This is a genomic window from Fictibacillus sp. WQ 8-8, from assembly GCF_024494405.1.
Taxonomy (GTDB): domain Bacteria; phylum Bacillota; class Bacilli; order Bacillales; family Fictibacillaceae; genus Fictibacillus_C; species Fictibacillus_C marinisediminis.
The window spans coordinates 57,672-115,342 of sequence record NZ_JAMXKG010000010.1 but is presented as its reverse complement, the minus strand read 5'-3'; the positions used below and the strand labels follow the sequence as shown (position 1 = coordinate 115,342).

53 protein-coding genes and 3 pseudogenes (2 of these 56 cut by a window edge) are annotated in these 57,671 nt (G+C 40.6%); 27 read left to right on the top strand and 29 right to left on the bottom strand.

Going from position 1 to position 57,671, the window contains the following annotated elements:
* The 5 genes from M1K46_RS19820 to M1K46_RS19800 all read right to left on the bottom strand — a co-directional run.
* Positions 1-1,267, bottom strand: the 5' portion of a protein-coding gene (locus M1K46_RS19820; protein ID WP_256227399.1) for an amidohydrolase. It extends 359 nt beyond the left edge of the window; the window shows 1,267 of its 1,626 coding nt (coding positions 1-1,267); its start codon is at positions 1,265-1,267; its stop codon lies off the left edge, out of view.
* A gap of 137 nt (positions 1,268-1,404) precedes the next feature.
* Complete coding sequence (locus M1K46_RS19815; protein ID WP_256227398.1) at positions 1,405-2,895, bottom strand: sodium:solute symporter family protein; 1,491 nt, start codon at positions 2,893-2,895, stop codon at positions 1,405-1,407.
* A complete protein-coding gene (locus M1K46_RS19810) occupies positions 2,892-3,092 on the bottom strand; it encodes a DUF3311 domain-containing protein (protein ID WP_062234529.1) in 201 nt (66 codons plus the stop codon). The genes M1K46_RS19815 and M1K46_RS19810 overlap by 4 nt, the downstream gene beginning before the upstream one ends.
* A gap of 70 nt (positions 3,093-3,162) precedes the next feature.
* A complete protein-coding gene (locus M1K46_RS19805) occupies positions 3,163-4,809 on the bottom strand; it encodes an amidohydrolase (protein ID WP_256227397.1) in 1,647 nt (548 codons plus the stop codon).
* An 830-nt stretch (positions 4,810-5,639) separates the two neighbouring features.
* Positions 5,640-5,933 carry a hypothetical protein gene (locus tag M1K46_RS19800; RefSeq protein WP_256227396.1) on the bottom strand — a complete coding sequence of 98 codons (294 nt, stop codon included), beginning with the start codon at positions 5,931-5,933 and terminating at the stop codon, positions 5,640-5,642.
* A gap of 451 nt (positions 5,934-6,384) precedes the next feature.
* Between M1K46_RS19800 and yhfH the strand changes: the two genes are divergently transcribed.
* Positions 6,385-6,513, top strand: coding sequence for a protein YhfH (yhfH, locus tag M1K46_RS19795; RefSeq protein WP_074440588.1), 129 nt, complete (start codon positions 6,385-6,387; stop codon positions 6,511-6,513).
* 780 nt (positions 6,514-7,293) lie between these two features.
* Here yhfH and M1K46_RS19790 read toward each other — a convergent pair.
* Positions 7,294-8,808, bottom strand: coding sequence for a bifunctional metallophosphatase/5'-nucleotidase (locus M1K46_RS19790; RefSeq protein WP_256227395.1), 1,515 nt, complete (start codon positions 8,806-8,808; stop codon positions 7,294-7,296).
* Between the two features lie 252 nt (positions 8,809-9,060).
* Between M1K46_RS19790 and M1K46_RS19785 the strand changes: the two are divergent.
* Positions 9,061-9,212: pseudogene (locus M1K46_RS19785) on the top strand (gfo/Idh/MocA family oxidoreductase); the annotation flags it as partial.
* Positions 9,213-10,728: 1,516 nt separating this feature from the next.
* Here M1K46_RS19785 and M1K46_RS19780 read toward each other — a convergent pair.
* From M1K46_RS19780 to M1K46_RS19760, 5 genes and pseudogenes are all read right to left on the bottom strand, one after another.
* On the bottom strand, positions 10,729-11,190 hold the full coding sequence (locus tag M1K46_RS19780) for a CarD family transcriptional regulator (RefSeq protein ID WP_091005252.1): 462 nt from the start codon (positions 11,188-11,190) through the stop codon (positions 10,729-10,731).
* A 596-nt stretch (positions 11,191-11,786) separates the two neighbouring features.
* Positions 11,787-12,623, bottom strand: a complete 837-nt coding sequence (locus M1K46_RS19775) for an SDR family oxidoreductase (protein WP_256227394.1) — start codon at positions 12,621-12,623, stop codon at positions 11,787-11,789.
* A pseudogene (locus M1K46_RS19770) lies at positions 12,595-13,050 on the bottom strand (mannonate dehydratase); the annotation flags it as partial. The gene M1K46_RS19775 and the pseudogene M1K46_RS19770, both read right to left, overlap by 29 nt.
* Before the next feature lie 179 nt (positions 13,051-13,229).
* Positions 13,230-13,673, bottom strand: coding sequence for a JAB domain-containing protein (locus tag M1K46_RS19765; RefSeq protein ID WP_256227393.1), 444 nt, complete (start codon positions 13,671-13,673; stop codon positions 13,230-13,232).
* Positions 13,674-14,861: 1,188 nt separating this feature from the next.
* Complete coding sequence (locus tag M1K46_RS19760; RefSeq protein ID WP_256227392.1) at positions 14,862-15,044, bottom strand: DUF2187 family protein; 183 nt, start codon at positions 15,042-15,044, stop codon at positions 14,862-14,864.
* A gap of 964 nt (positions 15,045-16,008) precedes the next feature.
* On the opposite strand from M1K46_RS19760, the gene M1K46_RS19755 reads away from it, so the two are divergent.
* Both M1K46_RS19755 and M1K46_RS19750 read left to right on the top strand, forming a co-directional pair.
* Positions 16,009-16,659, top strand: coding sequence for a SprT-like domain-containing protein (locus M1K46_RS19755; protein WP_256227391.1), 651 nt, complete (start codon positions 16,009-16,011; stop codon positions 16,657-16,659).
* A 326-nt stretch (positions 16,660-16,985) separates the two neighbouring features.
* Positions 16,986-17,606 (top strand): hypothetical protein, encoded by a 621-nt coding sequence (locus tag M1K46_RS19750; RefSeq protein ID WP_256227390.1) that lies wholly within the window; start codon positions 16,986-16,988, stop codon positions 17,604-17,606.
* A gap of 535 nt (positions 17,607-18,141) precedes the next feature.
* Here M1K46_RS19750 and M1K46_RS19745 read toward each other — a convergent pair.
* The gene (locus M1K46_RS19745; protein WP_256227415.1) at positions 18,142-19,050 is read right to left on the bottom strand and encodes an AraC family transcriptional regulator; all 909 of its coding nucleotides are present in this window, start codon (positions 19,048-19,050) and stop codon (positions 18,142-18,144) included.
* A 179-nt stretch (positions 19,051-19,229) separates the two neighbouring features.
* Here M1K46_RS19745 and M1K46_RS19740 point away from each other — a divergent pair, with 179 nt between their 5' ends.
* From M1K46_RS19740 to M1K46_RS19730, 3 genes are all read left to right on the top strand, one after another.
* Positions 19,230-19,487, top strand: coding sequence for an Atu4866 domain-containing protein (locus tag M1K46_RS19740; protein ID WP_256227389.1), 258 nt, complete (start codon positions 19,230-19,232; stop codon positions 19,485-19,487).
* Positions 19,488-19,512: 25 nt separating this feature from the next.
* The gene (locus M1K46_RS19735; protein ID WP_256227388.1) at positions 19,513-20,703 is read left to right on the top strand and encodes an MFS transporter; all 1,191 of its coding nucleotides are present in this window, start codon (positions 19,513-19,515) and stop codon (positions 20,701-20,703) included.
* 145 nt (positions 20,704-20,848) lie between these two features.
* The gene (locus tag M1K46_RS19730; protein ID WP_256227387.1) at positions 20,849-21,583 is read left to right on the top strand and encodes an SDR family oxidoreductase; all 735 of its coding nucleotides are present in this window, start codon (positions 20,849-20,851) and stop codon (positions 21,581-21,583) included.
* 625 nt (positions 21,584-22,208) lie between these two features.
* Here the strand turns inward: M1K46_RS19730 and M1K46_RS19725 are convergent.
* Entirely contained in the window at positions 22,209-23,516 is a 1,308-nt protein-coding gene (locus M1K46_RS19725) for an alpha/beta hydrolase (RefSeq protein WP_256227386.1), read from the bottom strand.
* A 16-nt stretch (positions 23,517-23,532) separates the two neighbouring features.
* Positions 23,533-24,768, bottom strand: a complete 1,236-nt coding sequence (locus tag M1K46_RS19720; RefSeq protein ID WP_256227385.1) for an SGNH/GDSL hydrolase family protein — start codon at positions 24,766-24,768, stop codon at positions 23,533-23,535.
* A 471-nt stretch (positions 24,769-25,239) separates the two neighbouring features.
* Here M1K46_RS19720 and M1K46_RS19715 point away from each other — a divergent pair, with 471 nt between their 5' ends.
* A complete protein-coding gene (locus M1K46_RS19715; RefSeq protein ID WP_256227384.1) occupies positions 25,240-25,407 on the top strand; it encodes a hypothetical protein in 168 nt (55 codons plus the stop codon).
* Between the two features lie 70 nt (positions 25,408-25,477).
* Here M1K46_RS19715 and M1K46_RS19710 read toward each other — a convergent pair whose 3' ends face one another.
* Positions 25,478-25,645 carry an HTH domain-containing protein gene (locus tag M1K46_RS19710; RefSeq protein WP_425590819.1) on the bottom strand — a complete coding sequence of 56 codons (168 nt, stop codon included), beginning with the start codon at positions 25,643-25,645 and terminating at the stop codon, positions 25,478-25,480.
* A 1,534-nt stretch (positions 25,646-27,179) separates the two neighbouring features.
* Here M1K46_RS19710 and M1K46_RS19705 point away from each other — a divergent pair.
* From M1K46_RS19705 to M1K46_RS19625, 17 genes are all read left to right on the top strand, one after another.
* Complete coding sequence (locus M1K46_RS19705; RefSeq protein WP_256227382.1) at positions 27,180-27,893, top strand: DUF969 domain-containing protein; 714 nt, start codon at positions 27,180-27,182, stop codon at positions 27,891-27,893.
* On the top strand, positions 27,890-28,852 hold the full coding sequence (locus M1K46_RS19700; RefSeq protein ID WP_256227381.1) for a DUF979 domain-containing protein: 963 nt from the start codon (positions 27,890-27,892) through the stop codon (positions 28,850-28,852). The genes M1K46_RS19705 and M1K46_RS19700 overlap by 4 nt, the downstream gene beginning before the upstream one ends.
* 247 nt (positions 28,853-29,099) lie before the next feature.
* Positions 29,100-29,744, top strand: coding sequence for a pyroglutamyl-peptidase I (pcp, locus tag M1K46_RS19695; RefSeq protein WP_256227380.1), 645 nt, complete (start codon positions 29,100-29,102; stop codon positions 29,742-29,744).
* Positions 29,745-29,789: 45 nt separating this feature from the next.
* A complete protein-coding gene (locus M1K46_RS19690; RefSeq protein WP_256227379.1) occupies positions 29,790-30,020 on the top strand; it encodes a hypothetical protein in 231 nt (76 codons plus the stop codon).
* Positions 30,021-30,567: 547 nt separating this feature from the next.
* Positions 30,568-30,960, top strand: a complete 393-nt coding sequence (locus tag M1K46_RS19685; protein WP_256227378.1) for a transposase — start codon at positions 30,568-30,570, stop codon at positions 30,958-30,960.
* Positions 30,961-31,072: 112 nt separating this feature from the next.
* Positions 31,073-32,221, top strand: a complete 1,149-nt coding sequence (locus M1K46_RS19680; protein WP_256227377.1) for a hypothetical protein — start codon at positions 31,073-31,075, stop codon at positions 32,219-32,221.
* A 4-nt stretch (positions 32,222-32,225) separates the two neighbouring features.
* Positions 32,226-32,546 (top strand): CagC family type IV secretion system protein, encoded by a 321-nt coding sequence (locus M1K46_RS19675; RefSeq protein ID WP_256227376.1) that lies wholly within the window; start codon positions 32,226-32,228, stop codon positions 32,544-32,546.
* A gap of 13 nt (positions 32,547-32,559) precedes the next feature.
* On the top strand, positions 32,560-32,961 hold the full coding sequence (locus M1K46_RS19670; protein WP_256227375.1) for a hypothetical protein: 402 nt from the start codon (positions 32,560-32,562) through the stop codon (positions 32,959-32,961).
* Entirely contained in the window at positions 32,954-33,607 is a 654-nt protein-coding gene (gene trsD / locus M1K46_RS19665; RefSeq protein ID WP_256227374.1) for a TrsD/TraD family conjugative transfer protein, read from the top strand. Before M1K46_RS19670 ends, trsD begins: the two co-directional genes overlap by 8 nt.
* 14 nt (positions 33,608-33,621) lie before the next feature.
* Positions 33,622-35,583 (top strand): VirB4 family type IV secretion system protein, encoded by a 1,962-nt coding sequence (locus M1K46_RS19660; RefSeq protein WP_256227373.1) that lies wholly within the window; start codon positions 33,622-33,624, stop codon positions 35,581-35,583.
* A 16-nt stretch (positions 35,584-35,599) separates the two neighbouring features.
* The gene (locus M1K46_RS19655) at positions 35,600-36,943 is read left to right on the top strand and encodes a type VII secretion protein EssB/YukC (RefSeq protein ID WP_256227372.1); all 1,344 of its coding nucleotides are present in this window, start codon (positions 35,600-35,602) and stop codon (positions 36,941-36,943) included.
* Positions 36,944-36,949: 6 nt separating this feature from the next.
* Positions 36,950-38,005, top strand: coding sequence for a bifunctional lytic transglycosylase/C40 family peptidase (locus M1K46_RS19650; RefSeq protein ID WP_256227371.1), 1,056 nt, complete (start codon positions 36,950-36,952; stop codon positions 38,003-38,005).
* A gap of 22 nt (positions 38,006-38,027) precedes the next feature.
* Positions 38,028-38,624, top strand: a complete 597-nt coding sequence (locus M1K46_RS19645; protein ID WP_256227370.1) for a hypothetical protein — start codon at positions 38,028-38,030, stop codon at positions 38,622-38,624.
* 15 nt (positions 38,625-38,639) lie between these two features.
* Entirely contained in the window at positions 38,640-39,071 is a 432-nt protein-coding gene (locus M1K46_RS19640) for a hypothetical protein (protein WP_256227369.1), read from the top strand.
* A gap of 7 nt (positions 39,072-39,078) precedes the next feature.
* The gene (locus tag M1K46_RS19635; RefSeq protein ID WP_256227368.1) at positions 39,079-40,668 is read left to right on the top strand and encodes a VirD4-like conjugal transfer protein, CD1115 family; all 1,590 of its coding nucleotides are present in this window, start codon (positions 39,079-39,081) and stop codon (positions 40,666-40,668) included.
* Positions 40,665-41,159, top strand: coding sequence for a hypothetical protein (locus tag M1K46_RS19630; RefSeq protein ID WP_256227367.1), 495 nt, complete (start codon positions 40,665-40,667; stop codon positions 41,157-41,159). The genes M1K46_RS19635 and M1K46_RS19630 overlap by 4 nt, the downstream gene beginning before the upstream one ends.
* A 13-nt stretch (positions 41,160-41,172) precedes the next feature.
* Positions 41,173-42,015, top strand: coding sequence for a conjugal transfer protein TrbL family protein (locus M1K46_RS19625; RefSeq protein ID WP_256227366.1), 843 nt, complete (start codon positions 41,173-41,175; stop codon positions 42,013-42,015).
* 307 nt (positions 42,016-42,322) lie between these two features.
* Here the strand turns inward: M1K46_RS19625 and M1K46_RS19620 are convergent, their stop codons facing one another.
* From M1K46_RS19620 to mobQ, 5 genes are all read right to left on the bottom strand, one after another.
* Entirely contained in the window at positions 42,323-43,249 is a 927-nt protein-coding gene (locus M1K46_RS19620) for an IS3 family transposase (RefSeq protein WP_309144598.1), read from the bottom strand.
* Positions 43,150-43,698: a helix-turn-helix domain-containing protein gene (locus M1K46_RS19615; protein WP_256227365.1), complete on the bottom strand. Its 549-nt coding sequence runs from the start codon at positions 43,696-43,698 to the stop codon at positions 43,150-43,152. The genes M1K46_RS19620 and M1K46_RS19615 overlap by 100 nt, the downstream gene beginning before the upstream one ends.
* 242 nt (positions 43,699-43,940) lie before the next feature.
* The gene (locus M1K46_RS19610; protein ID WP_256227364.1) at positions 43,941-45,410 is read right to left on the bottom strand and encodes a pentapeptide repeat-containing protein; all 1,470 of its coding nucleotides are present in this window, start codon (positions 45,408-45,410) and stop codon (positions 43,941-43,943) included.
* Position 45,411: 1 nt separating this feature from the next.
* On the bottom strand, positions 45,412-45,630 hold the full coding sequence (locus M1K46_RS19605) for a hypothetical protein (RefSeq protein WP_256227363.1): 219 nt from the start codon (positions 45,628-45,630) through the stop codon (positions 45,412-45,414).
* Between the two features lie 196 nt (positions 45,631-45,826).
* Positions 45,827-47,821: a MobQ family relaxase gene (gene mobQ, locus M1K46_RS19600; protein ID WP_256227362.1), complete on the bottom strand. Its 1,995-nt coding sequence runs from the start codon at positions 47,819-47,821 to the stop codon at positions 45,827-45,829.
* Between the two features lie 202 nt (positions 47,822-48,023).
* On the opposite strand from mobQ, the gene M1K46_RS19595 reads away from it, so the two are divergent.
* The gene (locus M1K46_RS19595) at positions 48,024-48,263 is read left to right on the top strand and encodes a hypothetical protein (RefSeq protein ID WP_256227361.1); all 240 of its coding nucleotides are present in this window, start codon (positions 48,024-48,026) and stop codon (positions 48,261-48,263) included.
* A complete protein-coding gene (locus M1K46_RS19590) occupies positions 48,238-48,531 on the top strand; it encodes a DUF3847 domain-containing protein (protein WP_256227360.1) in 294 nt (97 codons plus the stop codon). The genes M1K46_RS19595 and M1K46_RS19590 overlap by 26 nt, the downstream gene beginning before the upstream one ends.
* Positions 48,532-48,793: 262 nt before the next feature.
* Here M1K46_RS19590 and M1K46_RS19585 read toward each other — a convergent pair.
* The 9 genes and pseudogenes from M1K46_RS19585 to M1K46_RS19545 form a co-directional block, all read right to left on the bottom strand.
* Positions 48,794-48,937: pseudogene (locus M1K46_RS19585) on the bottom strand (MBL fold metallo-hydrolase); the annotation flags it as partial.
* A gap of 78 nt (positions 48,938-49,015) precedes the next feature.
* Positions 49,016-49,843 (bottom strand): carbohydrate ABC transporter permease, encoded by an 828-nt coding sequence (locus M1K46_RS19580; protein ID WP_256227359.1) that lies wholly within the window; start codon positions 49,841-49,843, stop codon positions 49,016-49,018.
* Between the two features lie 30 nt (positions 49,844-49,873).
* Complete coding sequence (locus tag M1K46_RS19575; protein WP_256227413.1) at positions 49,874-51,172, bottom strand: carbohydrate ABC transporter permease; 1,299 nt, start codon at positions 51,170-51,172, stop codon at positions 49,874-49,876.
* 188 nt (positions 51,173-51,360) lie between these two features.
* Complete coding sequence (locus tag M1K46_RS19570) at positions 51,361-52,668, bottom strand: ABC transporter substrate-binding protein (protein WP_256227358.1); 1,308 nt, start codon at positions 52,666-52,668, stop codon at positions 51,361-51,363.
* Positions 52,669-52,708: 40 nt separating this feature from the next.
* Complete coding sequence (locus M1K46_RS19565) at positions 52,709-53,695, bottom strand: LacI family DNA-binding transcriptional regulator (RefSeq protein ID WP_256227357.1); 987 nt, start codon at positions 53,693-53,695, stop codon at positions 52,709-52,711.
* Between the two features lie 447 nt (positions 53,696-54,142).
* Positions 54,143-54,796, bottom strand: coding sequence for a cyclase family protein (locus M1K46_RS19560; protein ID WP_256227356.1), 654 nt, complete (start codon positions 54,794-54,796; stop codon positions 54,143-54,145).
* Between the two features lie 15 nt (positions 54,797-54,811).
* A complete protein-coding gene (locus M1K46_RS19555; RefSeq protein WP_256227355.1) occupies positions 54,812-55,609 on the bottom strand; it encodes a carbon-nitrogen hydrolase family protein in 798 nt (265 codons plus the stop codon).
* A 3-nt stretch (positions 55,610-55,612) separates the two neighbouring features.
* On the bottom strand, positions 55,613-56,983 hold the full coding sequence (locus M1K46_RS19550) for a purine-cytosine permease family protein (protein WP_256227354.1): 1,371 nt from the start codon (positions 56,981-56,983) through the stop codon (positions 55,613-55,615).
* A gap of 96 nt (positions 56,984-57,079) precedes the next feature.
* Positions 57,080-57,671, bottom strand: the final stretch of a protein-coding gene (locus M1K46_RS19545) for an aldehyde dehydrogenase family protein (RefSeq protein WP_256227353.1). 863 nt of this gene lie beyond the right edge of the window; only the last 592 of its 1,455 coding nucleotides appear in the window; its start codon lies beyond the right edge, outside the window — the gene reads right to left on this strand; it ends in the stop codon at positions 57,080-57,082.

The following is a 57,671-nucleotide window of genomic DNA, read 5'->3' as shown; positions in this document are numbered from 1 at the left end:
CACGGGCGGGATACATCACGTTCACACGCTCTCCATAATACTGCCTATATACATCACCGTTGACGTACATAAACACTGGATTCGGAATAATAACGACACCAAGATCTTTCATTCTCTGCTGTAGATCAGGAGAAGCGATCCCAGCATGCTCAATACGGTGTCGATGGTTATCACGGGGATGCTCTTGTAGTGCCGTTTCGATACAGTTTAGAAACATTTCAATGGCGCGATCACCTTGTGCATGTGCTGTTATTTGAAATCCCTTTTTATGGGCATTACCTAAAATACGATTTAACTCTTCTTGACTGTAGTAAATAATACCATGGTCATTTGGATTACTAGTATAAGGTTCTCGTGTAGCGATCGTTGGTCCGGTGCTGCTGCCATCGGTAAAAAGTTTGGCTGGTCCAATTTTAAAATGATCATCTCCAAGACCTGTTATCGGGCCTGCTTCAACCATTTGATTAACGAAATCATGTGAATTAGTTAAGGAGCCAATCAACGCATACACCCTTACTCGTATATCTTTTGACTGAACGGCCTGTTGCATAATACGAATATTTTGAGAGCCTTCACCATATCCACCTGCATCATGAATGCTTGTTATCCCTGCCCGGATGAACTCATCTGAAGCAAGCTTCATTGATTTTTTGAGCTCTTCTTCACTGTATTTAGCAACCTGAAACATTTGCATATGCGCGTTTTCAATCAGTTTCCCCGTTAATTTGCCATTATCATCCCGCTCTATAATGCCACCTCCAGGATCGGGTGTAGTTTCATTCATGTTAGCCAGTTCCAATGCTTTGCTATTAGCTATGCATGTATGATTACACGTACGAATGATAACAATGGGATGCTCGTTTGAAATTTCATCTAATTCTTCCCTGGTGGGGAAACGGCTTTCGTCTACCTCTTTTTCATCAAATCCCCAAGCACGCACCCAGTTGCCTTTAGGTGTTTCTTCTGCCTTTTTCCGCAAATCTACAAATATATCATGAAGAGATTTAATATGAGGATTAATACAGCTTACCCCTAATAGGTTTGTCCCATAAATGGTGAGGTGTAAATGAGAATCTATAAAGCCAGGCAGAAGTGTTTTTCCTTGCAGGTCGATCACTTGTGTTGCTTCTCCGATAAATTCCGTAACCTCCTGATTAGATCCGACAGCCACAATGCAGTTATTCTTGACAGCTACAGATTCTACTATCGAATTCTTTTCATCTACTGTAATAACTTCCCCATTGACAAACACAACATCGGCTTTCATAAACACATCCCTTTCTACTTTTAAAGTATTCTGAATGTCGTTTGAGGCCCGTGATTCCAAATCGTCGTAAGAAGCCCATTCTTTTGGGAAATAATTGATTCCATCTTTGACCGTCCAAAGATCCGAAAAATTGAGCTTTAAGAAATACTGCTTTTCTTAATTTCATTTACATGAAGTGTGCTAACAGCCCTGTTCTTAGTGACAAGACTAACTACGAGCGTAACGATTACATTTATTAGTAAGCCTACCACTCCGGTACTAATGTCGTTGATTGCGTGTGGTACATTTGGTATGAAAGTGCTTATCTTTACCCCTGTTATCGTCACATAAAGAACTACGAGAACTCCCGCGACTATACCTGCAATTGCACCATATTTATTGGCAACATTGTTTTTCGATAAGCTGAAAATCAACGCTGGCGCCAGTTGAGTGATAATACTGTACGCTACGATATTTAATATGGCCAATGCTTCTCCCCCAGTTATAGTTAAAACTAAAGCGACAAAAGATAGTCCAACAATAAACACCTTTGAGGCAATCAATTGTTGTTTTTCAGTGGCCGCTGGCACAATCACTTTATAAAAGCTTTTTGTTAAACCAATTGATGCAGCCATGAGCATAACAGAAGCAGGAACTAAAGCAGTCAATAGACCGGCTGCTCCGATTAGGCCGATTACCCAAGGATCAAATGTTTGAATGGCGAGCCTTAAAAGCGAAAGGTCTCCATCCGCTCCTTGCAACCCTGGAATTTGTACTACTGCGGCAAATCCTATAAAGAAGACAAAAAGCAACAGTAAAGTGTACAAAGGTAAAGTGATCGCATTTTTGCGAATGGATTTTTCCCCATCCGCGGATAAAACGACCATGAATGAATTAGGCAGTAAATAAAAGCCCACAGCATTTAAAAGAACGGTTGAGATAAACCAAGAATTACTAAGACCCTGGTCCGTCAACGTTAACAATTCAGGTTTAACGGCCTGAACGGACTCAAACATGGGTTGGATCCCACCAAAATAATGCATGGGAATAAATATACCCATAAATACGACAATCGCCAAAATCATAAAATCTTTCACTACTGCTGTCCAGGCAGAGCCATGGATACCAGATACCATGACATAAGTGGTTACGACGATGGCACCGATAAAGCTGGCAGCTACTGGGGAAATCGCTCCGTAAGAAGCCTCCGCGACAATGATTCCTAACCCTTTAAATTGAATGACTATATATGGAACCAGGGCTAAACATCCCACAATAGCCACAACCACACCCACTACCTGACTTCTGTACTTCGATGCAAAAAAGTCAGGCTGAGATATAATATTATGTTCTTTCGCATATCTCCAAACTTTGGGCGCAAGCCAATAAGATAGTACATAAGCTAAAAAAATATATGTAGGTACATAATAAGCCGCTGCTCCTTTTGAGTAGGCCCACCCACTTCCACCTAGAAACGTAAACGTGGTATAAACCTCACCAGCAATCAGCAAAAAAATAAACAAAGTTCCGAAGCCCCTGCCTCCAATGGCAAATTGCTCCATATCCATAACTTTTCCTTTTCTTGCGCGTATGCCTAAATAAAGAGCCAGGATCAAGAATACAAAAATGATGAATAATGATAGGTTCATTCTACATCGCTCCCTTTATTGTCAGGATCAAGCTTATATACAATCATTAAAATAGCAGCAGACAGCACCATCCAAGATACAATCCAAAATAAGAGAAAAGGCATCCCTAGTACATAAGGCTCGATCCTGTTTGCTAACGGCATGAAACCTAATACTCCGATAAAAGGCAAAAAGAGCAACAGTTTAATGGATTTCAAAACATACCCTCCTTTTAGATACTATTTACTGAATCTATGATTTTGTGTATTTCCAAAATGGATCTTTATTTCACAAAACATCCGATTCATGAACAATCTGATTTTTCACTAACCCTTTACTTTGGTATACTATTTCACCATCAATCATCGTTGTCTCCACGCGTAGATCTTTAATTTTAGTTAGATCCGCATGTAAGATGCTGTCATTTAAAATAACGAGATCAGCTAACTTTCCAACCTCAATGCTTCCTTTTATGTCTTCATCAAAACTCGCATATGCCCCGTTCCATGTGTATAGTCGAATAGCTTCCATTACGCTGATTGATTGATCCTTCCCTATCTCCATGCCTGATCGGCTTTTTCGATTAACCGCCACATGAATTCCTAGTAAAGGATTATAATCGGTAACTGGTGCATCTGATCCGCCGGCTGTCATGATGCCATTATCAATAAAATCACGTACAGCATACATGTGATTCACACGATCACCATAATGGTGGACATATATGTCTCCAAATTCATATGGAAATGGAGGATTTGGAATGGGTATTACCCCTAGCTTTTTCATTCTCTCCTGTAAATCAGGAGCAGAAATGCCCGCATGTTCGATTCGATGGCGATGGTTTTCCCTAGGAGATTCCTCCAGTGCCCTCTCGACACAATTCAAATACATCTCGATGGCTTTATCCCCTTGTGCATGTACAGTAATTTGATAGCCTTTTTTGTGTGCTTGACCTAAAACTAGATAGATTTCCTCCTCACTATAGTAAAGAATTCCTGAATTATTAGAATCACTGGTATATGGAACACGGGTGGCAATTGTAGGTCCGGTGCTGCTACCATCCATAAACAATTTAGCGGATCCCACTTTGAATCTCGCATTTCCTGTCCCTGTCACGACACCCGCTTTGATCATTTTATCTACAAATTCATGGGAATTATTTAAGGAACAAATCATGGCATATATGCGAACACGGATATCATTATCCATCACAGCTTGCTGGAGCAATCGGTAACTGTCTGGACCATATCCGCCTGCATCATGAATACTTGTAATACCAGCTGCAACGAAATGATCCGAGGCAATTTTCATGGCCTTTCTTAATTCACCATCTGTGTAACTGGCAACTTCATTTATTGCCATGTTTGCCGCTTCAATCAATCGTCCTGTCAGTCCTCCTCCTTGATCACGCTCATAAACTCCTCCTTTAGGGTCCTCTGTATTTTCGCTAATTTGCGCTAGCTCTAATGCCTTGCGATTTACTACACTAATATGTCCGCAAGTTCTCGAAACGATAATAGGATGTTCTACTGAAATGGCATCCAGTTCACCGATCGTTGGATAACGCTTTTCTTTTACAGCCGTCTCATTGAAACCCCAGGCACGTATCCATTCACCTTTAGGAGTTTCCAGAGCTTTTTTTCGCAGGTCATCTAACATAACCGCAACAGAGTCGACGTGCTCAGCTTTACAGCTTACCGCTAACTGGTTTACGCCATATAATATAAGATGAAGATGAGAATCGATGAATCCCGGAAGGAGCGTTTTTCTTTGTAGATCAAATATTTCTGTTTGTGAGCCGATACAATCTTTAACTTCCTCATTTGAACCGACAATTACGATTCGATTTGACTTTACCGCTACAGCCTCAACTACTGTATTTCTTTCATCTACTGTTATAACTTCCCCATTTATAAACACCACATCGGCCTTCATAAAAACATCCCTTCTACCTTTAGATTGAAAGAGTCTTTGGAGGTACCGTTGTTCCCAATGATGAAATTTCGTAAGAATTTGGAACTTCACTTGAGCTTATACAGGTAAATATTTCCATAACATTAGTTTAAATGTATGATGGAAATTCATTGTTTGGCTGAAGATTCTTGAGGCATGATTTTCTTCATGTAAGCGGAGGATTTTTTACATAAAAAGAGAATGCTTAAGGGTCTCCTGCCGATAAGCGGCGATTCTCCAATTACTATACAACGATTATAAAATTCTGAATATTTTAACTATACCTCCTTTACCATAATTTTTCACTATACATTACGTAAAAACATTTGGATGCTAAACTTTACATATTGTCGAAAATCTATGTTAATTAGACAAAAAAATTATCTCAATTCGTTCTTTTTCGCGTTATTCTTAGTAGTCATTGCAGTCTCATGTTGAAGATTCGAATTGGATTTCAAGCATCTGTCTAAATAAACCGCAAGGCAGGCGTAAGCACCTGAAATAGTCACAAATCATATACAGTCAATCCACTCATTTACATTAAAAAAACCTTCAGTTAATAAAGGTTTTTTTAATGTAAGCTATATCTTAAACAAAGCTTCAATATTAAAAAGCAGTGCGTTTCTTATGAAATCGCACTGCTTTTTTGAGTGTATAAAGGGAGCTTGTCCATCAAAACTACTTTTTGTTCTTCTTCCACCCTCATCGCACCTGAGAAAAGGCCCGATAAAGGGCCTTTTTCGACTAAATACTTATGTTCTTTGTTAGTGATTATATTATGTGGTTAAAATGAATCGGTGTTAAACCCTTATTCAGTTAATGCATATCAATAAGTCACTGTCATATAAAACAGCCTCTCTGTTCTTACCGCTAAATGAAACATAGCAGACTGTTTTACCTTCCCTGGTTTGCTCCATTTTTATGACTTTTCCTTTGCCTTTTAAAAAATCTTCCTTGTAGCTTCGATCCTCTGTTGTATCAGATTTGTTTATGATTACCTTTACTTCATCGCCAATTACTACACTTGTAATCTCGCTATAAGGTTCATCTACTGTAGCTTCGTAATCAGCTTCCGTCATTACTTCGAATAGGTCTATTTGTTCCATATGCAAGTGCTTACCCCTTGTTTTTCGTCATTACTTCCTTAAGGTAGATCCTCAAAAAATTGATAAAGTAATCCAGTATATTCTCCACGCCTTGATCTTAAACGATGGATATCTCAGGTGACAAGTGAAAGCTTTTGAAAGCGACTGGTTTGAATATGGTTAATGATTAAATTCATTCGTTTTTAAGCTCCAATAACCTGCTTAAAGTGATAAACCCACCGTATTTTTATATGTATTTTTCATTACTTAATTTTTACTCATTTCTCTTCAGCTTCCTGCCCTTTAATTCAAATTAGCACTTGCTGGCCTATGTAAAACAGAACTTACAAATAAGCGTTTAAGTAAGATCTAGGAGTTTAGTAGTATTTTAAAATAATTCTATAACAGTTGTTGACGATTCTTATCTGTTATAATACAATGAATTTAATTAAAAAACAGGAGGTAATGCTGAATGTTGACGTTGGAATTTTATCGTAATTTACCAAAGAAGCAATGCCGGGAATGCGGAAAAACGATTGAGGAACAGCATGAATCATACGTTTATGAATGTGAGAGATGCATGGGACAACATGAAGCATAGGTGATCGTCAATGAATAATTTATGCAACTCCTAATACCCTGTTTGCCGTGAAAAGGTGAGCAGGGTATTATCTGTTATAAAACAGTTTAGTTTCATAGAGAACAAGATTCTCCAGTAATGAGAAAACCGCCCACCTTATAAAGGAGACGGTTCTCTTAACCTGTAAAGTGCTATACCCATTAATTGAAAATCAAGAATACTGCAAGGAATGAAATCCCCATTCCTAAGATAAAAAGGAAAACCATGTTTTGCCATTTCCGAACAATCGGTTCCACTTTGCACATCAGAGTTTATGTTACTTTCGTTCAGACGTATCACTGAGCAAATAAAAAGACAGGTCTTGGTGACCTGCCCTGTCTTGAATTAATTTCGAAGTGTCAATAACTTATATAAGCTATTATTCTCAATCCTCTTCGCCCTCGTCTTTGTAACGATTTTTTGTGCCATGCCTGGTTTTCCTGGTTTCATTGACATTATGATTCCCCTCTCATTTGTTAACTAACTTTTTCATCATAATGTATTAAAATGAAGAAATTTATAGATTTACCCAATATTTAAAAATTATTACAATCTTAATTTTGGATTTACAAAGCCGGTAATCGGGAAAACAGCATTATACTACTTGTTTTACATAAACTTTTATCAACTCTTGATTCCCCTTGTTTATACGCTTATAGGCATCTTGTGGCTTTGCCTTTTATAGAGATTCATAGAGTATTTATCTTTCCACCATCCAAAAGCCCTTGAAATACAAGGCTTTCAAATTTCTTTTCCTTGTTATTACTTAGATACAATAATTCTCCCTTCCGTTTTTATATTGATAACACCCAACTTCTTTGCATACTCTATCAATACTTCAGCATCCGTTCTAGCATTGGCCGCATCAACGATGAGATCGCTTGGACTAAACATAGTAAACCCATCTCCCCCGTAAAACATATAATTTGGCATAGCTACCTTATATGTTTGCTGAAGATTAAGGGGTTCGTGGTTAACTAGGATATCTCCTACTCGCTCTCTAACAGGTTTATTAGAGTTATAGGAATATTGCATGCCTGAAACTTGTAAAAATCCCCCACTCAGATTTTCTACTCTTGAAACCCCATTCTCAAGCGCAGCACGAATGGTTTCTCCTTTTACATTCGCTAGAATGACTTTATTTCGAAAAGGAAGAATCGTGAAGGCATCACGAAGGGTAAAGTCTCCGGCAGGAATACTAGATCGGATCCCACCACCCTGCATGAAACCGATATCGGCATTGTAATAAGAGCGATAACTATCCGATACAAAATTACCGATATTGGTTTCCTGATACCTCGATTCATGGTTATTCCCATAAATAAGAGGAGTCTCTAATTGGGCGATGGTTTTTCCAAGTTCCTCCTCTAACTTGTTTTGATAATAAGTTGCAAGCTCTTTTAATTTGGGATCCTCTGGTACAGTATGATCGACCTCCAATATTTCTGGTTTCAATTGAATGTCTTTTCCGTGTTTTGTGATATCTAACCGAACCACTGAACCAATGTTTCCTTCTGGAGCCAATATGTAACGATTCTCAAATTTATATATAAATGATTGATCTTCCGCATTTTCTTCTGTAAATACGGCATTAATTTCGGGAACAGCGGCTAATAACTGTTTGTCTTTTTCAACCGTTTCTTGCGTTAGAGCAAAAATGATGTCTACTTTTTCCGATTCCTTCATCCTTTTAACCGCATTCCTTGCAGATTGAATAAGATCCTGCTGAACAACCTGCCCATCTTGTGATGTTGTGTCCATATTATCTGTAAGTCCGATAAATCCGATTTTCATTCCCTTACTTTTAATAATTTTGTAAGTTGGAACATTGGCAAAAGGTTTTCCATAAGAATCTATTAAATTAGAAGAGATCCATTGGAAATTTGACTGCTCGACTAGTTTCTTCGCTACATCCGATCCAAAATCAAAATCATGCTGTCCGAAGTTAGCCAGATTAACGTTGATTTCATTAAAAGCTTGTACCATTGGAAACCCTTGAAACACACCGCCAAATAGCGTTCCGCCCCCGAGATCTCCGCCGAATGTCACAATTGTCTTTTGGTTCTCTTCTCGAACACGATCAATAACTGTTTTAAGTCTCGCAACACCACCGCGATCTCCGTATTGATTCACAACTGGACTTATTTCATGCGCATCATTAAAATACAGCACCGTTGCTTTTTGCGGGTTTTCTTTTGCTGCCGCTCTAAAATCACTCATTAGAAAAGAGCAAATAGCGATGACAGAACTTAATAGGACAAGAAAAAAGCGATTCATAAACATTCTCCTTTGTATTTATTCTATTAAAGTATACAAGTGGTTTGTAACATGAATGTTAAGAATTAGTTAAATTTAACAGAATAGTAATAAAAAAACAGAAGAAAAGAAATCGGCTATAAGCCTGTCTGTTCTGAAAACTGAGACGAGTCGCTCTGAATCTGAAAGAGAAAAAAAAAGACCCTTCATCCGAAAAGTCTAGCTATCGATTACATGCCGCCTGGATAGTCAAACTGGTGAGTAGAAACAATCTATCGGTCTACATATTTGCAGGATTGGATCATGGATCCGCAGTTTCCTCTCGTCTGGCGGACCTGGCCGCTCACAGCATCGATCTGGCAAGGTTCTTAGTCGGTGGGTTTAAAGAAGTAAACGGGATCCTGGAAACATTTATTAAACAGCGGACTTGATCGATTGCATAAGCTCCGTAGCATTGTCTCGAACGAACAATCAGATCCTGCAAGTCATAATTTCACAACACTATGAATTGAAGGAGGAAGAAAAAACAGGCTCTACGCCTGGATCAAAATAAAACGAGACGTCACGATACGCATGAGAATGGGCTATCATAACTCACTATTTCCTTTTTTGGTAACTGCTCTCCCTTGTCATAAATCATATATAGAAGCCCCCACTACAAAATAATCTTAAAGTGTCCCTTTGGCATTCAAAGTAAACTTTAAATGGATGAGTATCATTCCAAAATCTTTCCATTAGAAACTCAAATTGTCCCTTTATGGAATCACTATGCTTAAGTGATGCTATTACATCAATACTGTTATATTTTTCATTTCTTTTATTTGCAAGCACACCTTTATCAGATGGAAGTGATTTAAAAGTTGATAATCTATTACAATTCAAACAATACATATCAATTACTAATGTATTAAAAAACAATTCTTCAAGAATATAAAAATTTTCCTCATTTAATATGTACTCACTTTAAAGAGGGGTTTCAATGATTATTTCCTCTAACTCCTGATTGCCTCATCACTTTTCTCCCAACTAATTAGCTCTTCTTTAACTTCTTTTTATTTCAATTTTATACCATAATTACCAACTTTATCAATATAAAAAGAAGAGAAAGAAATCTTTATGTGTTAATCATTGACTCTTTAGTTTCTTACTGTTTAAAATCATAATGTACTAGGATGTACATCCACTAACCACCTCGGTCACACCAAGTGGTCTTGTTACATCGTCCTCCCCTTTACCAAGTATCCAGCCAAATTCTTTCTTAAGATAACCAATAACGAATACATCTTCATATTGATAGTTAATCACTTTCTGCCAAGAATGAGAACGACGGTCTTTTTCATAAATTGAATTTTAACACAATCAGTTACTACACAATCCTGCTACGTTTGTTCAATAAGTTCCATAAAAAAGAGCATTTCTCCTTCTTAAAGAAATGCACCCGATCGTTGAAGAACAATATTAACAATCGTTCTAGAAATTCCGTCATTTTTTTTTCGTTGACCATATATTTAGATGTTACCAACTGGAGTATCTCTATTATGAAAAGAAGATAAACAATTACTATTCACAGACACAGTGGATGTAAGAAATTCTTAATGATAGAGATGAGATTGATTGTTTTTTCTTCTAGAAATAATCACTTAGATATACCTAAAACAATGAAAGCCCTACCTCTCTTCCATCCTTACGGTTCCTTGTCCGTGCCAGTGTGAATCAGTATTACAAATATCAAGTGATTATTATATCGAGTTTTTTGATAAAACTTCAAATGTTTGTGAGGAAGTTTAAATAATAAAAATGGATTAGATCGTAGAAATAACAAAAGAGGTTAATGTTCTAAAAGTAAGTTGAAGAAGTTGAATGTCTTTGAAATGATAATCATAATATCCCCGAAAAATTTCAGATATTTTTTAGAATGCAATACATTATCTATAATTAACCTTAACAGAAACTTTTTATTTGATTTTCAGTGATTCCTTTAATTACTTCCAGTTCACTAATCAAAAATTCATATGCATTATCCAACATTTTTTTTTCGCTTCCATTAAGTGCTTTATCTTTCTTCATACGCATTAAATCACGTACAACTTCAGCACCTTCCTGTATTTCACCCGTTTTTAGTTTGTCCGTGTTTACTTTATACCTTTGTTTCCACGGTAGTAATCTATCTGATTCTCCATGCTGAAAAATGTGTATAATTTGTTTTAATGCAAGTAGATCAGTAACTGGTCGTATACTTGAACTCAATATTTTACACGTTGGAATCATAACTTGCATATTACTGATTGACATTTTTATAACATAATACTGTTGTTTTTCCTCTGGGAATTCTATTTCTTCTATGGCTTCAATTATACCTACTCCGTGCATTGGATAAACAATGTTATCGCCAATTTGGAACAAATAATCCACCTCCATATATGGTAACCTTCTAAAGGATACCATATATGCGTTTTTTTATCAAATTTTTAATAATAACATGGGATTATTTTCAGTGTCAATAACTTTTTTCAATAAATCAGCTGCAGCCTGTTCGAGCAGCAATTGATATCACTACTCCTTATTTTGTGCCCGATGAAGATATTATCCTTGCTATAAAGACAGCTGTGGCCCGTGGTGTCCGAGATTGAGAAGATGATCTGGACAATCCAGCCTAAACATTCACTCGTTCCAGTTTGGATAATCAGCCTCATCCCGGTAGGTTCGACTAACATATATCCTTTAAAGAACCAATGTTTCTAATGGTGATATCACGGGATTGGCTCACTTTTGCTCATTAGCTTAGACAAGTGTTTTTTTTGCAATGGCTGCAACATCTGAACCCCTTTTACTATAAAAGTAAAAGTAGAGCATGTATAAAAAGAAAATGAGTCAATCAGGAGAAGGATAGAAAACAAGAAATACCTCTCTAATCAGAGTCATGCACAATAATCGTCTATTCCATCCATTCATGAGATCTGAAAGCGTTTTACAATTACCTTATAAAATCTCTTGATTCGTTATACTCCGGAATAGGCCATGAAACCTCCATCAACAGGGACGGTAATGCCTGTAACAAAACCGGAATATGTTTCATCAGCGAGCCAAAGCAGCGTTCCAAGCAAGTCCGCTGGCTTGCCAAACCTTTTCATAGGTGTACCGGCAATAATTTTATTCGACCGGTCTGTATAGCTTCCATCTTCCTTAAGCAGCAGATTCCGATTTTGCGTGGTTAAGAAGAAACCGGGTGCAATCGCATTTACGCGCAATCCCGTTTTGGCAAAGTGAACAGCCATCCACATCGTAAAGTTATTGATCGAGGCCTTTGCCGCGCTGTAGGCGGGTACCTTCGTCATTGGGGAAAATGCGCTCATTGATGAAATATTAATGACAGCCGGTGACTCGGCCTGCAGCAAAGCTTTACCAAACACTTGGGAGGCGAGAAATGACCCGGTGAAGTTACTCGCAAAAACTGTAGAAAATCCGTTCTCATCCAGATCAAAAAATGATTTCCCGGCCGTCTCTTCTTCATAGGTTTCGGAATCGGTAATGGCATCCGGATGATTGCCTCCCGCTCCATTAATTAAAAGATTAACTGATCCAAACGTATCCAAAATTTGATCTTTTGCTTTTTTTAACGATTCCCGATTCAAAACGTCTGTAGAAACAGACAGAGCTGTACCGCCAGACTGTTTAATATTGTCTACAACTTTTTGTCCTTTTTCAGCCGTCCTGTTCAATATTGCAACTTTAACACCATGTCGGGCAAGCTCCTTTGCCATTTCGGAGCACAGCACACCGCTGCCGCCGGTTATTACAGCCACTTTGTTAGTTAAGTTTTCGTGAATAGGAATCATACACACCCACCCCTGTTTTCCGAGATTCATAGGCATCCCATAATCCGTGCAAATACATGATTCCCATCGCGCGGTCATATAGCCCGTACCCAGGCCGGCATTGTTCGCCCCAGATGTGACGCCCATGATCAGGTCTTACATAGCCCTTATAATCTTGTTTGTTTAACTCTTCAACGACACCCTGGATATTAATAGATCCATCCTGTGTGTAATGCGAGGTTTCTACAAAATCCCCATTTTCATAGATTTTCACATTGCGAATATGTGAAAACGGGGCGAGTCCTGCATATTTTTTTGCGATTTCAACCATATTATTGGAAGGGTTTGCTCCCATAGATCCCGTACACATGGTAATTCCATTGGACCAAGAATCAGAAATCGCCCTCAGTTTTTCATAGCTTTGCTCACCGGTAATGATGCGTGGTACGGTTGAGAATTAGTTTATTTGCTGCATGCAAAGTGGATTAGTTATACCAATAAGCAGCAGAAACATCCGCAGAACATCAATGTTTTGATTCAATCTACTTAATAAATGAATCTATACAATCTACATAGAGGAAAACAAAAAAAGGAAGGAAGAGATTTTCCATCTCCTCCTTCTATGAATTACATATAGCCCTTCTCTTTTAAACTTGTATAATCAGCTTCTGCATTTACAATCAAGTGATCCAATACATCGATGCCTAACATCTTTCCGGCTTCAGCTAATCGCTTCGAAACCGCAATATCTTCTCCTGATGGTGTTATATCTCCACTGGGATGCTGATGCGACACAATGATCGAGGCTGAATTGTTCAAAATTGCTGCCTTGAACACCTCTCTTGGATGAACGATACTTGAGTTTAGTGCTCCAACATGACATCTGTGGACTGCTACTACTCTATTTTTTGTGTTGAGGCACATCACGAGAAAAACTTCCCTATCTTCGTCTCCTATTAATGCAGCAGCGATTTTCGCTCCATCCATCGGTGAACGAACGATGTGTCTCTGTCCTTCTCTGACCTCCGCAATAACTTGCTTGATTTGAAGAATTTCATACAGTTTTTCCATAGCTTGAACAGCTCCCTTCTTTGTTTGAAGGCGTATCAATCTTTGCGAAAAGAGCTGTCAAGGGACTTGAAGTTTGTGTAAGTTTTTTGGTGCATTTTCAAAAAAGTTCACAAAGTTTGCGAAGTAAAACGAAGAATCCCTTTACTGTTCTCATGAGCTAACGATTACAATTAGGAGAACAAAGAAGAAAGGTAATTACCCTTTTTAAATACCATTTAAAAAGCACCGCTAATAATTTCAATACATGCTATATGATCTTCAACAATCGCCCCCGATTGTTGAATAAGCTTAATTAGCAGTTCTGCTCTTTACCGTCTTAGTTTTCATAATAAAAAAGACGGGCCCTGTCTTTTTAAGACACAGCTTCTAAGAATTTATTTAATGTCCAGAACATTACTTCCGGCTCCCATTCTCCTTCACCGTGCATAGCGGTCATTACAGGATATATTTCAATGTCTTATTTATTTATTAATAATATCTATACGTTGTGAAGTTCGCTGTTGAACAGTCCCTCTGTATTATAAATTGATATTTTTATTTTGTTGACAAAAACACAAACGTAGACAATATGATCCAATTCGGGAACATGTTTTTCATCAGTTCAGTGAATATATCGGCCTGTAAATCGTTGGAAGGATCTTCCTTTAAAGGGATTCTGTTTTTTGAGAGCAAGGTCATTTGCGTTAGGACACTGAAAATGCCGAACTTACCCTCGATTTTGATGGAAAAGTCGCTTTGTTCGGTGTCCGAAATTAAGGAAAAAAAAATAACCCTTGATATACAAGGGTTTGTGATACTAATAGGTCTATTGACATTGGAAAGGGAAGGTGGATACCAATATATTCCCACTTGATAAACTAGTTAAACCACTTATCGTTTCCTTTTTAAGTTTTTTTCGATAGCCTTAACTTCACTTTCCAATAAGGTGGTTTTTAAAATTATCCAAAGTTCGGTAGGATGGACTTTCTTTGGGTACTTCCTCAAAATTTTTTTGACTTCCATCAACTGACTATACGTTAGTTCACCTAGAATTTGCTCCTTAGTATAAGTGATGATTGTCATCCCCTCTTTTCAGTGAAATGCCCTAAAACATTTGCCAATAAAGTGCGACGAGTAGTATGGGACGGTTCTAAGAACAATCTGGGAAAGGAAAGCGGTCACTTGATCACCTAAAATTCCACTAAGCCTTTAATGGATTAATTTATACTTATGATGAGAAACCACGGTTTTGTTATTGGCAAATTCATGTAGTGTGGAATTTTTGATTATCGTAACGATTACCGCATGTTCACTCACCTTCTCCACTATACCTATAATCCCTTCATCAAAAGAAACTTTCTCACCAATAGCTGCTTTTTTGATTTCTTGCATAAGATCGTCCCCTTACATGTATTTTTGACTAGTTCCTCAATCTATTGAATGCGCTTACATAATATACTGTTGCAATTTTCTTGTCAAGAATCGACAGTTCATAGCAACACAGAGCTATTCTCTGTACCGATTTTTATAAAAAAATAAAAAAGGAAGGGTAAAACCCTTCCTCAAGATTATACCTATCCTTTTTCTTTCAGACTGGTGTATTCAGCCATCGCATTAATAAGTAATTGATCCAGAACTACATACCGATGAGTTTCCTAGCAGCTGCCAGCTTTGCTGTGACTTCATTAGACAAGAAATAATTCTCAGTTCTGTAATAGATGGGTTCCAGTTATGTTCATGTCCTCTTGAAAGGACAAAACCCTTTCTCTTAGCGAAAGGGACTAAGAGAAAGGGTCGAAAAGGGGTGGTGTGAAATTCATTTTAACACCTATGCAAAATAAAAAGAAACAAAAACAGACCTTTTTAAAAACTCTTTACAACTTAACAATTTCTTTTTGTCAGATATCTATAACCCTTAAGGTAACCAGCTTTACGACTGTCTTTTTACCATTATATGAAAATTCCCTTCAGGGTCCAATTCCTTATCTTTACGATGGCTTGTATCTTCGGCTGAAAATACACATAGCCTTCATTCCATTAGAATGCCTTTCAACCTCGGTGTCCCTTCCAAGCTCTAAAATCCCCACAAACTTTAGTATGTTACTTTCCATAATGGAGAAATGTGATCGAACAGGGAGTTAGAAGAAAATCGGTTATTTTTAGATTTTTATGTTTTACACGAACTAATGTTCGTGTATAATTTATATATTCAAACGCTGGCAGTGCGAATGGAAGAATCTGCGATGAAAGATATGGTCATTCAGCAGCCGAAACCGATTCGTTAATCCTGAATGTAGCTAGTCGGAGTTCAATAACTATTTATTGAATATTAATATTCAACTTGGAGGGTGAAAACATGGCAAACATTCAAAAGGCAATCGATGAACTACACATAGCGTTTACAAAGCTAAATGACGGATTTTTTGAAGGATATCTGCCAGAACCGGCGATCACCATTCAAAGCGGAGGAAAAAGAAAATCGATGGGTTGGTGCTCAACCAAGGAAGTATGGCAGGACAAAGAAGGGAAAAACAAACGATATGAATTGAACATTGGGGCCGAATATTTAGATATCGACTTTATGGAAACGATGGATACGATGCTGCATGAGATGGTCCACCTCTATAATGCGATTCAGGGGGTTCAGGATTGTTCAAGGAATGGTACTTATCACAACAAACGTTTTAAAGCGGAATGTGAACAGCGCGGCTTTTATTTTCCAAATGAAAAAGACGAACGGTATGGCTGGGCCTTTCCTAAGCTGACAGAGGAATCAAAACAGAAGATCAAGGGATTAGATATAAATGAGAAGGCCTTTGTTATTGCCAGGAGAAGTGGCAGCAGCGGAGCAGCTACAGGAAGTGATGAAGGGACTGACTCAGAGGAAAAGAAGAAAACCTCATATAAATGGGTTTGCCCAGGGTGCGGAGTCATTGTTCGATCGACTAAGCCAGAGATCGCATTAAAGTGCATGACCTGTGATCAGCAGCTTGAAGAAGATAAATAAAAGACCTTTGGAAAGCATCCAAAGGTCGCACTATATGACTATGAAACAAGCATTTATGCTTGTTTTTTCTTTTTTGGTTTCAACGGAATACCGTATTTTTTACTAACCTCTATGCCCTTCTTCGCCAGAGATCGGGCTTCTTCTTTCGTCATTTTCATACTCGTTTCCCCTTCCGTATCTTCATATCCCCAGTATGGCCAAGGATAAAAAAAATAAACATACCTCTTCCCCATCCCCCATATACATAGATATAAATCTAGGACACTAGGACACTGTCCTAAACAAAAGTTGAGCCCAAAAGGGAAAAAATCAAGGGGGAAGAGGTAGTGGAAACCAAAACGAGAAAGATTCGTTCCGATAAAAAACGAGACATCAAACCGACAATTTCTAGCCATCTCAAAGATTGCGTTTATCGCTTGTCCTACATCACGAATACACCGGTTAAAGATGTGGCCGAAACCATATGCGAAAAAGGACTGCAATCGAGGAACGTGCTGGACTATTTATCTCAATTCTTCCGGAGAGACTTGCAGTTCCTTAATACCGTTTATATGGGCGATTGGGGCCGGGAGTCATTACAGAAGAAAGTGCAATCAGGAAAAAATGAGAGGATCACCATTCGATTTACACCAGCAACCTATGAAAACATCTATTCCCTGTCTCGCGCATTGGACGTGACCCCATCAAAAGCAACAGCACTATTATTAGATGCCGGTATCCGAAACACTCATTTATTGAATGCTTTTGTAAAGTGTTATCTGCATCAGCATATTGATGAATCCAGAATGAAGGAATTAAAACAGGTACTGAAATACATCAATAAAAATAATCCATACAACGAGGAGATTTCCTGGTTTACCCTGCTTGCGATGATCTTTGAAGACATTAAGGAAGGAGCAAACAATGTAAAGGACGTCGTTCATAACTGGATGGATAAATACAAATAGTTCATTCCTCCGAATGATTTAGGAAGGATATTCCACTTTTTTTTAAAAGAAGAAATGTCCTTCTAAATTCTAAATAGGGTAGCGTTAGGAAAATTTCGAATTTACAACGTATATAAATTTTTAAATACTAAAAAACCCAATTACTCTGTATTAAAACAGAGTAATTGAGTTCTCTTTCCTCATATTATTCCATTAAAGCACCCTATAATGGAATAACGAGCGCAATCCAATACTGTAGAATTGCGCCCGATTGTTGAAGATCAAAGTATTGCATAATTTGATTACTATATTTAACTTGTGATACGGTTCACCGTAACGCTTTAAAGGTAGCAAAAAGTTAAGAATTATAAAGATTACGTATAAAAATTTCATGGCGACCAATGTTAGAACCCATGTAGGTTAAATCCACATGTCTGGAATGCTGACTGTAGATACTTAAAAAAAATAGATGTAGCAGTAGTTCACCCCCTGTTATTTTTTAATTTATTTGGATTTTTAAAGACCGGGTTGTGTCCCTTTTCCGGACTCGGCTATCCTACTCAGCTAAAGACTCACGAAGTTGCTTGATATCGCTTAATGGAGGCAGACCAAACATTCGAGCGTATTCACGGCTGAACTGGGAAGGACTTTCATAACCCACTTGGAATCCGGCATTCGCCGCTTCAGGTATATCTAAAAGCAATAGGCGGCGAGCTTCCTGCAATCTTAATTGCTTTTGATATTGCAAGGGGCTCATTGCGGTAACCTCTTTGAAATGAAAGTGTAATGAAGATGGGCTCATGCTCGCGACTTTTGCCAACTCATCGATACGTAAAGGCTTAGTGAAATTGCGGTTTATGAAACTAATCACTTTTGCAATCCTCTCAGCATGGCTGCCGGCCACGGCGAACTGCCGGATCGAAGCCCCTCCCTGTTCATCCTGCAAAATCCAGTACAGAATTTCACGAATGACCAAAGGAGCAAGAACAGGAATATGCCGCTCCGAATCTAGAAGCCGAACTAATCTCAATACAGCGTCAAGAAGAGACTGGCTCGTTTGGCTCACCAACAGGCCTCGTCCCAAGCCTTCCTTATCACCCCATTCCGAATGAGACGCTTTGATAATATCTACGATCTGACCCGTACTAAAATTCAGTTGAAGGCTTAAGTAAGGATGCTGGTGAGAAGCTTGAATGATTTGTCCGGTAATCGGCAAATTTACGGAGGCGACCAAATAGGACGCTGGATTATAGTGATAGCATTCTTGTCCTAACATCACCATTTTTGCTCCTTGTGCAACAATGCACAACGCAGGATCATAGACCGAATAGATCGGTTGCTTCTCTCCTTCATAGCGAAATAATTTTAAAGAAGAAATAGCGGTATCATGTTTTCCAGAGTTAGGTGTATGGCGATCTATAAGACTTGCCAATTCCTTCTGTTGTCTCGTGATTTCGTCATTCATTTTCATAATATTATCATACACTCCCTTTTTTCCGCTCCGATAGCTCTTACATATAGTTTTATACATTTTGTACGATTGTGCAATAACTCTCTCCGAATCGGCTACCGTATCTGCCCCAATATGCTCCATACTGTTTGAGAAGTAACCTTCACAATCCACAGTAAAAGGAGAAAATGAAAATGGAAAAAAGAAACAATGAAGAACAAACATCTTATGTAGGCATGTGGGTTACCCAGGACGGATATATCCGACATGAGCTTCTGCCTAACGGACGTTACGACGAGGCGCGGGGAAATCGGAAAAGCGCCTATCAAGGCCGCTATATTATTAATGGGGATCATATCGATTATGTAGACGATACCGGTTTCACAGCTGACGGGGATTTTCGTAATGGCGTTCTTTATCATGCAGGGATGATTTTATATCGAGAAGAGTAAATAAACGGAAAAGGAATTGAATAACATGTCCAGCACATTAAAGATCTACACATTAGCAGTTCTTAGTTTTTTAGTCGGAACATCGGAGTATGTTATAGCAGGCATTCTAGATAAGATTGCGGAGTCAACGGGCGTAACTTTAGTGACGGCCGGTCAGTTAATTACCATTTTTTCGCTCTCTTATGCTTTTGGCACTCCGATTGTTATGGCTTTAACAGCACGTATGGAAAGACGGAAGCTGTTACTTTATGCTTTAACCTTATTTGTAATCAGTAATGGACTTGCCTGTATGTTACCGGGATATGAACTTCTTATCGCATCTCGGATCCTCATGGGGATAAGCGCAGGGGTCACGGTTGTTGGCTCCCTTACGATAGCGACCAAGGTCGCCTTGCCAGGCAAGCAAGGAAGCGCTATTGCGGCGGTACTTATGGGCTTCACCGCTTCCTTGATTCTCGGCGTCCCTATCGGGAGAGTGATTTCCTCAGCCTACGAATGGAAGGCAATTTTCGGGGGAATTGGTTTAATCGGGCTATTAGCTCTATTGATTATTGCAATAACAATTCCGCGAATGGCTGCAGAAGCTCCTGTACCCTTGCGGAGTCAGCTCGCATTACTGAAGCAACCAAAAATGTTGATTGGCTTATCTGTATCTTTCTTCTGGATTGTCGGATACTCCATTTTTTACTCCTACATTTCACCGTTCCTTCTTACAGTAACCGGAATGAGTGATAAAACTTTGAGCATCACTTTATTTGCGGTTGGTATCGCAAGCTTGATCGGGTCTAAGTTTGGAGGTTTCGGCACGGACAAATGGGGCATTCATCGTACCCTAATCGGAGGATTATCACTTAATGTCGCAGCATTACTTCTAATCATGCTTTTTGCACAATCACCGGTGATTTTGATCTCGGTGTTAGTCATATGGTCATGCTCAACATGGTCTCCGGGTCCTCCGCAGCAATTACACTTAATCAGGCTAGCACCTGAATCTTCAGGCATAATGCTTAGCTTGAATAATTCAACCATTCAGCTTGCCATGGCAGCTGGAGCTGGAATCGGTGGTGCTGCCGTAGAGCAAATATCACTCTCTTCTGTTACCTGGGTCGCGGCGGTGGGTACCGCTTTTGCGGTGGGAGCAGTGTTCTTATCACGTAGATATGACAGATCTACTTCCAGCCAAGCGCTAGGTGGACAATCCATTATCAACTCATAGGTTCGTAAATTGAAATTTCGTTGAGCCAAGCAACCAAAACCGGTAACAACCCCTTTCGGCCAACTGAACGGGACGGGTTTCTTAATGGTTGTTAAAGTATGTAAAGAAATCGAGAAAAAGTGAGAAAATCTAAGGGGGAAAAAACATGTCTAACATTGCAGGGAAAGTTGTAGTAATTACGGGGGCAAGCAGTGGTATCGGTAAAGCTACTGCACGTCTTCTTGCTCAAAACGGTGCACATGTTGTATTAGGAGCAAGACGCACGGAAAAACTAGAGGCTATTAAATCCGCAATTCGTTCAGAAGGTGGCTTAGCGGATTATAGGTTACTGGATGTCACCAAAAGGGATCAAATGGAAGAACTCATCAACTATGTAAAAAACAGATTTGGGAAAGTTGATGTGATCGTGAATAACGCAGGAGTGATGCCCCTCTCAAAACTTGAAGCTCTGAAGGTTGACGAATGGGATCGTATGATCGACGTTAATGTTCGCGGCGTACTTCATGGCATTGCAGCAGGGCTTCCAATTATGAAGGAACAAGGTTTTGGTCAATTCATTAATATCTCTTCAATTGGGGGACACACCGTTTCACCGACTGCGGCTGTGTATTGTGCAACTAAATTTGCAGTCCGGGCTATATCTGAAGGGCTTCGTATGGAGGTTTGCGATGATATCCGCGTAACCATCGTTTCACCGGGGGTAACCGAATCTGAACTGGCTGATAGTATTACGGATGACGAAGCAAGTCAGGTGATGAAAGAGTATCGGAAGATTGCTATTTCACCAGATGCTATTGCTCGCACAATCTTATTTGCGATTGAGCAACCTGCAGACGTTGATGTAAACGAGATAATTGTAAGACCAACTGCAGCTAATTAAAACTTAAATATACGGTATAAAGGGAAATGAGATATAACAAAAATTATCAATCTTAATTGAAGTCATTTCTATTAATTAATGTGATTAAGAGCCTGTTTTTTTCAATCTTTTTCGAAAAACAGGCTCTTTCTATTTGTTTTTTATCAAGGTCTATACTCAAAATGTCCACTATTCAGGTTATGGAAAAATAAATGAAGTTTTTGTCTTTATGAAAAAGTAAGTCACTCCAAAATTGAACACTAATAATATTAAAGCCTATGCAAGGTGAATTACCTTTTGCATAGGCTCTATTCTCATTTTATCAGATAAACTCATTTACTTATGATACGGTTCACCTCTATTAATCTTAAACTAATTTACCTTCTGTAAATTCGGCAACTCCTATTCAACAATCTGGCCCTTTAATGGAATAAAACCAGACTGTTTTTTCCCTTCTCAACTTCTTCAATTTTAAAACAAGGGAGTTAACCATAAATCTCAAAAAGTAACTTTCCCTTCCCTTCTTTGTTCTTTTAATGGTTGCACAAAACGCCTGGAAGAAGACATGGGCTCTTCAGAAAAGCTCCATAAAATTGTAAGAGCACATACAAACCGCCCTCTTCTTTTGAAAAGAGGGCGGTTTTTTTTAGTCTAGCTTTCGAATCATGACCGCAATTGTGTTTTGTTCTTCCTTTAATGGATTAACTGAAAGCTTTACATTGAACTTTAGTTTTCCGTTATGATCCGGCTTTAAGATCATTGTCTTATGATTTCCTTTACCATGCATTTTAACGAGGTATCGTTTTTGTGGATGATACCAGGATGCTGTCTTAATTTCCGCGGTTCCTGAACCAGTTATTGAAAATCCTGCTTTTGTTACTTGGTTGATTTCAGCAAACTCTTCTGCTTTTCTGTTCATTTTCACTCTCCATCCATAAATGGAAAATGAGGATTCTGCCGATTTATATGAAAAGGGCCGCGGAGCCTTTGGAGGATGCTCAAACAACGTCATAAAACGGGGCAGTGTCTGCGCAAGATCCCGCTTCCAATATCCCCATGTATGAGAACCGGGTCCGTAGCTGTTCCAATCATGCGGAATGCCGAGCTCTTCCAGCCGGTTGTGCATGCTCGTGGACATGCTGTAGCAAATCTCTTCAACCGGGGAGGCTACACCGCCGTCCAAGGGACCGCCCGCTTCACCTGTGCCTGTATAAATCGATAAATCCATACCTGCTAAATTTTCGGCAAGATCCCACGGATTGTGGCTTCTCCATATGATTTCATGGTTCGCACGATCTCCCCAGACAGTGCCCGGAGGCACATTTTCCTGATTTTGAAAAATCGTCTTGTCCAGAAATTCGGGATCCAGATTTGTATTCACCACGCCTGAAAAAGAAGCGGCAGCCAGAAACAAATCCGGATGTCTGGCAGCATAGGACAAGGAACCGAACCCTCCCATGGACAACCCGGCAATAGCTCGTCCCTCTCTTGTATTTTTCAAACGATAATTTTTTTCCACCCAGGGAATGAGTTCATTGATATGATAGGTCTCCCACTCCGGCTTTCCATAAGCTCCATTATTGTACCAGTTGGAATAGCTTCCGCCTCTGCCCGCATCAGGCATCACGATCACGAGAGGCAAGTCCTTTGTCATATTTTCAATATCCCCTGCAACGGTCCAGGATTTATAATCACCGCAGCAGCCGTGAAGCATGTAAAGCACGGGGTACTTTTCCTTTGAATGTTCATCGTAACCTTGTGGCAGGAGCACGCGCAGAGGAGTCTGTTTTCCCAGAGCCGGACTGTCCAGAACAATTTCATGCAGTCTATCTGATAAGGCTGTATCAGAAACAATGCTTAAACGCTTTTCACCATCGGCGTGAATGTGAACCACAGGAAAGATTAAGAAAGCAAGGAAAATGGCAGCCAACCATTTAAATAACGGACGATACATGATCGACCTCCCCTTTTTATTTGAATAAAGAAAGATTAACGCCATAAGCCATTGCCTGGAATCCAGCATCACTTGGATGCAGATGATCACCCGAGTCAAAAGCAGGCAGCAGGCGTTGCGGATCTGCCGGGTCTTGGATCATCCGTTCAAAATCAATCACTTCGTCAAATGCCCCGCTTGTACGTATCCATTGATTAACCTCTTCTCTCGTTTTTTCTCCTTCTTCTGTAAAGTAGTTAGCTATGGTTGTCCCCCGAAAAGGTGTGAGTGTTCCCCCATAGACCTTGATTCCTTTCGCGTGTGCCTTGTCAATGATCTGCTGCATTCCGGCAATAATTTTGCTGGAATCGAACTCGTGTGGCTCCTGTCCAATATCATTTATGCCTTCTAAGAGAATCATATCGGTTACGCCAGGTTGCTCAAGTACATCATGGTTCAATCGATCGAGCGCCTTTTCACCAAAAATAGGAGAATCCCGAAGAATTCGATTGCCTGAAATACCTGAATTGATAACTGAAATTGAACGATGCTTGTACTTCTCTTTCAGTCTCTGATCAAAGTAATCTCCCCAGCTGCGGTTAGGATTCGAGGTGAATCCATAACTATCCGTGATGGAATCTCCCAACGTGATAATGACACGTGTTTTTTTATCCTTAGCGGCAACATCGATCCCTTCCATCCAAAACCAGTTTTTAAAGCCTTTTGTAAAGGAAGTACTCTGGTTTTCCGAAGTGTGATCACCCTGTTCTGATACATAGGTTGTTCGTTTTGATAGGGGATGCCAAGTCGTTGGCCCTGTGGCCGAGTGTGTATAGACGGATACAGTCAAATCTTGATTCTCTTTTACTTCAAAATCTACACTGTCACTGCTGATTTCCCTTCCCACAGGTATGACTGTGCGTTTCTTACCTTTAAAGGTAACCATACGTCCCGTTTTTGGTACCGTCTCAGCACCGGTTGCCGAATGAGCGAGTACTACTTTATCCAGCACCAAAGGCTTCACTCCATAAAGGTTAGAAAAACGCAGCCTGACATCTTTACCTCCTTGATTAGGATTTACAATCATCCGAATGGTTTGGTTCTTAAATCCATCGTGAGAAACACCGGATTCACGTGACATCTGCTGGCTCGTTCCCCATGAGGCGACCCAATTTTTTTGAGCATTATGGTGCTCCGCGTTAGCGGGTGCGGAGGAAACCCCCAGTAAAAGACCAGCTGCTGTTATCACCGAAAGCACTGATTTTTTCAACACATTTTCCTACCTCCCATTTATTAAAGATACTTAATTTTTGAATATTTATATATTATTGTCAATTTAAGTAATTATAATTACAAAAAAAGGGCTCTTTTGTAGGAAGAATGTCCAGCAGGCTTGGGCATTTCTTCATATAAAAATCCTCTTCAAAGAAGAGGATCATCATAAAAAATGAGACAAAAAGACGTTTTGTCCTTTTGCCTCATCTGTACACTCTAGTATTATCTTCTGTTATCAAAAGCATCATTTACTTTGTCGGCTGCCTTTTCTTTCAGATCGCCGACTCCTTCACGTGCTTCGCCTTTCATTTTGTCCTTGTTTATTCTGCGTTTAATCCTGAATAGGTCTAGGACACTAAGACACTGTCCTAAACCTATTGGGTGCATTATTGAACAGGGTGATTACATTATGATTCGAGATCAGGAGAATCTCTGACCGACATTTTGGTAAATTCAAGGAGGATGAAACATGTCACAACTGTTCTTTATTGTAGTAATAGGTCTTGTCATTTCTGGTATATTTATGGCATCTTGGATAGAAGGACAACAGCAAAGTGTAAACTATCTTTACATAACAAATTCTGTATTCCATCCATCTTTCGTTCAAAAATCGATCGATAATGAGAAAAGGGATTAAGTGACATAAAAAACCCATAAAACTATCTTTTGTATTCTCAAAATCTAATGGTGCTCCGAACTCCATTCCTCTAAAGTCTTGGGCACGAGCGAAATGCCTGAGGCTTTAGGTCATTATCACTGAGCCACCCGTTGATTTTTTCAATATCATAGTAAATGGTACGTTTTGACACATTGAATTTCTCGATCAATTCATCCACTGAGATGTATCCTTGGGCCTGCGACAAATGGAACAACATGGCAGTACTGCGCTGATCCAATGACATCACCTCACCTCCATTCATAAGGACAATTGCTTATTTCCACTATATAAAAAGTCACGTGTAAACCATCTTTTACATAGTAGCCGCTTTCTGGATCCGTGGTGCTAATCTTGGATTCCTTTGTTTCATTCTTCGTTTGAGGGCGTCCCCCAGGACGGCGGAAGAGGTAAATATCTCCCATGGGGTTGGCGTGATATCCGCGTTCGGCCTGCATCGAAAAAGTTAGGATTTATTTGGATGGGGATCGGCATCGTCTATATGATTTTCTTAAAACTAACAAAGAAGGAGACGACACTTTCCAACGATATCTCCTAAAAAGGTGTACACAAGACACCACTACGAAATTGCAGGTATTTTGAACTTCTTTTGAAACTCTAGCTTTCCAGCTTTCTTTTTTTGATAAAGGTTCATTCTAAAAATGGATAGAGTACACCACCTCTCTTTATTCTAAATGCCATAAAAGAACTAAGTGATAGGGTAGAGCCCACCATTGTAAAGCCGCTCCTCAATTTGGAGCGGCTTTGTTATCCTGGTCCTGGGTGACTTCATAGCTCTATAATCAGTGAGTCAGTTATCATAGGATTATTAGAACCGATAGGATTTACTTAGAAGAAGTCCTTCTTTTCTGCTGCTTCAGTAATGTGGGTTTCTAAGGTTTTGGATCTACTCTCAAGATCCTTAATTAGAAAGCCCTGACTTTGTTGTTTTCTCGACATGCGTGTCACTTGCTGCAGATTATTTTTGTAATCCATGCTATTCTTTTCTTTGCTCTAATCGTGTCGTCACACGGTAAGCTCCCTTCCGCTTTTTTCAGCCGATACCCTATCCTTACTTAACGCGTTCTTCGTCTCTCACCCTGCACACTTTTGTTCAGCCATTAGTCTCTCCCTTCGTTTCCTTCGACGCTTTCCCTCGCTGACAAGAGCCACTATATCAGTCTTTTACCGACTTTCACAAGGGGATATGCAGTGACCTAGCTCACGCTGTTAGCCCTTGTGTAAAGTTGCCTTCGTTAGGTAGAGTAGTCATGGTTGTCCAGGGAAGAACGCAACGGAAAGGAACGGAATTTCCCTCGTCCGATTGATACCGAGAGTTCATGTGGGCCAAAGCCCATTGCATGCTTCCACTGCGAAGGTGCGCCGACTGTTTGACGAAAAAGGGACATAAGACCACGTATCCTCGGTACAAGGAAGCTTGATTGATGCCAAGCGAGAGTCACACGTCACTGATTACGCTAACCGTGTACTCGTTGGCATTCCTCCACATGGAATTATTGAGCAATATATACACCAACAACCTCTTCGCTATTATCAAATGTTAATGGATCACAATCCACAATTCCACGGTAATTTACCTTCAGCAAATATTAGGTTCCCGTATCAAACTCATCCATATAAAAAACAACAATTGGTTCAAACATTGTGAAAAGTCCAATTTTTCATGTAAAATGGTTCACATGTCGTTAAGCTCTATAACACAATACATTTAACAACATAGAAAGGGGACAATTATGGTATTAATTGGTGTTTTACTAATTATGATTGGATTTATCCTGAAACTGAATTCTGCCGTTGTGGTTACCATTTCAGCATTGGTTACAGGGATCATAGCAGGCATTCCCGTCATTGATATTATTACACAGTTTGGGGAAGCGTTTACAACCAATCGCTATATGTCGATTCTGATTATCACACTTCCCGTCATCGGCCTACTCGAAAAAAATGAACTACAGCAACAAGCTGCTCGTATTGTAAGGAAAATAAAGTCCATTACGGTTGGCCGTGTATTGACTATGTATTTATTGATTCGCGAATTAGGGGCCGCTCTAGGGTTAAACAGTCTCGGAGGTCATCCGCAAACCGTCCGGCCGCTCATTGCACCGATGGCAGAGGGAGCAGCGGAAGCCAAGTATGGCAAATTGCCCGAGAAGGAACAGCAGGAAATCCGTGCCCAAGCTGCTGCTGCAGATAATATTGGATTGTTCTTCGGCGAAGATATTTTTGTTGCGGTTGGCGCCATTCTTTTAATGACCGGGTTTTTCAAACAGAACAATATACCGGCTGATCCTATTGCCATGGCTTTGTGGGGTATCCCGACCGCGATTTTTGCCTTTATCGTCCACGCCATTCGCCTTCGCATCTTTGATAAAAAGCTGAATCAGCGGTTTAGAAATTCAGAAAAACAAGAGATCGAAACACCCATTAGAAAGAAGCATCAATTATGATTTTCTCCGTAGAAATGATTTATCGTTTGATGGGCATTATTGTGCTGGGCTGCTCCTTTTATATTTTCGCCGATCAAACCAACAATCGACGTCTTACGTCTGGTTGCTTTTATTTGATTTATGCCATCACGCTAATGTTCGGTCGTGTCCTTCCGCCATTTTATATAGGGCTGTTGGTCATTTTCATGGTACTGATTATTGCTGGAGGAGGGTTGAAGAAAAGCGTACACATCGAGGAAAGCGTGGCAATGAAAGAAGAACGCAGAAAAAAGTTCGGCGGCCGTTTATTTATTCCTGCCATCTTGATCCCCGTCTTGACCTTAGTAGGCTCAAAAGGGTTGGACACGGTAAAATTTCAAGGTAAACCTTTACTGGATCCGTCGAATGTTACCATGGTGGCATTAGGGCTGTCCTGCATCATTGCGATCCTGTCCGCAATGTGGATGACTCGTGGCACACCAAAAACGACGATAAAGGAATCACGTCGTCTGCTGGAGTCGGTAGGTTGGGCCGTTCTGCTGCCTCAACTTTTGGCAACACTAGGAACCGTTTATACCAATGCCGGTGTCGGCACCGTTGTGTCAAACGTCGTGACCTCGTTCATACCGAAAGGTTCTCTATTTTGGGTAGTCGTGATTTTCTGTCTCGGCATGGCTCTTTTTACCATGGTTATGGGGAACGCTTTTGCAGCCTTTCCCGTGTTGGCAGCAGGGATTGCTATTCCGTTGCTCATTAAGCAATTTGATGCGAACCCTAACCATATTGCGGCTATATCCATGTTTGCTGGCTACTGTGGAACCTTAATGACACCGATGGCGGCCAACTTTAATATTGTTCCGGCTGCATTGCTGGATTTAAAAGACAAAAATCATGTCATTAAAGTGCAAGTGCCAACCGCCTTAATCGTACTGTTTTTTAATATCATTCTCATGTATTGTCTTGTTTCTTTACACATATAGACCTGCGGTAGTATGTCAACTTGAAGTTGTCAAAGAGCTGTTTGCTTAAAAAATGCTGAGCCTACGAGTAGGGAGTCCCACGGGGTTCACTGAGAATCCATCAACAGGAGGAAAAAGAATTGTCCCAAATGATCCTATCATCATTTATCCAGAAATCTTGAGACGTCCAAACATTTTGCTGGTGGCTCTATTGGAGCCGGGAAAAGAAGCCCTCAAGCTTAAACATACTATACGAGGAGGGATGTGCATGAAAAAGGTGTTATTAACAGGTTTTGAACCCTTTGGCGGTGAATCTGTGAACCCTTCATGGGAAGCCGTTAAACAGTTAAACGGAGAAGTGGCGGAGGATGTACTCATCGTGTCTGAAATGGTTCCGACCGCATTTGGAACATCCATTTCAGTTTTAAAGCAGTTGATTCAACAGCACAAACCCGACGTCGTGATTTGTGTAGGACAAGCTGGAGGACGCTTGCACATCACACCGGAGCGAGTTGCGATCAATCTCGATGATGCTAGAATTCCGGATAATGAGGAGAAACAACCCATCGACGAGGCGATTGTTCGAAATGGACCAGCCGCTTATTGGACGTCCCTTCCAATCAAACGCATGGTGGAAAAGATGAAGGAAAGCCATATTCCGGCCTCCGTTTCTCATACCGCGGGCACCTTTGTGTGCAACCATATCTTTTATGGCTTAATGGACTATATCACCTCCACCTCATCAGACATACGGGGAGGATTTATCCATATCCCGTATATTCCGCAGCAAACGCTTGATAAACAAGCCCCAAGCTTAAGCCTTGAAACTATTGTTCAAGGTCTTCGAATTGCGGCTGTGACAGCAGTACAGTATAAATCAGATATTCGTTCAGTGGGCGGTACCTTTCACTAAAAGTGGAGAAACAATATTTGGGCTTTAAAATGGATGGAACCCGTAATGGGAAGTTTAATACAAACGAAAAGATTGCAATGGAGTTGTTCCCATTGCAATCTTTTTACATCTCATAAATTTATTGTTGTTGCTGTAATTGCTGAGCACATTGTTGCGCAAGCTGTTGGATTTGCGCCAACTGCTGTGCTGCATTTCGTTCTCTTTGTGCTAAGCTTTGTAATGGCATTCCCATTTGAGTTCCATTTTGTCCTTGAGCTTGCTGCAACTGTTGGCTAACGCATTATTGGGTTGTGTCAATAAGTCTGTTTTATAAAATTCAAGCATATCTTCATTAACTGAATTGCATCCTTCTTTATTTAATTCCCTGTGAACTTTGCGCAAAAACTTTGTTTCATACATTAGCAATTTTATCTATTTCTTTAATATTACTTTGACTAAGAGTTTTTGCTTCTACTGATTTAATTAAATCATCTATTTCATAGTGCCTAAAAATCACAGAGACAACAGTTGTACATAAGTAAAAACACAAGCGTTTCCATAAGTGAATTCGTAAATAAACACACTTCCTTTTATGTAGTTAGTGTTGTTAACAGTAAAGATTAAACCCCACTCCCCTGCATTTTACCTTCTTTCCCTCTATTCCCTTTTTTTATTTCTAAATAATGTTTTACCCTCTCTCTTAATTGGTCTTTCTTCCTATTCCCAAGACCTTTTTCCCCTTTTTATTGGACCACTAGGAATTGTTTTAATATTCTGGTAAAATAAACCTGTATAGGTGAAATATGATATTGAGACATCTATTACTATAGAAAAGGAGTAAATAATGCTACTATCGCAAGGATTTTCAAGCAAATATCACACTTCTTTTTTGCAATATCATATTAGTTTTTCTACACATAACGATATTCATCTACAAGAGAATGAAAAAGCGTTTCTTACCGACTATCTACATCATGTGTCCGAGCGCCACGCGTTTGTCATTAAAGATTTAACCATCCAAGGTGCTCGAATTAACCTGGTGATTCTATGTAAAACGACCCATTACATTCCTAATATCATGAAGGCACTTAAAGGAGGTTCCGCAAGATTTATGTACAAGGAGTTTCCGGAATCGAAAGTGCAGCACGGCATAAATTTATGGGATCAAAAATACTTTATTGCCACTGAAAAAGCTCAGCTTAGAGAAATGCTTGAACTCTACCACACAAAGAAATAGCACCAGATGCTTCATACATCCAAGTGCTCCTCCATCAAAACCTAATCCTATCACTAACCAAAACGTTCCATACATAACACTTCTTTCTTAACATACAATCAGCCGAATCAACTTGAAAGGTAATGAGGCGATGAGAAATGAAGTAATTGAACAAACCGTTAACGACTCCATGGTAACGATCTTAGACTATATCCTCCAATTGATTGAACAATCCAACAAACAAAAAGACGGGGACAGGAATAAGCTAATCCAACAAAGCCTAGAACAGATGCGGCAGGACCAGCCTTCCTTATCTAAAGCTGACAAAGCGGAATTAGAATACACTCTTTATTACCATCTGGCACTAAAACAACAGCCTGAATGGTTTCAACTTTCTGGTGAGCTCATAGACCGATTCCCTTATGAACAAAACAATAGCTCATTTGATGTCTACCAACATGAAGATAACGTTTGGGGTGTGGTGACCCAAGAGGGGAAAAAATCGCACAAGGTGACAACATCGTTTAAGTCCAAAGAAGATCTTCTACTCCACCTATTTGGAACAACTCAATTTGAGAAGTTCAGAGGAGAAACATTCTGGATACAACAAAATGAACAGGTTTTTTCCTTAAAAGAAAATAAGCATTTTCGTCTCTCTTTATTTACGGGACAATCCATGAAACCCTTCCGCACCCATAAGAGCCTTGAAAAACTAAGGATCTCTATTCTTAAAGATGATTTGGCACAGAATCCTAAACTAAAAAAGAAGGCCCTCCGTCAGACGTTGGAAGACAAGTCTCTTCCCGTATCCTTAATGGGAAAAACCGTTACGATCAACCAACTTGAACAAAAGCAAGATCATGTTGAACTCACGCTTAAGGAAGACGGAACCGACCATCACATTAAACTTCCAGACCTTGAAGATAAGTGGATGAAGCTAGCAAAAAACAGGGCAGCTCTTGCGTTTAATGAGCTAGTGATGAATAGCCAAGCCGTTGCCCAAGGATTTCTCTCGTTTTATGGAATCGAAATAAATCAATCCCTTCAAACCAAAGCACCTGACTTTGAAGTGATCTCACACCCTACAGGGTCTTTTATTGGTCATGTAAAAAGTGATGGTTCTATTAAAAAGCTCTCGCCTTACTTCACCGAAAAAGAAGCTAATCTTCGACTAGGCGATCTCAAAAAAGAACTGCAAAAAGAAAAAAACCTTGAACAAGACAAGAGTTTGAATCAAGAAATTTCCTTTGATGACATAATCGAAAAACATGAAGGAGGATGAAAGGATGAGAACCATAAAAAAACTCGGACCCATATTACTTTTCACTGCCCTACTATTTATCATGGTACAGGATCAAGTACTAGCAGCTGATGTGGGTGCGAAAGTCAAAGAAGGATTGAAGCAAATACAAGCGTTTTTAACGGGAATCGTCGTTATTGTCGGGGTTTGCGTGTCCATTTTTATCATCATTAAAAAGCTGCCGGGAGTGGATGATCCTCACACCAAAAATGACATGTTTCGTGGGGTCGGAACGGTATTAGGCGGCGTCGCCTTAGCAGCCGCTCTCGTGTGGATTGTTCCCTGGATTTATCAATTGTTTGTATAAGAGGTGATGAAACATGTCCACATCAAAAGAAGAAATTCGTGAGGTTTTAAAAGATCTTCTAGGAGAAGAAGACAGCCGGCGAGGAAAAACCTTTGTTTTTCCGGATAACGTCGATAAATCGTATAACATTGTCAAAGGCCTTTCGCTGGCCAACTTTTTTCGATTTGTCCTTCCCGCGATTGGAGTGGCAGTGGCCATCATGTTAATCCCCCCCTACTCCATTGGATTTATGATGGCCAAAATGCTTGTGGCTTCCTTGATCATGTTAGGCGCGTTCACCTTTGCGGTTCTACGACCGATTGGATCCCGGCCGAATATCACCTACAGCAATTATTTAAAACGTGTTTTGAACTACACCAGCCGTCAAAAACTGTATTTTATCAGGCCAAACCAGAGGAATGATTACGATGCCTAAAAACGCCAAAAACAAAAAAGAATTTGATTATGAAGTCGATACCCTCATTGAAAAGGGGCAGCGGACCATTCAGGATGTCAGCATCATTGAAGGTCTGTATAAAGACTTTGTACTTTTAAAGAATGGTTACTTAACATCGATTTTGAAAGTAAGTGGCATCAATCTGGACCTACTGGCAGAATACGAACAGAATCGGATCTTTGAAGATTATGGATCGTTCTTAATGAGCCAGGTTCATGATCAAATACAAATGATCTCCATGACGGTGCCTGTGGATTTACGTTCCTATACTTTAGGATGGAAAAAAAGATACCTCAACGAGGTGGAAAACAAAGAAAAGCAGAAAAACGACTACAGGAGAACGCTGATCGCCTCCTACATCGATCATTACCAGGGAATTCGGCTAAAAGACGAAATGTCGACCAAGCAGCATTTCGTTGTCGTACGTGAAAGAATCAAAAAACGCACCCTCCAGGATTTAGAAGGCGCGGAAAGTATCCTCACGAAAAAGGTAGAGGAAATCACTAATTCCTTGCGCTCTACTTTTGAATCCTATGATCTCACGATCAGCAGACTGTCTGAAAAAGACATGTTATCCGTGTTGTACCGTTACTTTGACTTTGAAATGTCCAAACTCTACGGATAAAAGAGGGAAAGGAGATGAGCGATTGTTCCTCACCAAATGGTTCCTCATCTAAAAAACAAGATGAAACACCCAGTAGCCCACAAGATCTGTTGCATTCGGTGTTAGAAAAGGAAGAACTCAACGCGATCTATCCCTTTGTGTGGAAAGAGAACAAAAACTTTATTGAAAGTGGCGGTAACTTTATTAAAGTCTTGGCGATCGTCTCCTACCCCAAAGAACAGAAAGGAAACTGGCTTTCTGATCTCAAGCGCTTAAAAGGAAATATCTCCTTCGTTCAATATTTGGAACCGGCCAATGCCGAAGGAATGATTGATTACTACAATGACTCGATAAAAAATAAAGAAGCGGAACTCTTAAAAACACGGGACCCCGCTACTCGCATTAAGTTGCAATCTGAAATTAAAAGTGCCCGCTACCAGTTGAATCAAGTGCTATCGAACCGGTCCAACTTTATGTATCTCTATACGTACATATTTCTTCAAGCCCTCTCTTTGGATGATCTAAAATCCTTAGAAGACAACGTGCAGCGTATATTGACCAAACTAAGAATGAAAGCCTTAAATCCCCATTACTGTACACCGATGGCCTTTTGGTCCGCTTTGCCGTTAGGGGATAACCAACTTAAAGAGTACACCTACCAAATGTGCAACAGTGAAACAGCGTCATCCTTCTTTCCCTTTGATGACTCTGAAATCTGTTACCTTTCGCCAATGGCACAAGTAGAAGGCATAAACAAAACCACCAATTCCTTAGTCGCGATCGACTACCTTGATACACAGCGCACCTTAAACCAAAACATGGTGGTCATCGGTACCTCAGGGGTTGGGAAGTCCACTTTTATGGTCCAAAAAATCCTAAGATGTTTTGCCATGGGGATTAAGATGTACATCATTGATCCTGAAAACGAGTATTCACGAATTGTGAAGCTCCTTGGAGGAGAAGTGGTGCATCTCAGTTCAAACAGCGGCACAAAAATTAACCCGTTGGAAATTTTCACAACTGAAATTACCGATACGGAAGAATTTCATGGCAATACGGATTTTGTTAAAGATTTGGTGAAGCAAAAAGTGCAGCGTCTCAAAGCCTTCTTTAAAGTATTAAAGCCTAATCTCTCTCAAGTCGAATCCAGCATTTTGGATAAAATGCTGACGCAGCTTTATGATCGATTCTCTATCCATGAAGAGCTTGATCTTAAGACCTTAACCTCAACATCCTTTCCCATACTGGAAGACTTTTATGAGGACTTAGGAGCACTCAACACGACAGACCCTGAACGCTACGAAAAAATTCAAGACTTTTATTTCATCTTGGAGAGCTATGTTTATGGCTCCAACTCTCTTTTCAACGGACATACCAATGTCAACATCACCAACTCCTTGTTTTCTTTTGATTTAAAAGCGCTGCAAAATGAAGTCGATGTCCAGGCGGCATGTTACTTTAATATCTTTGGATTTCTATGGGATGAGGTGACCAAGAACCGTGAGGAGCTCATCTATGTGTTCATTGATGAATTTCATTTCTTATCCAAAAACCCAGACTCCATGAGATTCTTTTATCAGGCCTACAAACGGTTCAGAAAATACAATGCAGGAGCGATTGCCGGTACCCAGCAGATCATCGATGTGTTAGATACCGTCGATAACCTGGGAGCGGCTATGGTGGAAAATAGCCATACAAAAGTGCTGTTTGGACTGGACAATAAAGGGGTGGACGATGTCATTCATAAAATCAACCTCTCCTTCTCTGATGAAGAAATCTCCCTTTTGCGTGCCAAACGACAGGGAGAAGCGTTACTCGTCTATGGTTCCCAGCGTGCTTTTATCAAGGTGGAACTCACACAGGAGGAACTTCGGTTATGGAATCGGGAGCGGTATTGGGAGAAATACGGAAAGGACCCCGACGAGATTCCGGCTTATGAAGCCCGAAATGAAATGACACCAATCGAAAAAGAAGAAGTTCGTCATTTTGTGTTATGAGAGGAGGGACGAATCAATGAAGATTCAATTATTTGAACACGGAACCCTATTCATCTCAAAAGAAAAACATTACCGGCTGGAGATTGGAGAAGACAAGGTGGTGGGAGAACGAACGGAAGATTTAGAAGATCTAAAAGCACCCTCTCCCTACTTTTTTCAGCTCTCTGACATCAATAAAGAGAATGACCGCTTTTTGCTGAACTATGAAATAGAGGATGAATATCAGCCTCTTACCGTCGTCAAAAACTACTCGACGGTAATGCGACTTTCTCTTCTTTACACCTTGCTTGAAACCGATCCGCTAGGAACATTCTCAGAGAAGGTCCTCGTGCATCCAAGGAACATCTTCTTTAAAGATTTAAAAACCATTAAGTTTCTCTACAGAAGTAACCGTTGGCTGCCTTATGATCAAACGTCAGCCCTTGAACAATATAAAATTTTGATTCTTTCCCTGTTTTCTCGTTTTACCTATGAAAAATATAAACGAGATAAAGAAAAGGTATTGAAAAAAGAAAAAGAGGCATTCTTTTTTGAGGTTGCTAATGCGGCTTCTCTTGCAGAACTAAAAACGCTCTTGTTTAACCGGCTGACAAAAGAAGAAACCGAACATTTCTTTCAAGTTGAACAGGAAAAATCCCGCCTGAGACAGCAAAAAAGGTTATGGACAGCTTTATGCGCAGCCGTATGTTTATCAGCGTTTGGAGGAAGTTTTCTCTTGCAGCAAAACACCGTGCATAAAGTGGAAACCGCGTACGCTAAGGACCTTAACAAAGAAAAACAAGAATCCAAGTTTTATAGACTGCTGAGTGAAGACAACTATGAAGGAGCCATTACCCATTTAAAGAAAAACCATGGGTCCAAGAAACAGTTGGCTCAGTTGTACTTTGATCACGGAGACTATCAACAAGCCATTGATACGAATCCCTTGCTGATCAAGCCCACTATCAAGTTGCTTTATGAACGCCATAAGGAACAGGAGATATTAAAGCTTAAGGGTGACAGTCCCTATTTGCAGCTAGAAAAAAAGATTGTGAGTTATGACTATGGTGTTCTTCTCTCTGAGCAATCCTTTACTAAGGATAAGGATCAGTTGCTACGGATCGGAAAAGCCTTTGTGGCTCATGGCGACCTGTCCGATGCAAAAAACGTAAATCAACGGCTAAGAAACAAACAATTAGGAAACATCATCCAACAAACGGAATTAAAGAACAAAATCACGGTTCTTGAAAAACAAATACAAGACATTAAAGACCAGAAAAAGGTCAAAGAGAACGTCAAAAAGAAACAACTGAAACCAAAAAACCTTGAACTTCAAGAACTAAAAGCACAGCTGCAGCAAGTAACCAAAGAACTGGGGTGAGAATGAATGGCAGCCGTAACGGTCACCGTCAAGTCTACGATATTTATTGTTCGTAACTGGAAGCCTATTCTCATCGGCAGTGTCTTTGCATTGATTCTCATGGCCGGGCTGTTATTTAGCGTAAACATCTCTCGGCCATCCGAAGACACTATCTCTTCCCCTTTTGGGAAAGCTAACGTTCCGCCTCAAATTGAAAAATGGAGACCCTTGGTCAGCGAATATACGTCAAAGTATGGCATTCCGGAGTACACCGACTTTCTCTTAGCCTTGATGTACCAGGAGCTCGGAAGCTCTCCAACGCTGGATATCATGCAAAGCTCCGAGTCCATTGGACTCCCTCCTAACGCCATTCAGGATCCTGTTCAGTCCGTTGATCTCGGAGTTAAGCATTTTAAATCCGTCTTAGAAACCGGGCAAAAATCAGGCGTTGACTTTGCGGCCATTGTACAGTCTTATAATTATGGATCTGGTTATATAGGTTTTGTCGCCGCAAAGGGGAATAAACATTCGGTTGAACTGGCCAAAGTCTTCTCCATCGATCAAACCAAAAAACTCGGCTGGAGGTGTACGGATTGGCGTGCACCGTACTGTTATGGAGATTATACCTATGTTCAAAAAGTCATGAGGAATCTGATCGCAGCAGGAGGCGGGCCTGGCGGAGCGGATCTCTCACCGCTCGGAAAACAAGTCTACTCTGCCGTTTTAAAAGAAGCTCAGAAATACACCGGCTGGCCGTATGTCTGGGCAGGCGCTCACCCTTCCACCGGGTTTGATTGTTCAGGCCTCACACAATGGGCATTTAACAAGGCCGGGATTAAATTGCCAAGAACGGCACAGTTGCAGTATAACGCGTCCAAAAAAATTCCTCCGACGGAAGCAAAACCGGGTGATTTGATTTTCTTTACAGGGACCTATGATACCGATCAATACATTACTCATGTCGGCATCTATCTCGGCAACGGGAAGATGTTTGACTCCAACGGATCGGGCATCGGTCTTCATAATGCAGAAGCGTCCTACTGGAAACAACACTTAGCCGGGTTTGGCCGGGTGGCTCATTAGTACCCCAGAAAGGAGAACTACCATGACAAAATTCTTGGTTACGATACTTGGCATCTCCCTCCTGGTAAATGTATTGCTTGGCTTTATGTACGCAGGCCAAAGAACCATCGTCAGTGAAGCGAGTGAAATACACAAGCAATCTGAAGCCGCGGTAGCACAGTTGAAAAGTAAAGCCAAACAAAATGAAAAATCCTTAAGAGATTATAAAGAGCATTCTGCGATGTATGAAATGGAACATAGTGAAGATATCAAACGTTTTGTAAAAGATACGTTCACCACTCTCTTTACCTATGATAACAAGACATATACATCGCGTTTTGACCGGGTAAAGAATCGATTAGCAGATTCTGTGATCTCAAAGTTACAGGCATCAGGGGAAATGGAAAGCCCGCAGATTGATTTTTCAAATACAGTCAAGTCGCTTGAAGTATACCTTACTGCTTTAGATCCGGAGAAAGTCAAAGCATTGGTCAACATGGAGACCGAGTATTCAGTGAACGGAAGCAAGTTTCCTCGTAAAAATCAAATGTATGAAGTCACGGTTGTTCAAGAGAAGAAGGTATGGGTCATCGATAAACTGGAATTAATGGGAGCTTTTGAACCGTTTGAAGAAAACTAAAGGGGTGAACCTTTCATGAAGAAGTTCAGAAACCGACTGATGGTATGGATTGTTACACTGCTGGTTTTACAGCTCATCGTCATTAACATAGCCGGGTTGCTGCCTTTTATCGCGGAACAAAAAAGCCAATTGTCTACAGAGGCTTTTCTAAATTTTATTTTGCAAAATATCCAACACCCCATCCTTCAATCTACACAAATGATCCAAGAAAAAAGCCCTTTGTTTCTGCTCGGGAGCGGCAGTGTTATTATCCTATCTTTCTATATAGCCTTTATTAGCAACCGAAGGAAAACCCAATATGAGTTAGCCGATAAATACGGCGTGCATGGCTCCAGCCGGTTTGCCCTTCCTTCTGAAATATTCACGCACGGTGAAACCTTAGGTGTGGCCCCCCAACAACTCATGAAAGACTTAGAAGCGAGTATGATCGATCACAGAAAGGAGTGAAGCAGCAATGAAGACGGCTTATCAAAACCATAACGGATTGATCTTAGGCATGGTGAATCAGTCCATTCTCATACAACCCACCTCCTCCACCCTTCCGAATCGAAATCATTTTGTCGCCGGGGGACCTGGGTCATCCAAAACCCAAAGTTATGTGGTAACAAATGTCTTACACGAAAAAGAGTGCTCCATTGTCGTCACCGATCCAAAAGGTGAAGTCTATGAAATGACAGCCGCTGTAAAGCGGAACCAGGGCTATGAGGTACATGTCGTTAACTTTATGGAAATGAGTTATTCCGACCGCTACAATTCGTTTGATTATGTACGAGAGGAAATTCAAGCTTCCACGGTGGCGAACACCATCATTTCCTCCAAAAACGACCCGAAACGGAAAGATTTTTGGTATAACGCTCAATTCAGCTTGTTAAAGGCGTTAATTTTGTATGCCGTCCATGAATTGCCGCCCCACCAAAGAAACATGAGTGGAGTTCTCGATTTCCTGCAAGAATTTGATCCCGAAGAAAGTGAAGACAGTACCAGCGCCCTAGATGATCAATTTTTAAAACTGGAAAAAACGCATCCCGCTCGAAGAGCCTATGAACTGGGCTTCAAAAAGTCACAAGAGAAAACCCGAGCAAACATCATTATTTCTTTGCTTACCACCATAGGAGATTTTACCTCGAGCTCAGTCTCAGAATTCTCCAGTTTCTCCGACTTCTTTTTAGGAGATGTAGGGAAACGAAAAATTGCCCTGTATGTCATTATTCCCGTGATGGATACCACCTGGGAAGGACTTATTAACCTCTTCTTTAATCAGATGTTTCAGGAGCTCTATAAGGTGGGAGCAAAACATAACACTTCCCTGCCTCAACCGGTCGTCTTCATTCTCGATGAATTCGCCAACCTGGGGAAATTCCCGGACTACGAACGATTCTTGGCCACTTGTCGGGGGTATGGCATAGCGGTTTGTACCATCGTACAAAATATTACCCAGCTGCAGGAAAAGTACGGGCGAGAACAAGCGGAGTCTATCTTAGGAAATTGCGGGATAAAGATATGTCTCGGAAACGTCAATGAAACCACCGCAAAGTACTTTTCTGAGCTAATGGGTAAAACGACGGCAAAGATGGAAACGGGCTCCTCTTCCAAATCGAGGGGTAAATCACCTAGCTCCTCCTCTTCTGAAAGTTATTCTTATTCGGCCCGGAACTTAATGAACGTGGATGAAATCCTGACAATGCATCCCAACGAGTCCATCGTCCTGATAACTGGAAAATATCCGATTAAAGCCCAGAAAACAAAACAGTTTGAGCTTTTCCCGAACGTCACCAACACTTTTCGAGTCAGTCAGTTTACTTACCAAAACACTCCTACGAAAGAAGTGCTCCAATGGTTTGAAGGGCAAAAAAAGCAACATGAGGAATATAAAAGAAGTGAGGAGAGAAAAACAGAACGAGCCAAAGAGGAAGCAAGATTACAAGTGTCCAAAGCCAAGAAAGCTGAAATTGAAGCGCAAAGACAAGAAGAATTGGCTATAAGCTTCTTTGCAGGAATGTCCTCATCTGATACATCAGACCAAGAAGGGAGCTATAAAAAATGAAAAACGTACAAATCATTTTATCATTCATCATCGTGATGATGCTAGCAGCTTGTAACGGAGGGGCAAGTGGAGAAAAGTTTGATCCTAAAGTAGAAAAGAAGAATGCAACAGAATCAGTTAACAGCGTCTTAAACTCCTTCAAAGATCAAGAAAAACTTGCCGAAGCTAAAACTAGTGATGAAGCGAATACTCTTGCGTGGAAGAAATTTAGCTCAAAGAATAAAGAATTTATTTCAAAAGATTTGGCTGAAAATGAGCAAAAAAAGCTATTATACTTAGTTACCCTAAATAAGGCTCAAGATACACCGAATGGTGGTACTAAAGCTAATTTACTTTTTAGCCAAGATACCAAAGTAAATGAAGTTAAACTAAACAAAGAAGACGAGACATTTACGTTTGACATTAAACGCAGCGGCTTTGACCATAAAGCTATCACAACGGAAAAGCAAGAAGACACATGGAAGATCGTACAGGTCAAAGATTCCGAGTGAGGAGTGATTCTGTGTGTTTGATTTTAAGGAGAAAATCGTAGAGGCCATTCAAGGGATGCTCGAAGACTTTATTGAATGGGCATTATTATTGTGTAATGATCTATTGTTAAAACAAAATGCAGAAATTGAATTTTTTACTCAGGTGAATAACTTTCTATTAACCCTCACCTCTACCATTGCAGTGACCATTGTGTTGTACAAAATCATTGAGGTCATGTCCAGAAATGCAGCGGGAGACGCAATCGCCTATGGACCAGTCATCGTGAATACACTAAAAAGTGCGCTATTGTTACCCGCTATGCCTTTTATTCAGAAAATTTTATTAGAGAAGGTCGCCTACAATACGGGAAACTGGATGATCTCTGAAGGAAAAAATATCAGTAAAGACAAGATAGAAGCAATGCTCGATCCTCGTAACTTTGCAGCATTGCATTTTCAAGGAGCCGCCCTTCTCATACTGTTGGCAGTGTTTGCCGTAGCATTTATCGGCTTCCTCTTCTCCGTAGCAATATTTCATGCTGATATAATGTTTTTATACTTACTTAGCCCCCTTGCCTGTGTATCCGTCATTGCTGATGACAATGAATATCTAGGGGTTTGGTGGAGGGAATTACTAAGCCAGATTGTTACGATACTGGCAAAGATCTTTTTGTTCATTGCCGCTCTTAGCATCTTAATTAATGAGAACATTACGTTCTTTAACTTCTTATTGCTAATGGGCTGCTGTATCCTTTTAATAAAGAGTCCGTCAGTGTTGCGAAACATGTGGTATTCAAGTGGATCAGGCAGAGGAATGGTTGGTGCGGTAGGAGGGACAACCAAGATGGCTGCACGACGATTTCTTATGAAAAGGTAATAAAAAGAGTCATTCTATGTACAAATTTACTCCCATATTCATTGTGGCATTGCTTAAGGAAAACAGCATCGTTTCATACGTTGCTGTTTTTAATTGATTCTTACGACCACTAAATCAGCCAGTTTAATATTGCCGACTTTTCCATCTCATATTTCTGCTTGTTCTACTTATATTTCCATCAATTCCTCCCCATAACCTATAAGATTTCAGCAAAACAAAAGAGACCACCCCTATTAGTCTAATTTTTATTGAAAGAAATAAAAAAGCACCTAAAAATTGAAGTGACCCCGAAAAGTTAGAGTTTTTATTATGCAGTTAATTGGCTGGTGTGTATCCGGTATTGAACGGGACTCATACCGGCCAATTTTTGTTTAATACGCTTGTTATTATAATAATTGATATATTCTTTGATTCGCTTCTTTAAATCTTCAAACGAGCATCGTCGCTGACCATGATACATTTCTTGTTTTAATAGGCCAAAGAAGTTCTCCATAGGTGAGTTATCAATGCAGTTTCCTTTTCGTGACATACTGTGAAACACCTTGTTTTTCTTTAGAAGGCTGACCCATTTTCTATGCTGATAATGCCATCCCTGATCACTATGGATCGTGGTTCTGTACTTTGAATCCTTTGCGATTTCCAGGGCTTCCTCAAGAGGGGCAATGGCTAGTTCGAGGGTTGGACGCATACTCATTCCATAGGAAAGAATTTCGCCGTTAAACAGGTCCATAATTGGATTTAGATACAGTTTTATCCCCTCTAAGCACTTGAATTCTGTTATATCTGTTGTTAATTTTTGATGGCATACCGTTGTCTGAAAGCGACGATGGATTCGGTTCTTGGCAATCGTACCGATCTTACCTTTGTAAGAACTGTACTTGCGCGTTTTTCGTTGGAATTTAGCTCCCCTAAGTCCGTGTTTCTTCATGAGGCGTTGAACTTTCTTATGATTTACAATAAATCTTCGATTTCTCAATTCCAAATGAATTCGGCGGTAGCCATAATTGCCATCATTTTCTTGAAAAATGGATTGGATGTTTTCTTCAAGTTCCTCGTCTGGATTTTCCTTCTTCATCGTTTTTATATGATAATGATAGGAGGATTCCGGAATACCAACGATCGTTAGGATATCTTTTAATCTGTACGTTTCTTTGAGCTCGAATGATAACGCTGCTTGTGCTTTTCGAGATAACTTTCCGGATCCATCTGAAAAGCCCGCAACTTTTTTAGGTATTCAACCTCAAGTCGGAGAAGTTCATTTTCTCTTTCCAGCCTTTGTTCCTGGGTCATTTCCGTTTTATTTGTTTCATTCTTTTTCTCAGACATAGGTGGCCGTCCTTTCGGGTTTCCCAGAGCTTCAGCACCACCTTCATTAAAAGCTTTTTTCCATGAAGCGATCATCGGAGAATTTGTTATCCCAAAATGAAGGGCTGTTTCCATTTCTGAAAAACCTGTTCTTTTCATAAAGCTTAGTACATCCAGCTTAAATTGAACAGAATAATTCCTCCTGTGAAGTTTCTTCCTTAAACCTTCCATTCCAAACTTTTCGTAAAGTTTGACCCATCTCTTAATCGGTGTACTGTCTGCCATGCCATGCTTCCTAGCCAGCGTGATATATCCAAAATGCCCTGCCTGATATTCCTTTACTACCATCAACTTAAATTGTTCACTATATTTAGCCATAAACAAACACCCCAAAAGTTAAGTTTTTACTCTAACTTTTGGGGTGCAGTATAAATTAGGTGCTCTTTTAAGCTCTGTAACAATACCCTACTATTGTCACTCACAGTCAAAAGTCCAAAAATCCCCACTCTCAATCCAACCCCCAATATCCCTTTTAAACTATCAATCATCGAACATTAGACCGTAAAGGAAAGTACTATCTTTATAATTGTGAATCCAAGTAATTGCACACGTATTGTCCTTTATAGTTCAATCGATTTTCCTTTATTCAGTGATTTTTCATATTGAAGAAAATTTAAAACTCCTTGTTTGGCTTCTTCATAATTAGGAAAAGAAGCGTTTTCGATGCTTTTCCCTCTTTTTGAAAGCAGTCCCCACTTGTCCCCTTCCATTTGAATAGCCAACCCCGAAAATTCTTTTTCTTTAACCGTAACTTTCCCAATAGGTTCTTTCGTAATATGTGCTAATAAAGCTTGAGAAAACTGTGTGTCTTCAAACTCTACATCTTTTACCCTAGCTTCATGTAAATAGATACCGGGCAGCTCTCTGTTTGATATGTATTTTGGAGACAGATCCGTATCCAAAAATCTAGTATGATCCATTAATGTACGGCTAAAGTTGGTTCGAGTGAGTTCACAATCTTGAAACGTAACATGGGTGAGATTAGCTCGATCTAAATTGACTACTCTAAAATGGCAGGAATCAAACTCGGTATCTGTAAAATCTTTTTGACTTAAATCCATTTCTTTAAATACACATCGATAAAAAACGGCTTGATTAAGATGAGGGCTTGTTACTTCACAGCCTGACAGATCAAGTCCATTTAATATCAGCTGTTTTCCTTCTCTTCCGCTTGATCCAAGCCAGATCTCATGTTCAGTTAAACGATTGTTTAATACTTCCTGCGCCAGGTTAGAGACATTTTGAAAATAATTCTGCGGATGCAGATCTAGATGAAGGGAATTAAGGTTGCTAAAGGCTAGAGATAGCTCTCTTTGAAGTCTGGTGTATCTGGAGTCGATGTGAAGAACGTCTTGGGTAGTCTGTACTTCCTGGAGTTTTCGTAACAATACTTCTTTATCATCACTAGTTGCAATGGTGGCTTTGTAATTAACAGTTTGCTTGATTTTAGGATCATAGGTTTCAAAGGTTAAAGACACATGATGCACCGGAATGCCCAGCTTAGAGGGCTGAAAATAAACGCCAGTCACTTGGCAGTCCAGGTCTTTAACATCTTCGTATTCAATGCCCTGATTTTGAAGGAATCCGAGCTTCTCAGCAATTACAAGCTCCTTAAAATGCTTCATGATTTGGGGATGATTAGGATTTTCCTGGTCCATAGGTTCCTTGAAACGGCGGTTTTGGTGGATTTGTTCATATTTCTGAATGATTTCAATACGTATTTCTAAAGGGAGTCGGCCGATCACATCACCTTGCAGTTGCTGCTGATCAATGAGAGGAAAACGGTCACACTTCACGACACCTTTAATCCCTGTTTGAGAAGTGAAAACCGCTGGAATTTCGACTTCAAAAGGCCGAAGTGGCATACTTCCTGCTCGGCCGCTTAAGGTACCAATTTGGGTAGCTGGAGCGAGAGTGACCTCATCTCCTATTTTGGACAGAAACATAGCATAACGTGACTTTCCACGGCTGGGGTCATCTTGAAACGGATAATTCCGGACACGAATGATGTCACCACTATAAAGCTGCATGCTACGCTTCCCCGTCGTATTCATCTTCTAAATAGTCTAAGAATCGATCAGCCGCGTCTTGATGGGGCCCCATCGTATCAACTAGCTTTTGAATACGGATTTTGGCAGCGTACATAAAGGGATGAAACTTCTCCTGTATCCCTAAATCCTTAATCAGCTGTTCATTCGTTTTATCAAGCACGCTATAGTGTGCCCAATCAAAGTTATGTTGTAGAGTCATAGTAAAACCCTCCTCTTTATTGTAATTATCCTTCTATTTTCAAAATATTGTATTCTCATGGTTTAGCTTCTAGTAGGAAATAGAATCCTTAATGTACTTCGATTCAACCACTCTATTTCCTCTTTATTTTCACTATTTAACAACTTGCGCACATGTGTGTATTTACACTTGCGTATTTGTTTACGTTTATGAACCCTTAACGTTCTATCCCTTTATTTTTCTTTCTCTTTTTCTTAAGTTGTTTACGTTCAAACTCGTCCTCTTTCCATTTCTGGTTCGCTTCACGGATAGCGCTCTCTAGCATTTGGAAGAAATCAGAAGTCATCGAGGTATTGTAGTCATATGAAGGAGCTGGAGTATCCGCTGGATTCATAGGAATAAAACCAATCTTAGGAGCGTTAGGATTCACCAATTCACCGAGTTGCCTTCTTGCATTTCTTGATAAATCTGCCGCAGTTTGATGACATTCCAGATAAAACATCATGCGGTATGAGTCATTTTCAGGCTGAAATTGAGGATAGCGTTCGACCAGCTTCTCATAAAGCCGTTTTCTTTCTGGATAGGCTGCATGCTGACTTTCATAAAGCCTAAAAAGAAGGTCTTCTTGTTCAGATACAGTGTATCGTCTTGGTGGTTGAGCTAAATCAGTAGGTGTAATCTCTTTTTCGTAGTACTCTTGTGCCCTCACCAGCCATTCTTTTTGCTCAAGCGTCAAATGTAGCCGCCCTTCCCACTCTGGATAGAGATCTTCTAACCGGTTGTCAAAGAGCTGATTCATTAGCTTTATAGCTTGCACGGCACGCTCCTTTTTCTGAACCAGTAACTGGAGCCTTTGTAATACAGATTCTGGAGCATGCTTCACCGAGTTTGGTTGGCCAAAGTCAATCTTTTCCTTGAGCCTAAGCGTTTCAAACTCTTGTTGAAGAACCTCCACTTCTTTTTGCAAAGATCCTACAAATGCTGGCCGGTGATTCAGTAATTGATCAATCGCATTCTCCACTTCTCTTTGCTCCACATTTTTTAGAAGCCTTTGGATTAGTTCATGGTTCAGTGTCTTATTTTCCGTCAGAGAAACATCCACAATCGCTATCTTGTGTTCTTTGGAATAGTGATCTTGCTCAAGTGTAGGATAGTAAGCGGTTAGGAACCGGCACGCTTCTTTCTCGAGAATGTTTTCGGCTCTTTCCAGCATCAACGTTTCATTTTCAATTCGATCGATTTTTTTCTGTTTTTCAACTGATTCACGTTGGAAGTTCAGCCGCGATTGCCATTTTTGTAATTGGTTTTTTCGTTTCGTGACATTTTCGTAATTTACGAAAATCCGTAAGCCTTGAGCCGCCTCTTTCAATTGCTTTTTCTCCAGGGGCGTAAACCGCCGGACAAAGGAATGAGCTCGCTCCCTCTTTTGTTTTTTTCGTTTCGCTTCGTTAAGCTCGATGACCGTTCGGTTATATTCTTTTCGATCCTTATTGATCTGCATGCGATCCGATACTTTTCCTTCACTCTCCATCTTCCTCGCCGCAAATCCTTCATGAATGGTAGGCAGGGTTTCCAGTCCTCTTGCTTCATGTGATAAATGAGAAAGGCGTTCTGAAAAACCGTTCTTCTCTAAAAAACGGTTCGCATAATGGGCCCACTGCTCTCTCCAGTATAAAAGTTTCTCTTTTGTATTCCAGTCTGTTGTATGTATCGCCATCGTTGTTACTTTTCCATTGATGACTTCCTTGGTTTTCTTTTGTTTATTTCCCCAAGTTCCGTCTGGATTAAATGGACGCATCGTGAGCAATACATGAAAATGCGGATTCTCTTCATCATCGCGGTGGATGGCCAGATCAGCCACCATGCCATCATCTGCAAAGATCTCCCGGCAAAAGGTGATCGCCAGTTCTTCTTGTTGCTCAAAAGATAACTCTTTGGGCAGTGCCACATTGATTTCTCGGCAAAGTTGTGAGTTCCACTGCTTTTCGATTCGTTCCACTTCATTCCATAGTATCTCTCGTTGATAAACCCACTGTGGCGCATGACTGGGAGCTAAAATATGAGTAACCGGCTGAACCGATCGGTGGTAATATTTTTCTTCATTCGTTCGCTCATCCACGAGTCTTTCCCCTGACCGGTAGGCGGCAGCGGCAATGGCACTTTGTTGTTTTTTTCGGGACTTGATTTGATTTGAAAAGTGATAGATGGCCATGACGCTGTTCCTCCTTTATGGTTTTCACATGAGCGAAGCGAATTTTATAGACGCCTCACGCTGAAGTTTGGTTTTCGCACGATACCACGATAGTGGTATATAAGTGCGCCCTTAGAATTTCATTTTCGGGATTATTGTACCATTTTCCATGTTTTGGTTCAAATGCTATAATAAACTAAAACTATCATATTGAGGTGAAGAAATGGCTTCCGAAAAAACGAAGAATCAAATCTTAGAGATTGAAGAACAGATTAAGAGATTAAGAGATAAACAGAAACGGTTGGTTGCAAAGACTCAGTCAGAAATCGGAAAGTATGTAATGGACACCTGGAATATCCAAGATACAGAATCAGCTAAGGTGTTTATTGATTTATTCAAAGAACAAGTTCATTCCTCACAGCAAGTAGCGACAAGCGATGAGTCAACTGATCAAGGAAGCTGATCCGATGATTTCTGAAGAAATGAACGGAATCAATGAAAAAATTAGGGTATTAGAGCAGCGGAAAAAAGCGCTGGAATATAAGTTAACCAATGAAGGACGAAAGGAACGGACTCGACGGCTGATACAAAAAGGAGCCCTATTAGAAAAGTATTTAAATATAGAAGAGCTGACCGTGGAAGAAACAGAAATTGTGTTAAAAGTTGTCGCAAATTTTAAAAATAAAAATACCGATTACTTTGAAAATCAGATCCGACGGTTCCACGAATAGAAATATATCTTCCCTCCATCTCTCTAGTATTTAAGGCCAAAAAACAGCCTTATCTAGGTAGCGATTTATTGATTTTCAAGGCTTTAAGAAAGAACAACCGATGTAAAATAACCATTAAAAAACCAGCCATTTTTTAAGGAAAGGAACTTCGGGAAGTGACTGGGTTTTTAATGACTATATGGCTGGAATTTGAATTGACTAATACATAGGGCTTCATTATATCGAAAAATTTGAGAAGGGAAAAAATAGCGAGTTTTTATTCCGTAAAGTAGTGCTGGAGGCCGGATAATACACCGCTTCCGCAGTCTATTAATACATTATATCCATCGTGCTGCAGCAAATAGCCTGAAGTGGCTTCTCCCTTGCCCGGATATCCACCCCAATATCCTATTACCGTTAACTTCATCTCGCCACTCCCTGGTTACTGTTATTATCATTGTGGCCTTTTTTCGAAAAAAAAGGTGCCAGGCACCTCAAAATCAATCTATTCCTTTACGGCTCCGGAAGTAAGACCGGACACAATTCTCCGCTGGAACAATAACACCATAATGACAAGCGGGACAGTTACAATGATGGTAGCGGCGGTGATGTCGCCCCATGGAACGGTAAATTGTCCCTCAAACATCGCGATTCCGACTGGTACGGTTTTAAACTTATCTTCTGTATTGATTGTCAGCGCAAACAGGAATTCATTCCATGCTGCAATAAATACAAGGATGGCAGTTGTAAATATTCCGGGAACAGCTAATGGCAGAATGACCTTCCAATATGTTTGCATCAGGGTTGCACCGTCCATCTTGGCGGCTTCTTCCAAATCAAACGGGATTTTGCGGAAGAACGTTACGAGAATCCAGATGGAAAGCGGGAGCGTAATGGTCGTATACGGGATAATCAGTCCGAGATAGCTGTTCGTTAAACCTATATTTTTCAGCAGAATGTAGATCGGTGATATTGTCGCAATCTGCGGGAACATGGACACCGATAATACTAGGCCAAGAATAATGGTTTTTCCTTTAAACTTAAGCCTGGCGATCGCATAGGCCGTAAAGGAGGCAATCAGCACCGTATAAACAGTGGTTATTCCGGAAACGACAAAGCTGTTCCACAAGTATCTAAGAAATGGATAATTTACGAATACGGACACATAGTTCTCAAGGGTTGGTTTGCTTGTAAATGGCGTAAATGCCTTGTCCCCAAATAATTCTGAAATTGGTTTTATGGAGCTGACCAGCATCCACAAAAACGGGAACATGACAATGAATACAAAGATTGCGAGAAAGATATAAAACAACGGGCCTGCTTTTTTATTCACGAACTCTCACTCCTTTTCACAGTAACTGCCTTATCTGTCGTTTAACAGGTCACGGCCAAGAAACTTGATAAAAATTATGGAAATGATGGCAACACAGACAAAGACAATGACAGACAGGGCTGAACCATCACCAAAATTGGTCTGTTCAAACATCCTTTTATAAGCCAGTATGGATATCGTTTCCGTAGAGTTTGCAGGTCCTCCCCCTGTAAGTACAAAGACGAGGTCAAAGACACGGAACGCATCCAGCGTTCTAAACAGCAAAGCTACCAATATACTTGATTTTAATAAAGGCAGTGTGATGGTCGTAAACTGTTTCCATTTGGAAGCTCCATCAATAGACGCTGCCTCATAGAGTGAAGACGAAATGGTCTGCAGTCCGGCTAGAAGGAGTAATGCCATGTAAGGGGTCGTCTTCCAAACATCCGTAAAGATGATGGAGAACATCGCCCCGATATTGCTTGTTAACAAATCAGTCGCATTGTCAACCAGTCCGACTTTCTCAAATATTCTTGACACGATTCCATTTTGTCCGTCATATAAGAACTGCCACATTTTTGCGGAAACAGCAGTAGGTATCGCCCATGGAATCAAGATCGTCGCTCTCACAAGGCCTCTTCCGAAGAATGCCTTGTTAATTAAAAGAGCGATGGCCAGCCCAACGACGAGCTCCACAAATACTGAAATTAATGTAAAGGCGCTTGTATTCCATATCGCCATCCACATCCGTTTGTCCGTCAGATTTTCTTTATAGTGGTCCAGCCCGATAAAGTTAGGCTTAATGACCGCTTCGTTCAGAGATGAAGACAGGCCGAGAGCGTCCTCTTCATTTTTAAGGCCTTTAAGTTCCTTTACTTGTGCGGATACTTTGTGAAGGGTTTTGTCTAATTTGATCGCATCTGTCTTATCCACTTTTACCGAGCTCATCTCATCACTGACCGGTTCCATGTTTGTTAGCATGTCGTCTACTTGATCGTATTGCTTTTTCACAGCTGAATCATCCTTAATGCCTGCGTCCACTTCTTTAAGTTCTTTTACCAGGCCATTTAAGCTTTCTGTAGCCGATCCATTCGCTTTTCCAGCTTCATCCTCCAATACATTGATTAAAAAGGGATAGCTGTTTAGGTATTTTTCCAAGTCAATATGATAGGTCAGGGTCACTTCGGATTTTGTTGGGTTATTTAACCTAAGGTCAAACAAACTATAATAAAATGATTGCAACACGGGCCATACTGCGATAAGGAGAATCAAAATCAATGATGGTGCTACGAGTAAATAGCCTAATCTTTTTTCAGACGCTTTCTGTTTCTTGCCTGAAGCAGGTTTCACCTGTTTAGATTGTTTTTCGGGATTAAGGTTTACTTCCACTTTTGTCCACTCCTTACATTACGAATGCCATCGATGGACAGGCGAAGCAAAACAGCCCATCCATCGCATTCTGGAATCGATACCAATAGTAATTTTGCACAAGCCTCCATAGGAATGAAGGCTTATGCTTTTAAATGTCCAGCATATTCTTACTTTTCAAGTTTTGAAGAGATTTCTTTCTGCATGTTTTTAGCTGCTTGCTCAGGTGTAATTTCTTTGGCGATTGCTTTTGAAATTTGAATTTGCATAATATCAGAAATTTCAGTGTAGTTTGGTGCTACAGGGCGGGAAATCGCTGATTTAAGGGCATTCACAAAACCGGCTTCTTTAAAGTAAGGGTTGGCTTTTTGTACTTCTGCGTCATCAAAAAGCTTATTGATGGTCGGAGCGTGCCCGCCGTTTATCGCATCAATCTTTTGTCCTTCTTCACCCGCCATAAACTTTAGGAAAGTCCAAGCTTCTTTCGGTACATCTGTATTTTTGTTAATTCCCGCTTGCCAGCCCCCAAGTGCAGCTGCAGGTCCTTTATCACCGGCTGGAAGTGGAGCTACTCCAACTTTCCCAACAATTTTAGATTGCTTTTTGTCATTTGCCAAAGCAAATTGGTACGGCCAGTTACGGATAAAGGCAGATTGTCCGTTAATGAAGGCCGTGTGCGATTCCGGCTCAGCAAATGTTGTTACGTTTTTAGGAACCACATCAGATGTAGCTACCTCTACAAGCTTTTTAATCCCTTTCACTGCTTCTGGAGAATCTACGACCACCTCTCCTTTGTCGTTGATGATTTCTCCTCCGTACGACGCGATAAATTCAACAGCGTTACAGACAAGCCCTTCATATTGCTTCGCCTGCATCAAGTAACCGAACTTGGTGCCTCCTTTTCCTTTATCAGCCTTTGCTTGCTTCAAAAGATCATCCCATGTTTTTGGAACCTCGCCGTCTTTGACAAGGTCTGTACGGTAAAAGAGCATCCCCGCATCAATGAACTTTGGAAGCGCCCATTGCTTCCCTTTAAATTTAGAAGCACTTAGTGCGCCTTGGTTATATTCATCGAGCTTGATTCCATCTTTTTGAATAAAACGGTCAAGCGGCATTACATAACCGGCCTGTGCAAATTCTGCTGGCCATACAACGTCCATTTCAAAAACATCAATTTCGTCGGACTTCGCGTTGAATGCCGTAACATACGAATTATGCTGTTTTCCTGTGTCAGCGGGCATCTCACGGACCTTAATATCGATATTTGGATATTTCTTTTCAAAAGCATCAACCACTTTTAGAGTAGCACCCGTATCATCTTTACCGAAGGCATAGACCACTTCAACTTTTTTCCCTTTGCTGCCGGAGTCTTTTGACTTTTCGTCTGTGCTTGCTTTGTCAGTGCTGCACGCGGACAAAACGAGCGATAGAGCTAGCGAAGTAGTAATGACCTTTGAAATCTTTTTAATGTTCTTCATGGATATCCCCCTTTAATATGTTTGCGCCGATATCAATTAATCAAGTCGACCGCCTTTTAATCAGCTGAAAGTTCAGCTGTATTTCCTTTTTCTTAATAGGAAGCTTATTTTCAATGGTTTCAATCATTTGTCCCATTGCTCGTTTAGCAATTTCGTCAATTGGCTGCTCAATGGTTGTCAAACCTATTAATTCTGCCTGTGGCTGGTCATCGAATCCAATAATGGCCAAATCATCCGGAACACTCCAATAATGATTGGTCGCCTCCAACCAAATGCCGGATGCAACTTCATCACTTCCCGTAAAAACTGCTGTTGGTCGATCTTCCATGTCTGCAATGGCTCGAAAGATTCGCTTTCCATCCTTTATGCTGAAGGCATTAGTTAGAATCCACTTATCATTAAATTCCAACCCCGCCTCTTTCAATGCCTTTTTATAGCCTTTAAACCGGTCAAAAGCTAACCGTGAAGCGCTATTGTCCCCTGAGCAATAGGCGATTTTTGTATGGCCTTGCTCAATTAAGTGGCGCGTCCCTATGTAAGCGCCTTCAACCTGATTTAAATAAACAGTTGGGATGTCCGCATCATCATTATATTCATTACATAACACGATAGGCCCGTAATTCAGGTAAGGCTTAATGTCTCTCCACTCATTTTCAATCGAGGTGAGAATAAGCCCATCAACTTGCTTTGTTTTCAGCAGTTCAAGATAATTAATCTCCTTATTGCGGCTGTAGCTCGTCTGGCAAAGGATCAGCTGGTAGCCCTTTTCCGAAGCGTGGTTTCCCATTACCTCCACCATCTGGCTGAAAAACGGATTTGTAATCCTTGGTACATAAACGGCAATGGTTTCAGTCTGCTGCTTTCTGAGGCGCCGGGCAGAAGAATTGGGTACATAATTTAATTCTTCCATCGCTTTTAAAACGAGTCTCTTTTTTTCATCCGTTACATATGGATGGTGATTAATTACTCTTGAGACTGTTGTTCTTGATAGCCCCGCCAACTTTGCTACATCTTGAATAGTTGCCATTGCGTTTCTCCTTCATCTTTCCCACTATGAAATCGAAATCATGAAATCGTTTTCATAGTCTGAGTATAGGTGAAACTGCCCGGTCGGTCAATAGTTTTCTCAAAATTTTAAAAATTATGTTAAATGACAAGTGTTTTAATCGCATTCTATCTTTCCAGCACGTATAATTTAAATACATCATGTTACTGGCGGAATATAGGTTGTGATGTATGTGTAATTATATGATAGTTTTCCTGCCACTTTGAAACACGGATAGTTTTTTATCTGATTAGGCTAGAAAAAGCGTGCCTATTTAATTCTCGTATATAATAGGGACGTTTTTTCTATTTGGTAAATGTAAAATTGCACGAGTAGATGAAACTGAATCATACCTCCTCAGTGAGGGTTTCTTACAAATAGCCGAAAAGCGTTCCGCAACACTCTTCGGCACTAGACCCTCATATATAGTTAAAACACGTCCAATTCTATGGCCACTGCCCTCACCGGAGAACCGTCCAATCCTGTAAGGCGAAGCGGCAGGGCAATAATAAGCGGCTTCGGAAAATCAATTTGATCAAAGCTACAGAAATTTTCACCAATAATTCCGTTTACACCCGTAATTGCCTCATGTGCCGGAAAAGCGGTGCCATCTGGCGGGTCAATGTTAAGCGCATCAATAAAAAAGGTTCGAATTCCCATCTCCAGCAGCCGTTCAATTACTTTTACGCAGATATAGGGATGCCGGAAGTATTTTTCTGTGCCACGATACGCTGACCAGCCGGTATGGAACAGAACAATCTTTTCATCCTCCAGCCGTGCCAGATCCTTCTCTACATCAGACATATCAATTTTCTCCCCATCATCCTTTCCTGTAACATCAATAACCAATCCTGTACCTAAAAAGTTCATCAAATCTGACTGATCAATGGTTTGCCCGTTTTTTTGAAAGTGGAACGGCGCATCGACATGTGTACCTGTATGAGAGCCGAATAAGATCTCACTCACTTGATAGCCGTCTTTGTCAATTTCAGTAGCCGGTTTAATCTGGGGCTTTGGATCTCCGGGATAAATCGGTGTATCCGTTGCAATGGGAATAGATAAATCAATCATTTGTTTAATCATGGAAGGCTAACTCCTTTAGTAAATATCTGTTCTTCTTTCCTCCAGCATCGTAAAGAAACTCTTCTTTATCTCATTGCGCTTTTTGTAGTCCAGTTCAGCGACCAATGTGCCTTCCTCATCTCCTTCAGCTGAAACCATTGCCGTACCGTCGGGTGAATAAATCACCGACTTGCCAAAGAATGAGAGGTTTTCCGATTGGCCGATATGATTAGGAGCAGCAACATAAACGGTGTTATCAATCGCCCTTGCCATCCCAAATTTAAGAAAAGAACCGTCATACGGGCGTTCCCAGGCTGCCGGTGCTATAAGCAATTCCGCTCCCTGTAAAGCCAGTGCCCGTGCGAGTTCAGGAAAAGCAAGATCCCAGCAAATCATCAGCCCGATTTTCCCTATATCGGTTTGAACGGCAACAGCTTCGGATCCTGAAGAAAAGAATTCCTTCTCAAGAGGTGTAAGGTGTATTTTCCGGTAGTTGGCAAGCGCGTTTCCGGAAGGATCAATCAGCTGAACAGAATTATAGATTTCCCCCGCTATCCCACGTTCAACATAACCATAGGCCACGTATAAGTTATTTTCACTTGCCGTTTTACGAAACTGACGAAAAATGGTGCCGTTCTGCTCTTCTGCCACTTCTTTTATATCAGCTGATAAATAATATCCGGTGGCACTAAGCTCAGGAAATACAATGAAACGCATCTGAGGATGATCCGCTTTTATTTGCTCGATCATCTTACGCATCCTGTTCACGTTATAGGAAACGTCCCCATTCCTGAAGGATGCCTGAACCACGGCTATTTGAATGGGCTGTTCCATGCATTATGCCTCCAATTCATTGATGTTCGTTTCCCTGTTGTGTTGAACGGACGTTTGCTTTGAAACCTCCATTAAAATCCAGTAGGAAGCGCCTGAAACAATAAAAGTGAGAATGGTAGAACCGATGCTTAATGGTTTCATATACTGAAAATAATAGGCAAAAACCGCTCCGACAACATACGACATATAGGCTACTATGTTTACACCCTTTTGGTAGCGGTAGTCCCCTCTTCGGTCAAATGCGATTTCCTCTGCGTCATATTGACCTTTTTTCAGGAAAAAATAATCAACAAGTACGATGGCAAACACAGGGATAAATAGGGTCGCAATCAAAAGGATAAAGTTAAAAAAGTTGGTCATTAACGTTTCCTTTAACAAAGCACCTGCCGTACATAGGATCCCCATAACGAGCGTGGGCATCCAAAAGCCGGTCTTCGGAAATACATTCATAAAAGACATGGTTGCACTGTAAAGCGCCATAACATTGGTAGATAGCACCGAAAAGAAAACTACAATTGAGGCAACCAAACCAAACCCATAGGCTGACAACAAAACCGTAGGATCATAGGTTTGTTCCATATTCGATAGAATGCTAAATCCGCTTACGACAGCCCCGAGACCCATTGCTATAAGAGTTGCAAGTAAGTAACCCAAATAAGTTCCCCACATGCCGGTTTTCTGTGATTTACAGTTTCTATTAAAGTCACAGACGGTAGACATCCAGGAAAACGCAGTGGCTACCACTATATCAAATGCAATGATGCCTGTTATTTCAGGATTTTCATTGAGCTTCATCGAAATTAGTGACGATGCATCATACGCCGTAAACAACTTGAAGAATAACAGAGCAGATAGAATCAGCATAGCTATGGAAACCCACTTCTCAATGCTCTCTACACCTCGGTGGCCATATATAGTAACGCAAACGACAAGTACTTCTGTTAAAACGACAAATAGATTTATATTGCTGTATCCGGTCATATACTCTATAGCATAGTTAAGGCTGAGCCCCGCCATATACGCCTGAATCCAGCTCCAGCCAATTAGAATAATCGTATTGACGATGGCTGGAAGAGCCGCCCCTTTTTGCCCGAACGATGCCCTTGTAATAACCATTGTAGGGAGACCCGTCCGTGTACCGATATTTCCTGTTAACGCCAAGGGTACGCCCCCAATCAGCGAACCGATCAAAATAGCAAGCATCGCATCCTTGAAGGAGATATCAGGAACAAACATCATGCCTGTCATCACGGTTGTAATGACAACATTTGCCGCAAGCCAGAGCGCAAATGTTCCAAAGAAATTCATGCTCCGCTCACTGGCTGGTGTTGGGGCTATACTGTCCTGGCCAAAATGTTCAGAGATTTGACTCATTATAAACACCTCTTCTCAATTTATAAGAATAATCTGAAATTAATAATCAGGAAGACAGCTTCGTCCTTCGCAGTAATGAACGAAGCCATCTTTGCTTTAACGATACCAGCCGACCGGCTGAAGCTCTTTGCTGACATTCACATGCTTCACTTCTGTAAATCCTGACAGGCCTTGTGGACCCAGTTCCCTGCCAATACCGCTTTGCTTATATCCTCCCCACGGCGCTTCCACATAGGGCGTATGATAGCTGTTAATCCAGATGGTACCTGCTTTTAATCGGGAAGCAATGCGTTCAGCACGTTCTGTATCTTGGCTTAAAACCCCTGCAGCTAGGCCATAAACCGTACCATTGGCAAGTTCAATCGCCTCATTGTCGCTCGTAAACGCTTGGATTGTAACAACCGGGCCGAATATTTCCTCTTGAAGGATTCGCATGTGCTGGCTCACTTCAGTAAAGACGGCCGGAGTCAGGTAATACCCGGTATTGCCTTGCCTCTCTCCTCCGTGTAGAAGGACCGCTCCTTCCTCTTTTCCGAGTTCAATATACTTTTCTATTTTCGCCTGGTGCACTGCACTGATGACTGGCCCCATTTCCGTTTCTTCGTCCCGTGGATCACCAAGCTTTACTTGCTGTAGTTTATTTAATAACCCGTCCAGGAAACGATGATAGATTGATTGGTGAACAAGA

Excerpts from the sequence above, each read along its gene's own strand:
- M1K46_RS19815 (WP_256227398.1), bottom strand. The coding sequence starts at position 2,895 with ATGAACCTATCATTATTCATCATTTTTGTATTCTTGATCCTGGCTCTT.
- M1K46_RS19805 (WP_256227397.1), bottom strand. The coding sequence starts at position 4,809 with ATGAAGGCCGATGTGGTGTTTATAAATGGGGAAGTTATAACAGTAGAT.
- M1K46_RS19800 (WP_256227396.1), bottom strand. The coding sequence starts at position 5,933 with ATGGAACAAATAGACCTATTCGAAGTAATGACGGAAGCTGATTACGAA.
- yhfH (WP_074440588.1), top strand. The coding sequence starts at position 6,385 with ATGTTGACGTTGGAATTTTATCGTAATTTACCAAAGAAGCAATGCCGG.
- M1K46_RS19790 (WP_256227395.1), bottom strand. The coding sequence starts at position 8,808 with ATGAATCGCTTTTTTCTTGTCCTATTAAGTTCTGTCATCGCTATTTGC.
- M1K46_RS19775 (WP_256227394.1), bottom strand. The coding sequence starts at position 12,623 with ATGATTCCTATTCACGAAAACTTAACTAACAAAGTGGCTGTAATAACC.
- M1K46_RS19765 (WP_256227393.1), bottom strand. The coding sequence starts at position 13,673 with ATGGAAAAACTGTATGAAATTCTTCAAATCAAGCAAGTTATTGCGGAG.
- M1K46_RS19760 (WP_256227392.1), bottom strand. The coding sequence starts at position 15,044 with ATGCAAGAAATCAAAAAAGCAGCTATTGGTGAGAAAGTTTCTTTTGAT.
- M1K46_RS19755 (WP_256227391.1), top strand. The coding sequence starts at position 16,009 with ATGGCAAACATTCAAAAGGCAATCGATGAACTACACATAGCGTTTACA.
- M1K46_RS19745 (WP_256227415.1), bottom strand. The coding sequence starts at position 19,050 with ATGAATGACGAAATCACGAGACAACAGAAGGAATTGGCAAGTCTTATA.
- M1K46_RS19740 (WP_256227389.1), top strand. The coding sequence starts at position 19,230 with ATGGAAAAAAGAAACAATGAAGAACAAACATCTTATGTAGGCATGTGG.
- M1K46_RS19735 (WP_256227388.1), top strand. The coding sequence starts at position 19,513 with ATGTCCAGCACATTAAAGATCTACACATTAGCAGTTCTTAGTTTTTTA.
- M1K46_RS19730 (WP_256227387.1), top strand. The coding sequence starts at position 20,849 with ATGTCTAACATTGCAGGGAAAGTTGTAGTAATTACGGGGGCAAGCAGT.
- M1K46_RS19725 (WP_256227386.1), bottom strand. The coding sequence starts at position 23,516 with ATGTATCGTCCGTTATTTAAATGGTTGGCTGCCATTTTCCTTGCTTTC.
- M1K46_RS19715 (WP_256227384.1), top strand. The coding sequence starts at position 25,240 with ATGTCACAACTGTTCTTTATTGTAGTAATAGGTCTTGTCATTTCTGGT.
- M1K46_RS19710 (WP_425590819.1), bottom strand. The coding sequence starts at position 25,645 with ATGTTGTTCCATTTGTCGCAGGCCCAAGGATACATCTCAGTGGATGAA.
- M1K46_RS19705 (WP_256227382.1), top strand. The coding sequence starts at position 27,180 with ATGGTATTAATTGGTGTTTTACTAATTATGATTGGATTTATCCTGAAA.
- M1K46_RS19700 (WP_256227381.1), top strand. The coding sequence starts at position 27,890 with ATGATTTTCTCCGTAGAAATGATTTATCGTTTGATGGGCATTATTGTG.
- pcp (WP_256227380.1), top strand. The coding sequence starts at position 29,100 with ATGAAAAAGGTGTTATTAACAGGTTTTGAACCCTTTGGCGGTGAATCT.
- M1K46_RS19690 (WP_256227379.1), top strand. The coding sequence starts at position 29,790 with ATGGGAAGTTTAATACAAACGAAAAGATTGCAATGGAGTTGTTCCCAT.
- M1K46_RS19685 (WP_256227378.1), top strand. The coding sequence starts at position 30,568 with ATGCTACTATCGCAAGGATTTTCAAGCAAATATCACACTTCTTTTTTG.
- M1K46_RS19675 (WP_256227376.1), top strand. The coding sequence starts at position 32,226 with ATGAGAACCATAAAAAAACTCGGACCCATATTACTTTTCACTGCCCTA.
- M1K46_RS19670 (WP_256227375.1), top strand. The coding sequence starts at position 32,560 with ATGTCCACATCAAAAGAAGAAATTCGTGAGGTTTTAAAAGATCTTCTA.
- trsD (WP_256227374.1), top strand. The coding sequence starts at position 32,954 with ATGCCTAAAAACGCCAAAAACAAAAAAGAATTTGATTATGAAGTCGAT.
- M1K46_RS19660 (WP_256227373.1), top strand. The coding sequence starts at position 33,622 with ATGAGCGATTGTTCCTCACCAAATGGTTCCTCATCTAAAAAACAAGAT.
- M1K46_RS19655 (WP_256227372.1), top strand. The coding sequence starts at position 35,600 with ATGAAGATTCAATTATTTGAACACGGAACCCTATTCATCTCAAAAGAA.
- M1K46_RS19650 (WP_256227371.1), top strand. The coding sequence starts at position 36,950 with ATGGCAGCCGTAACGGTCACCGTCAAGTCTACGATATTTATTGTTCGT.
- M1K46_RS19645 (WP_256227370.1), top strand. The coding sequence starts at position 38,028 with ATGACAAAATTCTTGGTTACGATACTTGGCATCTCCCTCCTGGTAAAT.
- M1K46_RS19640 (WP_256227369.1), top strand. The coding sequence starts at position 38,640 with ATGAAGAAGTTCAGAAACCGACTGATGGTATGGATTGTTACACTGCTG.
- M1K46_RS19635 (WP_256227368.1), top strand. The coding sequence starts at position 39,079 with ATGAAGACGGCTTATCAAAACCATAACGGATTGATCTTAGGCATGGTG.
- M1K46_RS19630 (WP_256227367.1), top strand. The coding sequence starts at position 40,665 with ATGAAAAACGTACAAATCATTTTATCATTCATCATCGTGATGATGCTA.
- M1K46_RS19615 (WP_256227365.1), bottom strand. The coding sequence starts at position 43,698 with ATGGCTAAATATAGTGAACAATTTAAGTTGATGGTAGTAAAGGAATAT.
- M1K46_RS19610 (WP_256227364.1), bottom strand. The coding sequence starts at position 45,410 with ATGCAGCTTTATAGTGGTGACATCATTCGTGTCCGGAATTATCCGTTT.
- M1K46_RS19605 (WP_256227363.1), bottom strand. The coding sequence starts at position 45,630 with ATGACTCTACAACATAACTTTGATTGGGCACACTATAGCGTGCTTGAT.
- mobQ (WP_256227362.1), bottom strand. The coding sequence starts at position 47,821 with ATGGCCATCTATCACTTTTCAAATCAAATCAAGTCCCGAAAAAAACAA.
- M1K46_RS19595 (WP_256227361.1), top strand. The coding sequence starts at position 48,024 with ATGGCTTCCGAAAAAACGAAGAATCAAATCTTAGAGATTGAAGAACAG.
- M1K46_RS19590 (WP_256227360.1), top strand. The coding sequence starts at position 48,238 with ATGAGTCAACTGATCAAGGAAGCTGATCCGATGATTTCTGAAGAAATG.
- M1K46_RS19570 (WP_256227358.1), bottom strand. The coding sequence starts at position 52,668 with ATGAAGAACATTAAAAAGATTTCAAAGGTCATTACTACTTCGCTAGCT.
- M1K46_RS19565 (WP_256227357.1), bottom strand. The coding sequence starts at position 53,695 with ATGGCAACTATTCAAGATGTAGCAAAGTTGGCGGGGCTATCAAGAACA.
- M1K46_RS19560 (WP_256227356.1), bottom strand. The coding sequence starts at position 54,796 with ATGATTAAACAAATGATTGATTTATCTATTCCCATTGCAACGGATACA.
- M1K46_RS19555 (WP_256227355.1), bottom strand. The coding sequence starts at position 55,609 with ATGGAACAGCCCATTCAAATAGCCGTGGTTCAGGCATCCTTCAGGAAT.
- M1K46_RS19550 (WP_256227354.1), bottom strand. The coding sequence starts at position 56,983 with ATGAGTCAAATCTCTGAACATTTTGGCCAGGACAGTATAGCCCCAACA.